This is a genomic window from Micromonospora sp. MP36 (assembly GCF_008119785.1).
Classification (GTDB): domain Bacteria; phylum Actinomycetota; class Actinomycetes; order Mycobacteriales; family Micromonosporaceae; genus Micromonospora.
In genome coordinates this window covers 1-57,671 of sequence record NZ_VSFA01000026.1, presented here as the reverse complement: position 1 = coordinate 57,671, position 57,671 = coordinate 1, and the positions used below count along the sequence as shown (strand labels likewise).

The 57,671-nt window shown below is 72.0% G+C and carries 46 protein-coding genes and 2 pseudogenes (1 of these 48 running past the window's edge); 31 read left to right on the top strand and 17 right to left on the bottom strand.

Annotation, left to right across the window (positions count from 1 at the left end; translation table 11 throughout):
- From FXF52_RS19155 to FXF52_RS19090, 14 genes and pseudogenes are all read left to right on the top strand, one after another.
- A protein-coding gene (locus tag FXF52_RS19155; RefSeq protein ID WP_148798455.1) for a response regulator transcription factor crosses the window boundary here: on the top strand, positions 1 to 386 show its 3' portion. It extends 292 nt beyond the left edge of the window; the window shows 386 of its 678 coding nt (coding positions 293–678); its start codon lies beyond the left edge, outside the window; the stop codon is at positions 384 to 386.
- 52 nt (positions 387 to 438) lie between these two features.
- Positions 439 to 1,803 carry a cell wall metabolism sensor histidine kinase WalK gene (locus tag FXF52_RS19150; protein WP_187413589.1) on the top strand — a complete coding sequence of 455 codons (1,365 nt, stop codon included), beginning with the start codon at positions 439 to 441 and terminating at the stop codon, positions 1,801 to 1,803.
- Between the two features lie 92 nt (positions 1,804 to 1,895).
- Positions 1,896 to 2,444, top strand: coding sequence for a phosphatase PAP2 family protein (locus FXF52_RS19145; protein ID WP_148798451.1), 549 nt, complete (start codon positions 1,896 to 1,898; stop codon positions 2,442 to 2,444).
- A 32-nt stretch (positions 2,445 to 2,476) separates the two neighbouring features.
- Positions 2,477 to 3,145, top strand: a complete 669-nt coding sequence (locus tag FXF52_RS19140) for a DedA family protein (protein WP_370518002.1) — start codon at positions 2,477 to 2,479, stop codon at positions 3,143 to 3,145.
- A gap of 112 nt (positions 3,146 to 3,257) precedes the next feature.
- Positions 3,258 to 6,962, top strand: a complete 3,705-nt coding sequence (locus tag FXF52_RS19135; protein ID WP_148798447.1) for a S8 family serine peptidase — start codon at positions 3,258 to 3,260, stop codon at positions 6,960 to 6,962.
- A 137-nt stretch (positions 6,963 to 7,099) separates the two neighbouring features.
- The gene (locus tag FXF52_RS19130; RefSeq protein ID WP_148798445.1) at positions 7,100 to 8,086 is read left to right on the top strand and encodes a helix-turn-helix domain-containing protein; all 987 of its coding nucleotides are present in this window, start codon (positions 7,100 to 7,102) and stop codon (positions 8,084 to 8,086) included.
- A gap of 151 nt (positions 8,087 to 8,237) precedes the next feature.
- Positions 8,238 to 9,281, top strand: coding sequence for a LacI family DNA-binding transcriptional regulator (locus FXF52_RS19125; RefSeq protein ID WP_187413588.1), 1,044 nt, complete (start codon positions 8,238 to 8,240; stop codon positions 9,279 to 9,281).
- A gap of 67 nt (positions 9,282 to 9,348) precedes the next feature.
- Positions 9,349 to 10,632 carry an extracellular solute-binding protein gene (locus FXF52_RS19120; RefSeq protein WP_148798441.1) on the top strand — a complete coding sequence of 428 codons (1,284 nt, stop codon included), beginning with the start codon at positions 9,349 to 9,351 and terminating at the stop codon, positions 10,630 to 10,632.
- The gene (locus tag FXF52_RS19115) at positions 10,629 to 11,555 is read left to right on the top strand and encodes a carbohydrate ABC transporter permease (RefSeq protein ID WP_148798439.1); all 927 of its coding nucleotides are present in this window, start codon (positions 10,629 to 10,631) and stop codon (positions 11,553 to 11,555) included. Before FXF52_RS19120 ends, FXF52_RS19115 begins: the two co-directional genes overlap by 4 nt.
- 1 nt (position 11,556) lies before the next feature.
- On the top strand, positions 11,557 to 12,453 hold the full coding sequence (locus FXF52_RS19110; RefSeq protein WP_148798438.1) for a carbohydrate ABC transporter permease: 897 nt from the start codon (positions 11,557 to 11,559) through the stop codon (positions 12,451 to 12,453).
- A 4-nt stretch (positions 12,454 to 12,457) separates the two neighbouring features.
- Positions 12,458 to 13,528 (top strand): hypothetical protein, encoded by a 1,071-nt coding sequence (locus tag FXF52_RS19105; protein ID WP_222870568.1) that lies wholly within the window; start codon positions 12,458 to 12,460, stop codon positions 13,526 to 13,528.
- Positions 13,488 to 14,795, top strand: coding sequence for a Gfo/Idh/MocA family protein (locus FXF52_RS19100; RefSeq protein WP_148798436.1), 1,308 nt, complete (start codon positions 13,488 to 13,490; stop codon positions 14,793 to 14,795). Before FXF52_RS19105 ends, FXF52_RS19100 begins: the two co-directional genes overlap by 41 nt.
- Positions 14,796 to 14,840: 45 nt before the next feature.
- Positions 14,841 to 16,862 (top strand): hypothetical protein, encoded by a 2,022-nt coding sequence (locus FXF52_RS19095; protein ID WP_148798434.1) that lies wholly within the window; start codon positions 14,841 to 14,843, stop codon positions 16,860 to 16,862.
- A pseudogene (locus tag FXF52_RS19090) lies at positions 16,859 to 18,473 on the top strand (glycoside hydrolase family 13 protein). Before FXF52_RS19095 ends, FXF52_RS19090 begins: the two are co-directional and overlap by 4 nt.
- Positions 18,474 to 18,511: 38 nt before the next feature.
- Here FXF52_RS19090 and FXF52_RS19085 read toward each other — a convergent pair.
- Positions 18,512 to 19,255 carry a hypothetical protein gene (locus FXF52_RS19085; protein WP_255472108.1) on the bottom strand — a complete coding sequence of 248 codons (744 nt, stop codon included), beginning with the start codon at positions 19,253 to 19,255 and terminating at the stop codon, positions 18,512 to 18,514.
- On the opposite strand from FXF52_RS19085, the gene FXF52_RS19080 reads away from it, so the two are divergent.
- The 4 genes from FXF52_RS19080 (at position 19,218) to FXF52_RS19065 (ending at position 22,503) form a co-directional block, all read left to right on the top strand.
- Complete coding sequence (locus FXF52_RS19080; RefSeq protein WP_255472107.1) at positions 19,218 to 20,777, top strand: glycoside hydrolase family 15 protein; 1,560 nt, start codon at positions 19,218 to 19,220, stop codon at positions 20,775 to 20,777. The two genes, FXF52_RS19085 and FXF52_RS19080, sit on opposite strands and share 38 nt — an antisense overlap.
- A gap of 362 nt (positions 20,778 to 21,139) precedes the next feature.
- A complete protein-coding gene (locus FXF52_RS19075) occupies positions 21,140 to 21,586 on the top strand; it encodes a hypothetical protein (RefSeq protein WP_148798430.1) in 447 nt (148 codons plus the stop codon).
- A complete protein-coding gene (locus FXF52_RS19070) occupies positions 21,583 to 22,005 on the top strand; it encodes a hypothetical protein (protein ID WP_148798428.1) in 423 nt (140 codons plus the stop codon). Before FXF52_RS19075 ends, FXF52_RS19070 begins: the two co-directional genes overlap by 4 nt.
- Before the next feature lie 117 nt (positions 22,006 to 22,122).
- Positions 22,123 to 22,503, top strand: coding sequence for a hypothetical protein (locus FXF52_RS19065; protein WP_148798426.1), 381 nt, complete (start codon positions 22,123 to 22,125; stop codon positions 22,501 to 22,503).
- Positions 22,504 to 22,585: 82 nt separating this feature from the next.
- Here the strand turns inward: FXF52_RS19065 and FXF52_RS19060 are convergent, their stop codons facing one another.
- Together FXF52_RS19060 and FXF52_RS19055 are read right to left on the bottom strand one after the other, a co-directional pair.
- Complete coding sequence (locus FXF52_RS19060; RefSeq protein WP_148798424.1) at positions 22,586 to 23,617, bottom strand: hypothetical protein; 1,032 nt, start codon at positions 23,615 to 23,617, stop codon at positions 22,586 to 22,588.
- Positions 23,618 to 23,707: 90 nt separating this feature from the next.
- Positions 23,708 to 25,030 (bottom strand): MFS transporter, encoded by a 1,323-nt coding sequence (locus FXF52_RS19055; protein WP_148798422.1) that lies wholly within the window; start codon positions 25,028 to 25,030, stop codon positions 23,708 to 23,710.
- A 315-nt stretch (positions 25,031 to 25,345) separates the two neighbouring features.
- Between FXF52_RS19055 and FXF52_RS19050 the strand changes: the two genes are divergently transcribed.
- On the top strand, positions 25,346 to 26,140 hold the full coding sequence (locus FXF52_RS19050; RefSeq protein ID WP_148798420.1) for a trypsin-like serine protease: 795 nt from the start codon (positions 25,346 to 25,348) through the stop codon (positions 26,138 to 26,140).
- A 57-nt stretch (positions 26,141 to 26,197) separates the two neighbouring features.
- Here the strand turns inward: FXF52_RS19050 and FXF52_RS19045 are convergent, their stop codons facing one another.
- On the bottom strand, positions 26,198 to 28,783 hold the full coding sequence (locus FXF52_RS19045; RefSeq protein WP_148798418.1) for a tetratricopeptide repeat protein: 2,586 nt from the start codon (positions 28,781 to 28,783) through the stop codon (positions 26,198 to 26,200).
- A gap of 255 nt (positions 28,784 to 29,038) precedes the next feature.
- Complete coding sequence (locus FXF52_RS19040) at positions 29,039 to 30,316, bottom strand: MFS transporter (protein ID WP_187413586.1); 1,278 nt, start codon at positions 30,314 to 30,316, stop codon at positions 29,039 to 29,041.
- 207 nt (positions 30,317 to 30,523) lie between these two features.
- On the opposite strand from FXF52_RS19040, the gene FXF52_RS19035 reads away from it, so the two are divergent.
- The 4 genes from FXF52_RS19035 to FXF52_RS19020 are packed head-to-tail and all read left to right on the top strand — an operon-like array spanning position 30,524 to position 35,807.
- Entirely contained in the window at positions 30,524 to 31,768 is a 1,245-nt protein-coding gene (locus FXF52_RS19035) for a condensation domain-containing protein (RefSeq protein WP_187413585.1), read from the top strand.
- Positions 31,769 to 31,775: 7 nt separating this feature from the next.
- On the top strand, positions 31,776 to 33,074 hold the full coding sequence (locus FXF52_RS19030) for an MFS transporter (RefSeq protein WP_187413584.1): 1,299 nt from the start codon (positions 31,776 to 31,778) through the stop codon (positions 33,072 to 33,074).
- Between the two features lie 25 nt (positions 33,075 to 33,099).
- Positions 33,100 to 34,353, top strand: coding sequence for a condensation domain-containing protein (locus FXF52_RS19025; RefSeq protein ID WP_148798410.1), 1,254 nt, complete (start codon positions 33,100 to 33,102; stop codon positions 34,351 to 34,353).
- Complete coding sequence (locus FXF52_RS19020; protein ID WP_187413583.1) at positions 34,350 to 35,807, top strand: amino acid adenylation domain-containing protein; 1,458 nt, start codon at positions 34,350 to 34,352, stop codon at positions 35,805 to 35,807. The genes FXF52_RS19025 and FXF52_RS19020 overlap by 4 nt, the downstream gene beginning before the upstream one ends.
- A gap of 86 nt (positions 35,808 to 35,893) precedes the next feature.
- On the opposite strand, the gene FXF52_RS19015 is transcribed toward FXF52_RS19020, so the two are convergent.
- Complete coding sequence (locus FXF52_RS19015; RefSeq protein ID WP_148798406.1) at positions 35,894 to 37,108, bottom strand: cytochrome P450; 1,215 nt, start codon at positions 37,106 to 37,108, stop codon at positions 35,894 to 35,896.
- Positions 37,105 to 37,401, bottom strand: coding sequence for a phosphopantetheine-binding protein (locus FXF52_RS41720; protein ID WP_187413582.1), 297 nt, complete (start codon positions 37,399 to 37,401; stop codon positions 37,105 to 37,107). Before FXF52_RS41720 ends, FXF52_RS19015 begins: the two co-directional genes overlap by 4 nt.
- 427 nt (positions 37,402 to 37,828) lie before the next feature.
- Here FXF52_RS41720 and FXF52_RS19005 point away from each other — a divergent pair, with 427 nt between their 5' ends.
- Complete coding sequence (locus FXF52_RS19005; RefSeq protein ID WP_187413581.1) at positions 37,829 to 38,467, top strand: DUF305 domain-containing protein; 639 nt, start codon at positions 37,829 to 37,831, stop codon at positions 38,465 to 38,467.
- Between the two features lie 82 nt (positions 38,468 to 38,549).
- Here the strand turns inward: FXF52_RS19005 and FXF52_RS19000 are convergent, their stop codons facing one another.
- Entirely contained in the window at positions 38,550 to 40,265 is a 1,716-nt protein-coding gene (locus FXF52_RS19000) for an LVIVD repeat-containing protein (RefSeq protein WP_255472104.1), read from the bottom strand.
- A 515-nt stretch (positions 40,266 to 40,780) separates the two neighbouring features.
- Here FXF52_RS19000 and FXF52_RS18995 point away from each other — a divergent pair.
- Positions 40,781 to 43,528, top strand: coding sequence for a M36 family metallopeptidase (locus FXF52_RS18995; protein WP_255472102.1), 2,748 nt, complete (start codon positions 40,781 to 40,783; stop codon positions 43,526 to 43,528).
- A gap of 70 nt (positions 43,529 to 43,598) precedes the next feature.
- Here the strand turns inward: FXF52_RS18995 and FXF52_RS18990 are convergent, their stop codons facing one another.
- From FXF52_RS18990 to FXF52_RS18980, 3 genes are all read right to left on the bottom strand, one after another.
- Entirely contained in the window at positions 43,599 to 44,609 is a 1,011-nt protein-coding gene (locus tag FXF52_RS18990; RefSeq protein ID WP_148798399.1) for an alpha/beta hydrolase family protein, read from the bottom strand.
- Positions 44,610 to 44,796: 187 nt separating this feature from the next.
- A complete protein-coding gene (locus FXF52_RS18985; protein WP_148798397.1) occupies positions 44,797 to 45,240 on the bottom strand; it encodes an MmcQ/YjbR family DNA-binding protein in 444 nt (147 codons plus the stop codon).
- Positions 45,241 to 45,306: 66 nt separating this feature from the next.
- Positions 45,307 to 45,915 carry a TetR/AcrR family transcriptional regulator gene (locus FXF52_RS18980; protein WP_187413580.1) on the bottom strand — a complete coding sequence of 203 codons (609 nt, stop codon included), beginning with the start codon at positions 45,913 to 45,915 and terminating at the stop codon, positions 45,307 to 45,309.
- Positions 45,916 to 45,973: 58 nt separating this feature from the next.
- Here FXF52_RS18980 and FXF52_RS18975 point away from each other — a divergent pair, with 58 nt between their 5' ends.
- Positions 45,974 to 46,855: an alpha/beta fold hydrolase gene (locus FXF52_RS18975; RefSeq protein ID WP_148798392.1), complete on the top strand. Its 882-nt coding sequence runs from the start codon at positions 45,974 to 45,976 to the stop codon at positions 46,853 to 46,855.
- A 52-nt stretch (positions 46,856 to 46,907) separates the two neighbouring features.
- Here the strand turns inward: FXF52_RS18975 and FXF52_RS18970 are convergent, their stop codons facing one another.
- Positions 46,908 to 47,291: an MmcQ/YjbR family DNA-binding protein gene (locus FXF52_RS18970; protein ID WP_148798390.1), complete on the bottom strand. Its 384-nt coding sequence runs from the start codon at positions 47,289 to 47,291 to the stop codon at positions 46,908 to 46,910.
- Positions 47,292 to 47,354: 63 nt separating this feature from the next.
- Between FXF52_RS18970 and FXF52_RS18965 the strand changes: the two genes are divergently transcribed.
- Complete coding sequence (locus tag FXF52_RS18965) at positions 47,355 to 47,729, top strand: VOC family protein (RefSeq protein WP_148798388.1); 375 nt, start codon at positions 47,355 to 47,357, stop codon at positions 47,727 to 47,729.
- 95 nt (positions 47,730 to 47,824) lie between these two features.
- Here FXF52_RS18965 and FXF52_RS18960 read toward each other — a convergent pair whose 3' ends face one another.
- Together FXF52_RS18960 and FXF52_RS18955 are read right to left on the bottom strand one after the other, a co-directional pair.
- Positions 47,825 to 49,003, bottom strand: a complete 1,179-nt coding sequence (locus FXF52_RS18960; RefSeq protein ID WP_148798386.1) for a hypothetical protein — start codon at positions 49,001 to 49,003, stop codon at positions 47,825 to 47,827.
- Positions 49,004 to 49,120: 117 nt separating this feature from the next.
- On the bottom strand, positions 49,121 to 49,897 hold the full coding sequence (locus FXF52_RS18955) for an aminoglycoside adenylyltransferase domain-containing protein (RefSeq protein ID WP_148798384.1): 777 nt from the start codon (positions 49,895 to 49,897) through the stop codon (positions 49,121 to 49,123).
- Positions 49,898 to 50,004: 107 nt separating this feature from the next.
- Here FXF52_RS18955 and FXF52_RS44085 point away from each other — a divergent pair.
- Positions 50,005 to 50,289: pseudogene (locus tag FXF52_RS44085) on the top strand (carboxylesterase family protein); the annotation flags it as partial.
- A gap of 197 nt (positions 50,290 to 50,486) precedes the next feature.
- Here the strand turns inward: FXF52_RS44085 and FXF52_RS18945 are convergent.
- The gene (locus tag FXF52_RS18945) at positions 50,487 to 51,584 is read right to left on the bottom strand and encodes an L-dopachrome tautomerase-related protein (RefSeq protein WP_148798382.1); all 1,098 of its coding nucleotides are present in this window, start codon (positions 51,582 to 51,584) and stop codon (positions 50,487 to 50,489) included.
- A 290-nt stretch (positions 51,585 to 51,874) separates the two neighbouring features.
- Between FXF52_RS18945 and FXF52_RS18940 the strand changes: the two genes are divergently transcribed.
- Positions 51,875 to 52,291, top strand: coding sequence for a hypothetical protein (locus FXF52_RS18940; RefSeq protein ID WP_148798380.1), 417 nt, complete (start codon positions 51,875 to 51,877; stop codon positions 52,289 to 52,291).
- 137 nt (positions 52,292 to 52,428) lie between these two features.
- Here FXF52_RS18940 and FXF52_RS18935 read toward each other — a convergent pair whose 3' ends face one another.
- On the bottom strand, positions 52,429 to 53,721 hold the full coding sequence (locus tag FXF52_RS18935; RefSeq protein WP_148798378.1) for an exo-beta-N-acetylmuramidase NamZ domain-containing protein: 1,293 nt from the start codon (positions 53,719 to 53,721) through the stop codon (positions 52,429 to 52,431).
- 161 nt (positions 53,722 to 53,882) lie between these two features.
- Between FXF52_RS18935 and FXF52_RS18930 the strand changes: the two genes are divergently transcribed.
- Positions 53,883 to 55,523, top strand: a complete 1,641-nt coding sequence (locus tag FXF52_RS18930) for a RecQ family ATP-dependent DNA helicase (protein ID WP_148798376.1) — start codon at positions 53,883 to 53,885, stop codon at positions 55,521 to 55,523.
- Positions 55,524 to 55,706: 183 nt separating this feature from the next.
- Positions 55,707 to 56,501, top strand: a complete 795-nt coding sequence (locus FXF52_RS18925; RefSeq protein WP_148798372.1) for an SCO2525 family SAM-dependent methyltransferase — start codon at positions 55,707 to 55,709, stop codon at positions 56,499 to 56,501.
- A gap of 169 nt (positions 56,502 to 56,670) precedes the next feature.
- On the opposite strand, the gene FXF52_RS18920 is transcribed toward FXF52_RS18925, so the two are convergent.
- Positions 56,671 to 57,315: a dihydrofolate reductase family protein gene (locus FXF52_RS18920; RefSeq protein WP_148798371.1), complete on the bottom strand. Its 645-nt coding sequence runs from the start codon at positions 57,313 to 57,315 to the stop codon at positions 56,671 to 56,673.
- Positions 57,316 to 57,671 lie beyond the last annotated feature (356 nt).

Sequence of the window (57,671 nt, the reverse complement as noted above, 5' to 3'; positions counted from 1 at the left end):
ACCTGACCAAACCGTTCTCCTTCGTGGTGCTGGTGGCCCGGCTCCGCGCCCTGGTCCGCCGGGGCGCCCCCGCGCGCCCGGTCGTCCTGGCCGCCGGTGACCTGACGCTGGATCCCGCGCGGCGGCTGGTCGCCCGGGCGGGACAACCGGTCCGGGTCACCGCCCGCGAGTTCGCGTTGCTGGAGTTCCTCATGCGTCATCGCGGGGACGTGGTGTCCAAGACCCAGATCATCGAGAACGTCTGGGACGCCCACTTCGACGGCGACCCCAACATCGTCGAGGTGTACATCGGCTACCTGCGCCGCAAGATCGACCAGCCGTTCGGCCGGTCGGCCATCCAGACCGAGCGGGGGATGGGGTACCGGTTGGCGTCCGATGGCGGCTGACGGGGGCAGCACTGTCATGGCACGCGGGTCGTTCCGGCGCACGGTTCGGTGGGTGCGCAGCCGCCTGGGGGTACGCCTGCGTTCGGCGTTGGCCGCCGCGGTGGTGGTGGCGTTGGCCTTCGCCGTCGGGGCGGCGGCGTTCGTCTACGTGGCCCGGGCGGACCTCGCCGGCAACGTGGACGCCGCCGCCCGGCAGCGCGCCGCCGAGGTGGCCTCGGCGGTGGCGGCCGGCGACCAGACGGCGATCGCCCAGACCTTGAAGCCCAGCCCAGGGGAGCAGACCCTGGTGCAGATCCTCGGCACCTCCGGTCGGGTTGAGGCCGCGTCGGCCGCGCTCGCCGGCGCCGCGCCGCTGTCCCCGCTGCGCCCCCGCCCCGGCGAGGTGCTGCACGAGCAGCGGATGCTGCCGTTCGCGGACGAGGACCCGTACCGGGTCGTCGCCGAGGGGGTTGCCGTCGGCTCAGGTACGACGATCGTGCTGGTGGCGCAGTCGCTGCGCCCGGTGAACGAGAGCACGGAGGCGGTCGCCGCCATCCTGGCCGCCGGACTGCCACCGATGCTGCTCGTGGTCGGCGCGGCGGTCTTCCTGTTCGTCGGTCGATCGCTGCAGGCGGTCGAGGCGATCCGTCGCCGGGTCGCCGGCATCACCGCCCGCGACCTGCACGCCCGGGTTCCGGTACCGACCGCGCACGACGAGGTGGCGGCGCTCGCCGAGACGATGAACAGCATGCTCGACCGGCTGGACACGGCGGCGGCCAGCCAGCGGCGGTTCGTCGCCGACGCCAGCCACGAGCTGCGCAGCCCGCTGGCCACCCTGCAGGCCGGCCTGGACCGGCTGGCGCTGGCCCCGCTGACCGGCACCACCCCGGAGTTGGTCGGGCTGCTGCGCGACGAGGCCGAACGCCTCGGCCGCCTCGTGTCCGACCTTCTGCTGCTCGCGCGCATCGACGAGCACGGACCCACCCGCCGACACGACGACGTCGACCTGGACGACCTTGCCTACACCGAGCGGAGCCGGATCGCCGCCCGCCGGCCCGACCTGACCGTCCGCGCCCATCTCGCCCCGGTGCGGGTCGCCGGCGATGCCCACGACCTCAGCCGGGCCCTGCGCAACCTGACCGACAACGCCGCCCGACATGCGCGCTCCCAGGTCTCGTTGGAGGTTTCGGTACATGACGGGTGGGGTTGCGTCGAGGTTGGCGACGACGGGCCGGGTGTCCCCGAGGACCAGCGGGAACGCATCTTCGACCGGTTCGTCCGGCTGGACGACAGCCGTGCCCGCGCGGACGGCGGAAGCGGCCTCGGACTGCCGATCACCCGGGAGATCATCGCGGCGCACGGCGGAACGGTGCAGGTGGTGCCGGGGCCGGGCATGACCGTCCGCGTCCTCCTGCCGCTCAGCCGTACCGCGCACTGACCGGCCGTTTCAGGCTCCTCTCAGGGGCCGGCGGGCAGGCTGGCGGCAGCCGGCCGTGCGGGGGAGCCGGGTTGACCAGGAAGCGTTGTGCGATGAACTACCACCTGTTCGAGCTGATCAACGCCGCAGCCGGGCGCAGCGACACGATCGACGACATCTTCGAATGGTCGGCGGTGTGGCTGATCTTCGTCCTCGGCGTCGTGGCGGCGGTGCCCGTGCTGCGCGCCCTTCGGGCCCGACCGGCCGCCGTCGTGCGGGTCGCGGCGGCGCTCGCGGTGGCCTTCGTGGCCGGGCAGGTCGTCGCCGCCGTCAGCACCGAGGTGCGACCGTTCCAGACCCACTCGGTCCACCAGTTGATCCCGCACGCCGCGGGGCCGTCGCTGCCCAGCGACCACGCCACGGCGGCGTTCGCGGCGGCGTTCGCGGTGGGGGCGTTTCTGTCCCGGCGGTGGGGGGTAGCGCTGACAGTGTTGGCCGCCGTCGTCGGATTCGCCCGGATCTGGGCGGGGGTGCACTACCCGGCGGACATTCTCGCCGCGGTGTTCATCGCCGCCGCCGCGGTCGCCGTCGTCCACGCCGGCGGTCGGGCGTACGACCGGTGGGCGCAGCAGCGGCGTCCGCGTCCGACCGTCGGTCAATAGTCGCCCGTTCCCTGCCCCTCATGGAGGTGCCCGTGTCAGTGCCCCAGCCGCTGCTCGCAGCGGGTCCCGCCGTCCTCAACCCGGAGTGGCTGATCTCCAGCTTCGGGCTGATCGGCATCCTGGCGGTGGTCTTCGCCGAGTCCGGCCTGCTGATCGGGTTCTTCCTCCCCGGCGACTCGCTGCTGTTCACCGCCGGGCTGCTCGTCGCCGACGGCCGTTACCTGCACCTGCCGCTGTGGCTGCTCTGCCTGCTGGTGGCGGTCGCCGCCGTCGCCGGCGATCAGGTGGGCTACCTGTTCGGCAGGCGGGTCGGCCCGAGCCTGTTCCGCCGACCCGACTCGCGGCTGTTCCGGCAGGAGAACGTGCAGCGGGCCAACCAGTTCTTCGCCCGGTACGGTGCCCGGTCGATCGTGCTGGCCCGGTTCGTGCCCATCGTGCGTACCTTCACCCCGATCATCGCCGGCGTCTCCCGCATGCACTACCGGACGTTCCTGATCTTCAACCTCCTCGGCGGGGTGCTGTGGGGGGTGGGCGTCACCGTCCTCGGCTACTTCCTCGGCCAGATCACCTTCGTCAAGTCCAACATCGAGGTCATACTCGTCGGCATCGTCGTGGTCTCCGTCCTACCCATCGGCATCCAACTGCTCCGTTCGCGACACAAGGCCGCCGACACCGACCGGGCGGAAGTGGCGCGACGGTGACCTCCTCCACCGTCCAGCAGCGGCGTCTGCTCGTGGCGGAGTAACGCCCTGGCGCGACTCCGCCAGCGACAACTATTCACCGGGCTGCGACGGCAGCGATAGAAACTTTCGCATGTCATCTCCCTTACAGCCCGCTGGTTCCGGCCGGGCCCGGCGTCGGTTGCTCGCCGCGGCGACAGCGGCCGGACTGATCGCCGGCGGCCTCGCCGCGATCCCGGCGCACGCCACCGCGGCAAGCCCCGGTACGGCCCCCAAGACCGCCACCAGGTCCACGCACACCATCACCCTGATCACCGGCGATGTGGTCACGGTGACCACCTCCGTCGGCGGCGCGGAGACGGTCGATGTCGACCGGCCCGACAACGCCACCGGCGGCGTTCACCTCCAGCAGAGCGGCGGTGACCTGTTCGTCCTGCCCGACGAGGCACTGCCCCTGCTGACCAGCAACAAACTGGACCGGCGGCTGTTCAACGTCACCGACCTCATCGAGATGGGGTACGACGACGCGAACACCGCGAGCGTCCCACTCATCGCCACCTACGGGCCGGCAACGGCGCGCGCGGCCAAGCCGGCCGTCCCGCCGGGCACGAAGCTGGTCCGCGACCTGCGGCAGGTCGGTGCCGCGGCGCTGGCGACGGACAAGAAGCAGGCCCGTACCTTCTGGACCACCGTCGCGCCGGTCGCCTCCGGGTCCAGGCCGGCGCTCGGCGCCGGGATGGCGAAGCTCTGGCTGGATGGTCGGGTCACCGCCAGCCTCAAGGAGAGCGTGCCGCAGATCGGTGCCCCGGAGGCGTGGGCCGCCGGGTACGACGGCCGCGGGGTCAAGGTAGCGGTGCTGGACACCGGGATCGACGCCAGCCACCCCGACCTGGTCGACCAGATCGACGGCAAGGTCAGCTTCGTGCCGGGCGAGGACACCTCCGACGTCAACGGGCACGGCACCCACGTCGCCTCGACGATCGTGGGGACCGGCGCGGCCTCCGGCGGCTCGTACAAGGGTGTCGCGCCCGGCGCGGACCTCATCGTCGGCAAGGTGCTCAGCAACGACGGTTTCGGCCAGGATTCCTGGGTGCTCGCGGGCATGCAGTGGGCGGCCGAGTCCGGGGCGGACGTGGTCAGCATGAGCCTGAGCGACTCGACGCTGTCCGATGGGACCGACCCGATGGCGGTCGCCGTCGACACGCTGTCCGCGCAGTACGGCACGCTGTTCGTCATCGCCGCCGGTAACGCCGGGCCGCAGAGCATCGGTACGCCCAGCTCCGCCGCCAGCGCGCTGACCGTCGGCGCGGTCGACAAGCAGGACCGGTTGGCGTACTTCTCCAGCACCGGTCCGCTGGTGCGCAGCGGCGGGCTCAAGCCGGACATCACCGCCCCCGGCGTCGACATCACCGCCGCCCGTTCGCAGCAGATGACCACCGGCTCCGGCCCGTACCGGACGATCAGCGGCACCTCCATGGCCACCCCGCACGTGTCGGGCGCCGCGGCGATCCTGGCCCAGTGGCACCCCGACTGGTCCGGCGCGCAGCTCAAGGAGGCGCTGATGAGCAGCGCTAAGGGGCTGGCCGCGGGATACACGCCGTACGAGGTGGGCACCGGCCGGCTCGACGTCGCCGCCGCCGTACGTACCGGCGTCCGGTCCAGCGGCTCGGTCTTCTTCGGCAACTTCGACTGGCCGCACGAGCCCACCGACGCCCCGGTGACCAAGCAGGTGACGTTCACCAACTCGGGCAGCACCGGGGTGACCCTCAACCTTGCCATCACCGGTGCGGATCGGTTCACGCTGGGCGCCTCCTCGGTGACGGTGCCCGCGGGCGGGAGCGCGACCGTGCCGGTCACCGGGGACCCGACCAAGCCCGGGACCGGCCAGTTCACCGGCTACCTCGTCGGCACCGACGCCGCCACCGGCACCGCCGTCACGCGTACCTCGCTGGGGCTGCTCAAGGAGGACGAGCGCTACGACCTGAAGGTCAAGCTGATCGGCCGGGACGGCAAGCCCGCCGCCTCGACCGTCGTGATCAAGAAGGCCGGCGAGTTCTACCCGTGGGTGCTCAACGTCGACGGTGAGATGACGTTGCGGATGCCGCCGGGCACCTACACGGTCGAGTCGACGCTGGACGTGCCCGGGGAGCAGGCCGACTCGCTCGGCCTCGCCCTGCTGGTGGACCCGGAGACCGTGCTCGACGGCTCCGGAGCCGAGGTGGTGCTGGACGCGAGCAAGGCCCGCCTGCTGAACACCGTCGCACCGCAGCGGAGCCAGGACCGACAGCGCAAGCTCGACTACACCGTGAAGTACGCCAACGGCGACAGCTTCCGCGACGGGTTCATCGTGCCGATCAAGTACGACGACCTCTACGTCACGCCGACCGAGAAGGTCACCCAGGGGTCGTTCACGATGGCCACCCGGTGGCGCAAGGGCGAGCCGCAGCTGAGCGTGGACGTCCCGGGCCTGCCGCCCGTGGACGTCACGGTCCAGCCGGGCAGCACGGTCACCGCCGGCCGGGAAACCCTGCCCGCGGTCTACGCGGGCACCGGTGCGGCGAGCGAGTACGCCAAGCTCGACGCGAAGGGCAAGGCCGTGGTGGTCACGCGCAGCGACGCGGTCAGCGCCAAGGACCGTACCGCCGCCGCCGTGGCGGCCGGGGCGAAGCTGCTGCTGGTCGTCAACGACGGCGTCGGCGTGCTCAACGAAGTTGTGGGCCCGTCGCCGATCCCGGTCGCCACCGTGCACCGCGACGCCGGAGCGCGACTGATCGCCCTGGCCAAGACCGGCACGCTGCCCCTGATCACTAACCAGGTGCCGTACGCGAGCTATGTCTACGACCTGACCCGAAACTACACCGGGCAGGTGCCGGACAAGGCGCTCACCTATCACCCGAGCCAGCAGGACCTCGCCCGGATCGATGCGCACTACTACAACATCACGAAGGGCATGGAGGGCGGCGGCTACCGGTACGACGTCACCTTCACCCCGTCCCTCGGCTTCGCGGAGCGGGAGTGGCACCCCGCCACCCGTACCGAGTGGGTCACCCCGGGCCAGGTCTGGCACGAGTCGCACGTTCAGGGCACCTGGACGGACACGGCCAACCGCAACACGTACGCCAAGGGCAGCACCACCCGGCAGGACTGGTTCGCCCCGGCGATCCGTCCGGCGTTCAACCGGGCGTTCGCGGTGCAGAACAGCCGCTACCGCGACTACATGACCATCAACGTGCAGGCCTGGAGCCCGTCCGGTGATGGCCTGGAGCACGGCGGCAACCTGGAGTGGGGCTCGGTGCCGACCAACCTGAAGCTCTACCAGGGCGACCAGAAGCTGTACGAGAACAAGTACTCGTCGAGCATGCAGTGGCAGTCGGTGCCGGCCGGGACCCTGCCCTACCGCATGGTGCTGGACGCGTCGCGCCCGGCCGAGCAGTGGCGGCTGTCGACCCGTACGCACACCGAGTGGGACTTCGTCTCCAGCTCCAACGAGTCGGACAAGTTCGAACCGTTCGCCCTGCTGCAGATGGAGTACCGCCTCGACACCGACCTGCACGGTGACGTGCAGGCCGGCACCACCGAGCAGATCCGCCTCAAGCCGATCCCCCAGGCGGGCGGCGGCCCCAGCACCGGCAACGTCACCTCGGTAACCCTCGAGGTGTCGTACGACGACGGCGCCACCTGGCAGCAGGTGACACTCAGCAAGGACGCCGGCTGGTGGAACGGTGCACTCAAGCTGGCGAAGCAGCCTGGCGGCTTCGTCTCGGTGCGGGCCAGCGCCACGACCGACGCCGGCTTCAGCATCAAGCAGGAAATCATCCGGGCGTACGGCCTGCGGTGAGACCGTTCGAGGGGCCCCGGGACGGCAACGTCCCGGGGCCCACCCCAGCTGGCCGCCCGACGCCCGGAGCTGTTCAAGATCTATCACGGTGGCGCATACTCATACACCAGCAACGGGTGGAGGGGAGGCGTCCGCCGATGCTGGGTGCGTTGGGGCTGACCAGTGATGAGGAGTCCGTCTACCGCCAACTGGTCGGGCGGGCATCCGCCAGCTCGGTCGACCTCGCGGATGCCACCCGCCTGACCGAAGCGGCGGTCGAAGCGGCGTTGTCGCAACTGATGGCGGACGGGCTGGTGAAGCGCACGCCCGACGGCGAATTCTCGGCCGCGCCGCCCGCGGTGGCGCTCGGCGCGCTGATCAGCGAACGGCGGGACGGCCTGCACACCGCCGAGCTGGCGCTGGTCACCCTCGCCGAGGAACACCGCGTGGCGATGGCTGGCCGGAGCATCAGCGAACTGATCGAGGTCGTCACCGGAGTCGACGGCATCCGACACCGGTTCGCGCAGGTGCAGCACGCGGCCCGGGCTCAGGTACGAAACTTCGTCACCGCGCCGTTCGTCGCCGTGCCCCCGGGCACCAACAACCTGGAAACCGTGATGATGGACCGCGGGGTGGAGTATCGGGTCGTGCTGGAACGGGCGGCGCTCGCCGAACCCGGCATGATCACCGAGACCGTCACATCGCTGCGCAAAGGCGTCCAGGTACGGGTGGCCGAGTCACTGCCGATCAAGCTCGTGCTGGCCGACGAGGAACTGGGCCTGGTGCCGCTGACCGTCGAGTCGGGCGGCGAGCCCGGCGCCGTGCTCCTGCACCGCAGCGGCCTGCTGTCCGCCATGGACGCGTTGTTCGAGATCGTGTGGCGTCACGCCCACCCGCTCGACGTGTCGGCACTGGGCGGGCTGACCGATGGGGATGTCACCTCAGTGGACCCGAACGGTCCGACGGAGCTGGACCGGAAGATCCTGGCGCTGCTGCTGGCCGGGCTCACGGATCAGGTCGTCGCCAGCCAGCTCGACGTCTCCTTGCGGACCCTGCAGCGTCGGCTGCGCCACCTGATGGACCTTGCCGGGGTGAAGACCCGGATGGAGCTGGGCTGGTACGCCGCCCGCCACGACTGGGCGTAACTCCCGCAGCCGGGGAAGGACAGCTGTCCGCCGTCCCGCAGGTCTGACGAGGCCAGCCATTGATCCCTTCGCTAAACCGGTCTAGCATCTCCCAAACCGGTTTAGCGACCAGCGTGGTCGCCCGGGCGGGCACGGGAGGGGGATCGAGCTGGTGACCCAACGCCGACCGACGATCACCGACGTCGCCCGTGCCGCCGGAGTCTCCAAGGGCGCGGTCTCCTTCGCCCTCAACGGACGGCCCGGGGTGGCCGAGGAGACCCGCCGGCGGATCCTGGCGGTGGCGAAGGAGCTGGGCTGGACCCCGAGCCACCGCGCCCGGGCCCTGTCCGCCTCGCGGGCGTTCGCCGTCGGGTTGGTGCTCGCCCGCCCGCCGGAGCTGCTCGGCGCCGACCCGTTCTTCCCCGCCTTCATCGCCGGCGTGGAACGCGTCCTCGCCGAGCGGAACCAGGCGCTGGTCCTCCAGGTCGTCACCAACCGGCGGGCCGAGAACGACGGCTACCGGCGGCTGGCCGCCGACGGGCGGGTGGACGGCGTGTTCCTGCTGGACCTGCGGGTCGCCGATCCACGGATCGCCCTGCTGGAGGAGCTGCGGCTACCCGCCGTCACCCTCGGCCGTCCCGACATGGCCAGCCCGTTCCCGGCGGTGCTCGTCGACGACCGGCCGGGGATCACCGCCGCCGTACGGCATCTGGTGGGGCTGGGGCACCGGCACGTCGCGCACGTGGCCGGGCCGGAGCACTTCCTGCACGGCGCGGCGCGGCGGGACGCCTGGGAGAACGCGCTTCGGGACGCCGGACTGCCGCCCGGCCCCTGTGTGCCCTCCGACTTCTCGGCGGCTGGGGGAGCCCGCGCCACCCACCAGCTGCTGGACCTGGCCGACCCGCCGACCGCGGTCATCTACGCCAACGACGTGATGGCGATGGCCGGCATGGCCGTGGCCCGGGAACGCGGCCTCGACGTCCCCGGCCAGCTCTCGGTCACCGGCTTCGACGACACCGAGCTGGCCGCCCACATCAGCCCGGCACTGACCAGCGTCCGGACCGACCCGTCCGGCTGGGGCGGCGTCGCCGCCCGTACGTTGCTCGACCTCATCGACGGCACCGGCGGCCCGGACGTCGAGATGCCTCCCGCGCAGCTCGTCGTCCGCGCCTCCACCGCTGCACCACCACCACCCACACCACACCAGTCGCCGTGACCCGCCGCCCGGGCATCGCCCAGGCCTGGTCGCTGCAGCGTCACGGCAGTCGAGATCGGAGACCGATATGAGACGTACCGTCCCCGCCGCGTTCCTGGTCCTCTCCCTCGGCCTCACCGCAGCCTGCGGCGACGGCGACTCCGGCACCAAGGCCGACTCCTCGGCCAAGGGGCCGATCACCATCTGGCTGTCGAACAACAAGGAGGAGTTGGCCTGGGGCAAGGCCATGGTCGAGGCGTGGAACGGCCAGCACGCCGACCAGAAGATCACCGCCCAGGAGCTCCCGGCCGGAAAGTCCTCCGAGGAGGTCATCGGCGCGGCGATCACCGCCGGCAACGCGCCGTGCCTGATCTTCAACACCGCGCCGGCCGCCGTGCCGCAGTTCGAGAAGCAGGGCGGGCTGGTCGCGCTGGACGACTTCGACGGCGCCGCCGACTACATCAAGCAGCGCACCGGTGCCGCCGCCGACCAGTACAAGTCCCCCGACGGCAAGTTCTACCAGCTGCCCTGGAAGTCCAACCCGGTGATGATCTTCTACAACAAGGAGATCCTCGCCAAGGCCGGCGTGGACTCGGAGAACCCGCCGCTGTCCACGTACGACGACTTCCTCGCCACCGCTCGTAAGATCAAGTCGTCCGGCGTCGCGCCCGCCGCGATCTACCCGGCCCCGAGCAGCGAGTTCTTCCAGTCGTGGTTCGACTACTACCCGCTGTTCGCCGCGGAGACCGGCGGCAAGCAACTGGTCGAGAACGGCAAGGCCCAGTTCGGCTCGCCCGAAGGGCTGCGGGTCGCGGAGTTCTGGAAGAAGCTCTACGACGAGGGCCTCGCGCCGAAGGAGAAGTACAACGGCGACTCGTTCGCCGACGGCAAGGCCGCGATGGCCATCGTCGGCCCGTGGGCGATCGCGGTGTACGGCCAGAAGGTGAAGTGGGGGGCGGCCCCCGTGCCGACCTCCGCGGGCAAGCCCGCGGCCGAGGTCAAGACCTTCAGCGACGCCAAGAACGTCGCCATGTACTCGGCCTGCAAGAACCGCGCCACCGCGTGGGAGGTGCTGAAGTTCGCCACCAGCAAGGAGCAGGACGGCGCCCTGCTGGACGCCACCGGCCAGATGCCGCTGCGGGCCGACCTGCCCTCGACCTACCCGGACTACTTCGCGAAGAACCCGGCCTACCAGACCTTCGCCGAGCAGGCCGGGCGCACCGTCGAGGTGCCGAACGTGCCGAACTCCATCACCATCTGGCAGACGTTCCGGGACGCGTACTCGGAGTCGGTGATCTTCGGCAAGCGGCCGGTGGCCGACGCGCTCGGCGACGCCGCGAAGAAGGTCGACGGGCTCGCCGGCCAGCGATGACCGTCCACCTCACCCGGGGTACGCAGCCGCGCCCCGGCCACCGACGGGTGACGGCCCTGCTCGGCCGTCACCCGGTCGGGCTGGCCCTGATGGCCCCGTACGCGGCCTACCTCCTGCTGGTCTTCGCGTACCCGTTCGGGTTCGCCGTCTGGATGAGCTTCCACGACTACTTCTTCGCCGCGCCCGGAGCCCAGGTCGAGCGTCCCTTCGTCGGCCTGGAGAACTACCGCACCGTGCTCGGCGATCCCGGGGTCCGGCAGGCGTTCGGCAACATCCTGGTCTTCCTGCTGATCAACGTCCCGCTCACCGCGGCGCTGGCGCTCACCCTCGCCGTGGCGCTCAACCAGGCCATCCGGGGGCGCACCTTCCTGCGGGTCGCCTACTACGTGCCCTACGTGACGGCCAGCGTCGCCGTGGTCGGGGTGTGGCTGTTCCTGTTCAGCTCGGACGGCCTGGTCAACACGCTCCTCGGCCCGCTCGCCCCGGACCCGTCCTGGCTGGTGAACGAGACGCTGGCGATGCCGCTCATCGCGGTGTTCGTGGCCTGGAAGCAGTTGGGCTTCTTCATCCTGCTCTACCTCGCCGCGCTGCAGAACGTCCCGAAGGAGCTGTACGAGTCGGCCGCGGTGGACGGGGCGGGCGCCTGGCAGCGGTTCCGGTCGGTGACCGTACCGGCGGTCCGCCCGGCCACCACCCTGGTGGTGATCGTGGCGACCGTCACCGGCGCGAACCTCTTCACCGAGCCCTACCTGCTGACCGGGGGCGGCGGTCCCAACGGGGCCTCCACCTCGCCGGTGCTGCTGATGTACCAGCGTGGCCTCGAGCAGGGCGCGCCGGACGTGGCGGCGGCGATCGGGGTGCTGCTCGTCGTCGGCGTCGTCGCCCTATCGATGATCAACCGTCGGCTGCTGGAAAGGTCCTGACATGTCGACCCGGACCCTCGGCGCACCCGAGACCGCGCCCGCCGTCGAGCCCGTGGCCCGCCGCCGCACCGGCACCCTCGGGCGGGTGCTGCGGGCCGCGGCGCTGACCGCCTTCGCGTTGGCCTTCCTCTTCCCCTTCTACTACATGTTCATCGGGTCGTTGCAGGCCGAACCGGACACCTCGCCGGCCGGAGCGTTCCCCACCGGCGGCCTCACCCTGGGCAACTACCGGGAGATCAACGCCGAGATCCACCTGCTCCGGTCGCTGGTCAACTCCGGCATCTTCACCGGCGGGGTCATTCTCGGCACGGTCGTGTTCGGCCTGCTCGCCGGCTACGCGCTGGCACAGCTCAGCTTCCGGGGCCGCGGCGCGCTGTTCAACCTGGTCCTGCTGGTCCAGGTGGTGCCGTTCCAGCTCCTCCTGATCCCGCTGTACGTGCTGATCGTGCGCGGCTACGGGCTGGCCGACTCGTATCTCGGCATGATCCTGCCGTTCCTCATCAACACCACGGCGGTCTTCGTCTTCCGGCAGTTCTTCCTGCAACTGCCGCCGGATCTCTTCGCTGCCGCCCGGGTGGACGGCGCGAGCGAACTGCGCATCCTGTGGTCGGTCGCGCTGCCCCTGGTCCGTCCGGCCCTGCTGACCGTGGTGCTGCTGACCTTCATCGGCCCGTGGAACGAGTTCCTCTGGCCGTTCCTGATCACCAAACAGACCGACATGCAGCCGCTGGCGGTCTCGCTCGCCAACTACCTGAGCAACGTCGCCGCGCGGGCCGCCAACCCGTACGGGGCGGTCCTGGCCGGCGCCTGCGTCCTCGCCGCCCCGGCGGTGGCGCTGTTCGTCGCCTTCCAGAAGCACTTCACCTCGACCAACATCGGATCTGGCGTAAAGGGTTGAATCGTTGACTGTCTCCACCGCCGTCCCGTACACCCTCACCCGACTGGGCGTCGTCATGGCGCCCGAAGCGGGGGAGCCGCTGGAAGCCGAGGGGGTGCTCAACCCGGCCAGCGGACGTACCCCGGACGGGACGCTGCACCTGCTGCCACGGCTGGTCGCCGCGGGGAACGTGTCCCGGGTCGGGCTCGCCGAGGTCGAGTTCCACGACGGCGTACCGGCCGGGGTGGCCCGACGTGGCGTGGTCCTCGCCCCCGACGAGGGCTGGGAGCGGGGCTTGAACAACGCCGGGGTCGAGGATCCGCGTACCACCTGGGTGCCGGGCCTCGGCCGGCACCTGATGACGTACGTCGCCTACGGCCCGCTGGGCCCGCGCCTGGCCCTGGCCGTCTCCGCCGACCTGCGCCACTGGCGGCGGCTCGGCCCGGTGCAGTTCGCGTACCAGCCGGGTCTGGACACCGACCTGAACCTGTTTCCGAACAAGGACGCGGTGTTCTTCCCCGAGCCGGTGCCCGGCCCGGACGGCCGCCCCTGCTACGCGATGCTGCACCGACCGATGTGGGACCTCGGCTGGTTCCGTCCCGGCGAGGGGGTGCACCTGCCGGCCGGGATCACCGACGAGCGCCCCGGCATCTGGATCTCCTACGTCCCCGCCGAGGAGGTGCATGCCGACATCAGGGCGCTGGTGGGGCTGCGTGACCACCGTTGCGTCGCCCTGTCCGAGTTCCCCTACGAGGAGCTGAAGATCGGCGCCGGCCCGCCGCCGGTCCGGGTGGCGGAGGGCTGGCTGCTCATCCACCACGGGGTGACTGGCCACATCCCCGACACCTTCGACCCCAGCACCCAGCAGGTCGAGTACGGGGCCGGCGCGATGCTGCTCGACCCGGCCGATCCGGGCCGGGTGCTGGCCCGTACCGCCGAGCCGATCCTGGTGCCCGAGACCGAGGACGAGCGCTCCGGCACCGTCCCGAACGTGGTCTTCCCGACCGCGATCGAGGAGGTGGACGGGGTCCGCTACGTCTTCTACGGCATGGCCGATGCCAAGATCGGCGTCGCCCGGCTCGACCGTGTCCGGTGAGCCGGGCCCGGCCGCCCCGCGTGACCGGGTCGCCGGGGCGGCTCCGGTGACCGGCCCCGCCCCGCTGCGCCTCGGCGTCGTCGGGGCCGGCGGGTTCGCCACCTTCCTCACCGGCGCATTGCGGGACCTGCCGGAGGTGACGGTGACCGTGGTCGCCGACCCGGACACCGACCGGGCCGCGCGGCTGTCCGGGATCCTGGCCGCACGGCCGGTGCCCGACTGGCGGGCGCTGGTCACCGCCGACGACGTGGACGTCGTGGTGGTGGCCACCCCGCCGGCCGGGCACGCGGAGACCACCCTCGCGGCGCTGCGCGCCGGCCGGCACGTGTTCTGCGAGAAACCCCTGGCCATCACCGCGGACGAGGCCGTCGCCATCCGCGACGCGGTCGCCGCCACCGGCCGCGTCCTCGTGGTCGACCACGTGCTGCGCTACAACCCCGTGCTGCGGGCGCTGGCCCGGCTGCGCGACCGCCGGTTCGCCGTGCCGCCCGGGTCCGACCCGCTGCTCGGCCCGGTCCGGCGGCTCGCCTTCGAGAACGACGCCAGCGACGAGGACCTCGGCCCGGAGCACTGGTTCTGGGACGAGCGGGTCAGCGGCGGGATCTTCGTCGAGCACGGCGTGCACTTCTTCGACGCCGCCGACGCCCTCGTCGGCGCGACCCCCGAGTCGGTGCAGGGCATCCTCGGCCACCGCACCGGCGCCGACCTGGTCGACCTGGCGGTCGCCACCACCCGCTACCCGGACGGTGCCGTGGCGACCTTCGCCCACGGCTTCAGCCACGCCCACCGCTGCGAGCGGCAACTGATGCGGATCGACTTCGGCACCGCCGAGGCGCGGGTGACCGGCTGGATCCCCGTTCACGCCACCCTCGACCTCTGGACCGACGACGCCGGGGCGGCGCTGGTCGAGCACCTGCCCGCCCGGGCCGCGGACCTGCTCGCCGTCGAGGGGCACCGGTTGCGGGACGCGGCCGTCACGGTGACGGTGCACCGGCACGCCGGCCCGGCGGACGCCCGGGAACGGGGCCGGCCGCGGCAGCTGCCGCACCACTGCCGGATCACCCTCGACCTCGGCGGCGAGGCCGCCAAACCGTACGTCTACGCCGAGAGCGTGCGGGCCGCCATGCACGACCTGGTGCGTTGCGTCCGCACCGGTGACCGGCCCGCCGCCGGAGTCACCGAGGGTGCCACCGCGGTCACCGTCGCCGCCGCGGCCGCCCGCTCCGCCCGCGAGGGCCGCACCGTCCACCTCGGACGCTCCGCGTAGCACACGCCCCACCACCGACCGCCCGTCCCTGACCGAGGAGGTTCTGTGAAACGCCGATCGCTGCTGCTGGGCGGCCTCGCCGTCACCAACCCGCTGCTGACCGCCACCCCGGCCGGCGCCGCCGATCCCGACCGCGCCCCGAGCACCAGCCCGGTGACCAACCTCGCCCACCTGGGCTTCCTCCGGCAGGACGTCACGCCGCCGCAGCAGCCCGGGCACACCACCTACCGGCTCGCCGACACCCCGGCGATCGGGGCGCTGTGGACCTACGCCGAACCCGGGCCGGACGGCGGGTTCCGCCGCGTCGGCGGTGGCGCGTACGACCCGGGCACCGACACCTGGGGGCAGGGCGCCTACAACGCCGACGACATCTCCCGAGCCGCCGTGGTCTACCTGCGGCACTGGCGGCTGACCGGGGCCGCCGCCAGCCGGGACGCCGCCTACCAGCTCCTGCGCGGCCTGACCTACCTGCAGACGGCCGACGGCCCGTACGCCGGCAACGTGGTGCTGTGGATGCAGCCGGACGGCGCGCTCAACCCGAGCGCCGAGCCGAAGGATCTGCCCGACCCGTCCGACAGCGACGCGTCGTACTGGCTGGCCCGGACCATCTGGGCGCTCGGCGAGGGGTACGCGGCGTTCCGCGACAGCGACCCGGGGTTCGCCGGGTTCCTGCGTACCCGCCTCGACCTGGCTGTCGGCGCCGTGCAGCGCCAGGTGCTCGTCCGCTACCAGCGGTGGCAGCTCATCGACGGGGAACGTACCCCGGCCTGGCTGATCGTCGACGGCGCGGACGCCACCGCAGAAGCGGTCCTCGGACTCGCCGCCTACGTCGAGGCCGGCGGCGGCGCCACCGCCTGTCGGGCGCTGCGGCAACTCGCCGAGGGCATCGCCGCGCTGGCCGACGGTGACGTGCGGGAGTGGCCGTTCGGCGCGGTGCGCCCCTGGGCGCTGTCCCGCTCGGTCTGGCACGGCTGGGGTGCCCAGATGCCCGCCGCGCTCGCCCGGGCCGCGCAGGCCCTCGACGACCGGACCCTGCTCGGTCCCGCCGTCACCGACGCCGCCGTCTTCACCCCGTGGCTGCTCACCTCCGGCGGCCCGGACAACGGCCGGCTGCCCACCCGCACCGACCGGACCCAGATCGCCTACGGCGTCGACTCGCGGGTGCAGTCGCTGCTCGCCGTCGCCGACGCCACCGGACGGTCCGGGTTCGCGCAGCTCGCCGCGCTGACCGCCGCCTGGTGGTTCGGCGCCAACCCGGCCGGGACGCCCGGCTACGACCCGCACACCGGCCGGGCGATCGACGGCATCAACGGCGACGGGCAGGTCAACCGGAACTCCGGCGCCGAGTCGACCATCCACACCCTGCTCAGCATGCTCGCCCTGGACGCCCGGCCGGGCCTGGCCGCGCTCGCCCGCCGCACCGAGATCGTCGAACGGGTCGGCACGCTGACGCTGGAGGCCGAGGACGCCGCCCGCCAGGGCGGCGCCACCGTGGTCACCCCGCCGTCGGCGTGGACCGGCGAATCGTTGATCAGCGGCAGCTACGTCGAGCTGCCCGCCGGGGCCGGGCTGCGCTGGCAGCTCCCGCCGGCCGACCAGCCGCGGCTGGTGCTGCCGGTGGTGGACCTGCGCCCCGGCGCACCGGCCCGGACCGTCTGGCGCTGCGACGCCGGGCCGCTCGGCGAGGTCGACCACGCCCGGGTCGGCGCCCAGGGCAGCTCCCCGGCGCCGGGTGCGTTGCTCCCGGTCACCCTGCCCCGCGAGCTCGCCGCCCACGCCACCGAACTGACCGCCGTGGCCTCCGCCGGAGACCCGGCCAGCGTCGACGCGGTCCTGCTGGAACCGCTGGTCTCGCGGCTCACCCTGGCCGGCGACGGGCAGCGAACGACGCTGCTGCGCAGCGCCGCCCGGACCGCCCGGACGGTGGCGGTCACCGCCGGCGGCACCGGGCCCGCCACCGTCGAGGCGTACGACGCGGCGGGGGTGCTCCGCTCCCGGCACACCAGCCCGGACGCCCAGCTGCGGGTCACCGTGCTGCCCGGCGGCTTCACCCTAGTCCGCCAGTGACCCGGTCCGCGCCGGGGCAGCCGTGGTGGCGCGGCGGCGTCTGCTACCAGGTGTACGTCCGCAGCTTCGCCGACTCCGACGGCGACGGCACCGGGGACCTGCCCGGGGTGACCGCCCGCCTGCCCCACCTGGCCGCCCTCGGCGTGGACGCCGTCTGGCTGACCCCGTTCTACCCGTCCCCGATGGTCGACGGTGGATACGACATCGTGGACCATCGGGGTGTCGACCCGCTCTTCGGCACCCTCGCCGACGTCGACGCGCTCGTCGCCGAGGCGCACCGGCTCGGCCTGCGGGTCGTCTGCGACCTGGTGCCCAACCACACCTCCGACCGGCACCCCTGGTTCCGGGCGGCGCTGGCCGCACCGCCGGGCAGCGCCGCCCGCCGCCGGTACGTCTTCCGTCCCGTCGACGACGACCATCCGGACCGGCCGCCCAACGACTGGCGGTCGGCGTTCGGCGGGAGCGCATGGCGGCGGGTGCCGAGCCCGGACGGCGGGCCCGACGAGTGGTACCTGGTACCTGCACCTGTTCAGCCCCGAGCAGCCCGGCCTGAACTGGGCCGCCCCGCGGGTGCCGGCGGCATACGCGCAGATCGTCCGGTGGTGGCTCGACCGGGGTGTGGACGGGCTGCGCATCGACATGGCGCACGCCCTGTTCAAGCACCCCGACCTGGTCGACGCCGGCTTCGGACAGCACACCGAGTTCCGCCGTAACCACCTGATGCCCTTCTTCGACCAGGCGCCGCTGCACGCGTTGTACCGGCAGTGGCGGGCGATGGTCGACGCGGTGCCGGGAGAGCGGGCGCTGATCGGCGAGGTGTGCCTGTTCGACGCCGACCGGCAGGCCCGCTACGTCCGCCCCGACGAGCTGCACCAGGCGTTCACCTTCGAGCTGCTGGAGTGCGACTGGTCCGCCCCGGCGCTGCGCGAGACCATCGGGCGCACGCTCGACGCGTACCGCCGGGTCGGTGCCCTCCCGGCGTGGGTGCTGAACAGCCACGACGCGGTCCGGACCGTGACCCGCTACGGCGGCGGGGAGCGCGGGCTGCGGCGGGCCCGGGCCGCCGCCCTGCTGATGCTGGCGTTGCCCGGTGCCGCCTACGTCTATCAGGGTGAGGAGCTGGGACTGCCCCAGGTGGACCTGCCCGACGAGGCGTTGCGCGACCCGCTCTGGGAACGCTCCGGGCGGACCATGCGCGGGCGGGACGGATCCCGGGTGCCGATCCCGTGGACGGCGGACGGTGGCACGTACGGCTTCTCGCCCGAGGGCGCCGACCCGCCGTGGCTGCCGCAGCCCGACGGCTGGGGCGCCTGGAGCGTGCAGCGGCAGACGGCCGACCCCGCCTCCACCCTGGCGCTCTACCGGACGGCGATCCGGCTGCGCCGAGCGCTGAGCAACGGCGCGACCGACGAGCTGACCTGGTGGGACACCGGGCCGGACGTGGTGGCGTTCCGCCGCGGCGACGGGTTCGGCTGCGCGGTCAACGTCGGCGACCGGGCGGCCCGGTTGACCGGTGTCGGCCGGGTGCTGCTGACCAGCGGACCGGTCCCACCGGCCGAGCGGTCCTTCCTGCTGCCGCCGGACGCCACGGTCTGGTTCGTGCCGGATTGACCCGGGCCGGGTGGGGCGGCGTCGACCAGGCGTGACGCTTACTGGTTGGCGGCGGCGCGCCGGACCAGACGGCGGGCCTCGTCCTGAGGGACTCCGGTGGCGCGGAGCAGGTCGTTGGCGGCGGTTCGCAGCTGGGAGACGACGATCGTCCCGGAGAAGCCGATGTCCTGCCGGCAGGCGGCGCCGGCGTGGCGGACCGCCGCCAGCACCCGTTCCCGGGCCTGTACGGGTTCCCGCGCGTCGAGGAATTCCCGGTGCAGCAGCCGGATCGCTTCCCCGAACCGCTCGACGGCGGCGGGTAGGTCGGGTGGCACGGGTTCCCGGCTGCGTAACGTGGTGCCGATCCGGCGGACCAGGGCTCGGCTGTTACGGAACGCCCGGTCCATATGCTCGGCGCCCCGGCGGTAGGCGTCCAGCGTCCGCCGGCGGCGCCAGCGGACGGGGGAGAGCCGGACCACCTCGTGAGCGGCGCTGATCGCTTCGTCGAGCCGGTCAAGTTCCGACTCGGCGTCGCGCATCCGGTCCAGCACCTCCTCGGCGCGGGGGGCGTCGCCGCAGGCGAGTGCTTCGGCCGAGGCGGTGATCTGCCGGGCGAAGAGGTCAAGCGTCGGGTCCGCCACCCGGCGGACGGTGCGCAGCGGGTTGAGCGGGGCCAGCACCAGCACCACGAACATGCCCACCAGGCCGCCGACCAGCGCGTTGATCGTCCTGGGCAGCTCCAGGTCCGGCGTGGCCGGGGTCAGCGTGGCGATCAGGACGGCGGTGCCGCCGGCCTGGGTCATCAGCGCGCCGGTGCCGCGGAACGTCTGCGCCGAGAAGCTGCTGGTCCGCCGGGTGACGGCCGAGCGGGGCACGGTGCGGCTGGCGGTCCGGGTGCGGCCGCGACCCGACTACGGCGCGGCCGCCGCCGAGTGGGCGGCCGCCGACGGCCGCTGGCAGGCGCGAGGCGTCCCGCTCGCCGTGCGGGCCTCCCTGCCCCTCGCCGCCGACGGTGGCACCCTGCGCGGCGAGATCGAGCTGACCGAGGGGGCGACGGCCACCGTGGTGATCGGCTACGGCGAGCTGTCCGGCTCGGCCGCGCCGGAGGAGCTGCTCGACCGGACCTGCCGCACCTGGCGGGACTGGTCGGCGCGCAGCGACTACGCCGGCTTCGGTGCCGATGTGGTGCGGCACAGCGCGCTGGTCCTGCGGGGCCTGTCCTTCGACGAGACCGGTGCGCTGCTCGCCGCGCCGACCACCTCGCTGCCCGAGGAGATCGGCGGGGTACGGAACTGGGACTACCGCTACACCTGGCACCGGGACGCCGCGTTGTTGCTGCTGGCGCTGTTCCGGCTCGGCCACGCCGAGGAGGGGCGGCGCTACCTCCACTTCCTGCTCCACGTGTGTTCCGGAGCCAAGGACACCCTGGCACCGCTGGTCGGCATCCGCGGCGTGACCACCGGCGAGCAGGTGCTGCCGCACCTGTCCGGGTACGCCGGTTCGGCCCCGGTGCGGATCGGCAACGGGGCCGCCGATCAGGTCCAGTTCGACACGTACGGGCACGTCCTGGACGCCGCGTTGGCGTACCAGCAGCTCACCGGCGAGCTGACCGCCGACCAGTGGCGGCTGCTGCGCCGGCACGTCGACGCCATGGCGGACCGGTGGCGGGAGCCGGATCACGGCGTCTGGGAGATCCGGGGGCCGCGCCGGCACTACGTCAACGGGAAGGTGATGACCTGGGTCTGCCTCGACCGCGGCATCCGCCTCGCAGAGCTTTTCGGCGACCGTGGTGCGCCGGTGCGGCGGTGGCAGACCGTGCGGGAGGCGCTGCACGCAGAGGTCTGCGAGCGAGGATACGACCGCGAGCTGGGCAGCTTCGTCATGGCGTACGGGTCGCGTGAGGTGGACGCCGCGCTGCTGCGTATCCCGGTGGTCGGGTTCCTGCCCGGCGACGATCCGCGGGTGATCGGTACGCTCGACCGGATCCAGGTGCAGCTGGCCGTCGCGCCGGCGCTGGTCCGCCGGTACACGGTGGACGACGGGCTGCCGGGCGAGGAGGGCGGTTTCCTGCTCTGCTGCTTCGAGCTGGTCTCGGCGCTGGTGCTCGCCGGCCGGCGGGACGAGGCCCGGCGAGTCTTCGACCGGCTCCGCGGGTACGCCGGACCGCTCGGCCTCTACGCCGAGCAGCTCGCCGCCGACGGCACGGCGCTCGGCAACTACCCACAGGCGTTCACCCATCTTGCGCTGATCGAGGCGGCCCTCAACCTGGACGGCGCAGCCGATCGGGACGCCCTGCACTCCTGGGCCGACCGGGGGCGACCGTAGCCGCTGGCGGCAGCGACAAACTCATCGATCTCGACCGTTTGTGGCACTGTCGACAATCCGACAGGCAGTGTGGTGAGCGCTGTGGTGATCGTCCCGCCCGTCTCGACCGCCCATAGGCCTCTGACCTGGGCATATGTTTGATTGTGTGGCAGGGAGCGGCAGCGCGGTGGAGGGCCTCTGCCGCCATGCGCGACCGCAGGCAGGGTCGCTCCGATGTCCGCACCGTGGCCGCCGGGCCAGCCCTCGGCGGCATCCCGGCTTCGTGTGCCTCGCGCCGACGGCGTCGTGAGGGCCGGTCGGATACGACGGTCATCTGCTGTCCGTGGGTCGCAACCGACGCGCCGGCGGGAGAGGAGCACATCGTGGGGAACATCCATGAACGGACCAGCCAGCGGGTCTTCGAGTTCGCCGTCCTCGTCACCGCGCCGGTGTGTGGCGTCCTGCTGATCGTGTTGCGCGTCCGGCCGCAGTCGGTGGAGGTGGTGATGCCCGACGCCATCCGGGTCTGCTGGGAGTTCGGCCTGATCGTGGTCGGCGTCGCGGGCCTACTCGGCATGTTCTGGCCGGGGCAACTCGGCACCGGGCTTGGCATCGAACTCGCCGCGGTGCTGATGCTGGGCGCGATCGCCGCGATGTACGTCGTCTCCTTACTGGTGGTCGCCGGCCAGCAGGCGGTGGTGGCGGCCTCGTTCGTCGGTGCAGTGGCAATCGGCTCCTGGCTGCGTTCGGCGGAGATCGTGCGGTCACTGCGGTGGATCATCCGCATGCATCACGCCGGCCTCGACCTGTGCCCGAAGGCGAAGACATGATCATCGGGCAGACTCCCGGCTCTCCTTACTGGGCGCAGGTCCTGATCTCCACGCTCGGGTTGTTCGGCGGCGCCAGTGGCCTCGGCGTGCTCGCCACGGTCGCCGTGCAGCGGCGGAAGTTGAAGGCCGACACCGCCGGAGCGCTGACCGACGCCGCGCTGGCCCTGGTGCAGCCGCTGCGGACCCGGGTCGCCGAGCTGGAGAACGAGGCGCTGGCCGTCCGGGAAGAGCTGGCGGCGTCTCAGCGGGAACTGCAGGAGCTGCGGGCGACGGTGTGGGACCTGTCCAGGACGCTGGACCGATGGCGGGAGGCGATTCTGGCGCCGGGCGCGACCATGCGCCGAATCCAGGCCCTCGTGGCGGAGGAGGAGCGCCGCCCACGGAGTCAGCGCCGCCGGGTCCCTCCGGACCGGCCGTAGGACTGTCGCCCGCCAGCCTGGGCGCCCATCTGAATAGGCGCCGACCGCGACAGGCCAGGCCACGTCCACGCCGCGCTCTCGTTGAACTCCGACGAATGCGGGTGGAAGGGTGGCGACATGCGACTGACCGATCGGGTGCTGATTCACCAGGTGCACCCGGTCAAGATCTCGGCGGACGTCGCGGTGGCGGCGGTGTCGAACTACCTGTTGTGGCGGAGGCGACCGAAGGCGGCTGTCGCGGTCCGTGTCGCACTGCCGGTGGCCGGTTCCGTGGCCGTGCTCAGCCTGGCGGATCTCGACGCACTCGCCCGGACCCGGCGAGGACGCTGGATGCGGGAGCACATGCCACCGTCCGCGCAACTGTTGCGACTCGCGGGCGACGCAGTAACTGCTCTCGGCGCGCGCCGGCGCAGACCGGCGCTCCTCGCCGTCGGTGCACTGATGATCGCGGCCGGCTGGTCACACCCATGGTGGCCGGGTAAGAACGCACGCGTGTGACCTGCCGGGCCGGTTCATGAACGGCATGTCCTTCGTGGACATGCCGTTCATGGGGTGCGGCGTGGTGGATCAGGCCGTCTTTCTAGGCGCAGGTGCCGCCGACGGTGAACCAGCAGGTCGTGTGGGGTGAGGTCTTGAAGAAGCGGAGCAGCAGGCTGGCCACCTTCTGCCGCCCTGACGTGGACGGATGCGTCCCGTCGGAGCCGAAGTCCGACCGTTCCCAGACGAGCCCGTCCGACCGGGGCTGAAGGCCGTTGGCCCAGAGGTACGGGCCCCAGGCCGCCCACGCCGTGGTGCTGTTGTAGTCCAGGTTGCCGGCGCGAGGATCGGTGCCGCCTCCCGACATTTGGGTGATCTGTGCCTGGATCACCCACTTGACGCCGAAGCCGGTTTCGTACGCGTACGGCTCGGGGTTCAGGGTGGTGGTGGCGTAGCCGCCGTAGATTCGGCTGGAGAAGAAGACCTGCTGCAGGTTGGGGTAGCGCCTCTTCAACGCCCGGAGGATGTTGCCCTGCTGGGCCACGAGCTGGTAGGCGTCGGCGTTGGTCGCGGGCAGGGAGACCGACGGGTTGGCGTTGGCGACCTTGACCCAGGCGATCTGGACCTGCCGCTCGGTCAGGCCGAGGGGTGCCAGCCTGGTGTCCCGGACGCGGTCGTAGTTCGCGTCGGTCGGCGCGTCCCAGGTGCCGGCGGTCTGGCCGCCCGCGGCGCCGTCGACGATGGCCAGCTTGTCGTGGTTGACCTGCGGGTCCGCGGCGGCCTGACCGATGAAGGAGTACGGCGCGCACCTGCCGTTGGCATCCCCTGAGCAGAACTCCTGGGTGGTGTTGGACATGCCGATGGAGAGCAGCACGTACTTGCCGTTGGCGCTCGGCGTGCCGCTGGTGTCGAGCGGGCGTACGCGCAGGGCTCGGGTGACCCCGGCGGCGCGGTGGCTGTCCGGCATGGTGTTCCGGCCGGCCGGATACAGCCCGCCCTGGAAGCCGAGGTAGCTGCCGGTGCCGAGGTCGTTGATGGGCAGGACGGCTGCGGCGACCGCGTCGGGCATGCCGACGACGGTGACCGTCACGAAGGCGGCCAGCATCGCCGCCAGTCGCCGAACATTGATAATCATGACAGCGAACGTAGAGAAACAAGCGATAAGCGTCAATGTCATCGGGCCGCTGTCTGGACGACCAAGGCCGGCGTGCCTCCGCTGACTGCATCAATGTCTGATTGCTTCCGAATCAATCGGAGCATCAGGATGAGGCAGTCGTTGCGGCCCAGGGCCTGCTGAGGGCGGATGGTCGTCGGTCGGCGGCTTGCGGGACGCGATGGTGAGCCCGGCGGCGACGACGCCGAGGGCGATGGTCGCCGCGGCACACAGGAGCAGTGTCTGGCGGGCGCCGATGGTGGCCGTCAGCGGGCCGCCGAGCATGGTGCCCAGCGGCACCGCCAGAACGGTGACGGCGCCTCTGGCCGCAAGGACCTGAGGGAGTCTCGTCGCGGTGGTGCTGCGCTGGAACAGCGCCATCGACGTGGACAGGTACGGCGCCCAGATGAGGCCGGCCAGGGCGAAGGCCGGCAGCGACAGGGCGATGGGCGCGTTCAGGCCCAGAGGCAGCATGGCGGCGCCGAAGCCGATGACGATCCTGATGGTGGTCGACCACAGCGACCAGCGGCGCAAGTAGCCGGTGGCGAGACCGCCGACGAGGGCGCCGACACCGAACGCGGTGTAGTAGAGCCCGAGCGCCGGTGCGGCGGCATGCAGATCCTCCACGACGTGAATCGGCATGGCCACGTAGAACGGCCCGAAGAGGAAGAAGAAGCCGAAGGTCAGGGCCAGCAGGCCGAGCAGCGTCCGGTCGTGGCGGATGACAGCGAACCCGGCGGTACGGGAGAAGCCCTCGCCTGCCTGCTCGGTTCGGCCGGTGGCCGGAATCGCGAGGCGGTAGGTGACGGCCAGGACAGCGAAGGTGACCGCGTCGACGGCGATCACCCACACCGGCCCGACCCAGCTGATCAGGATGCCCGCCAGTGGTGGCCCGGCGATGGTTGCGACCTGGCCGATGATGGCGAGCACCGCGTTGGCGGGCAGGTGGTGCCGCTGGGGGAGGAGCTCCGCGATCAGGGTGAAGCGCCCGGCGGCGCCCCACGAGTGCAGCAGCGAGGACGCGGCGAGCAGCACCACGTACCAGCCGATGGTGAGCACCCCGAAGAGGTGGGCAGTCGGGATGGCCGCGAGAGCGGCGGCGCGCAGGACCGCGTCCCAGCCGGCGAGCTGGGCACCGCTGCGGCCGCTCAGCAGCCGGCCGAAGAGCACGGTGCCGGCCGCGCTGGGCAGGGTGTATGCCGCCACCGCGACGGCTACCCAGGTTCCGCGCTGGGGCGGCGGTGCGAGTTGGATCGCCAGCCAGGTCACCGCGATCAACGCCATGCCGTCGCCGAGGGCGGACACGGCCAGTCCGGGCAGGACGCGGCGCAGCAGCGGATGGCTGACCACGGGCCAGTAGGGCGAGGAACGGGGCGTCAGGGCGTCGGGCGGCATATCAACCACCTGACCCGACGCGGGTCCCTCGTACCAAGGAAATCGCCCGTGGGCAGAAGGCCGGGATGCCCGGAAGCCGGTCAGCCGGCCACCGGGTGGGTTGCTCACGTGCTGGCGAGCTCTGCGCTGACCTCGGTCAGCAGGGCCGTGAAGTGCGCCGCGAGCGGGGTCCGGGTCGTGTCGGCCGCGGCACCCATAACTCGCGGATACGACCCAGAGGGTATGTCGCTTCCCATCCATTGATCTCAATATGATGTCCGCAGTCTCGAATCAGGTGCGCTCACGAGGCGTGCCGGTCCTGATGCGGAGGAACACATGGTTCGCTGGCGCACCCTCACTGGCCTGTTGGCCGCCGCGCTCGCCGCGGTGACCGCGGGCAGTCTTACCCTGGCGGCACCCGCCGCCGCGTCCGACAGCACCGTCTCGCCGTACGTCGTCGGCGGCACCCGTGCCGCCCAGGGCGAGTTCCCGTTCATGGTGCGGCTCTCGATGGGCTGCGGCGGTGCCCTGTACAGCGCGCGGCTGGTGCTCACCGCCGCGCACTGCGTGGGTGCCACGGGCACCAACACCAGCATCACGGCGACCCTCGGCGTGGTCGACCTCCAATCGTCCAGCCGGATCACCGTCAGGTCGAACTACGTCTACCGCGCCCCGGGATACAACGGCAACGGTAAGGACTGGGCCCTGATCCGGCTGGCCACGCCGGTCACCGGGCTGAGCACGTTGAAGATCGCCAACACCACGGCGTACGACAACGGCACCTTCACCGTCGCCGGCTGGGGCGCCACCTACGAGGGCGGCCCGCAGCAGCGCTACCTGATGAAGGCGACCGTGCCGTTCGTCAGCGACTCCACCTGCAACTCCTACTACGGCGGCCAGATCATCACGGCTGAGGAGATCTGCGCCGGCTACACCAGCGGCGGTGTGGACACCTGCCAGGGCGACTCGGGCGGCCCGATGTTCCGCCGCGACGCCAGCAACGCCTGGATCCAGGTCGGCATCGTCAGCTGGGGCAACGGCTGCGCCCGGCCCTACTATCCGGGCGTCTACACCCAGGTGAGCTACTTCGCCTCGGCGATCGCCTCGGCCGCCGCGAGTCTGGGCGGCTGACCGGACGACTGATCGGGCGGCCCGGCTGGCGACCAGCCGGGCCGCCTCCGTGCGAGATCAGGACGGGTGGAGCGCGTCGGTCGCTCCGTCGCCGCCGAGGGCGGCCCGCAGCTTGGCGCACGCCTCCCGGTCCAGGCCGTCGAGCCGGGCGAGGGCCTCCCGCCAGTGCCGGCGCGCCTCCGCCGCACGCCCGAGACTCGCGTACGCGTCGCCGAGCACCCGGAGGGCGAGGCCGATGCCCCGCTGGTGCCGGTAGCGTCGGCAGATCTCCAGCGACTCGGTGGCCCGCCCGACCGCCGCCTCGTGCCCGCCGGCCAGCTGCAGCGTTTCCGCGAAGTTGACCAACGCCTGCGCCTCCCAGAGCGGATCCGTACCCTCGGCGGCGATCGCCAGCCCGGCCTGGTGGTGGTCGACGGCCTGCTGGAACTCGCCTCGGCGCTGGTGGACCAGGGCGAGGTTGTCGAGGACGCTGCCCTCTTTGTGTCGGTCGCCGAGTTCGCGCCGGATGGCGAGGGCGGCCCGCAGCTGCCGCAGCGCGCCGTCGAGGTCACCCTTGTCGCGCAGCGCGTTGCCGAGGTTGTTGAGGCAGGCCGCCTCCCGCGCCCGGTCGCCGAGCTCGCGCTGTACGGCGAGGTTTCGGGCCAGCAGGGGGATCGCCTCGTCGTGCCGGCCCTGCCGGAGCAGCGCCACGGCCACGATGTTCAACGCCATCGCCGTGCCCGAGCGGTCACCCAGCCGCTGTGCCGCCTCGACGGCGAGATGGCCGAACTGCTGCTGCTCGGCGGTGTATCCGGAGTAGTCGATGAACTTGACGACCACGAGCGCGAGGTCGCGTACCTCGGTCAGGGTCTGGCCGGCCGACACCTGCTGCCGGGCGATCATCAACAGGTTCGTGTGCTCGCGCTCGAACCAGGCCCAGGCGTCCGCGGTGTCGGCCAACGGTTGGCCCGGGCCGCTCGGGGCCGACGGCAGCTTCTCCTGTGGGTAGAGCAGCCGCGCCGCGGTGGCCGTGGTGGCGAACAGCCACCCGGTCAGCCGGCTCAGCGCCGCCTCCCGATCGGCGGGGTCGTCGGTGTGCTGGGCGCGTTCCCGGGCGTAGAGCCGGACGATGTCGTGGAACCGGTAGCGGCCGTCGCCGGCGGATTCGATCAGGTGCGCGTCCACCAGCGCCTCGAGTGCCCGCTCGGCGACCGGGACCGGCAGGTCCGCGAGCGCCGCGCAGCCGTACGCGGTGGCGTCGGCCCAGTCGGGCAGCGCCGCAAGCCGGAACAGGCGGCCGATGCGGCGGCGCTCGTCCTGGGGCGCGTCGGCGAACGCCTGGTACCCGAGGTGCAGGCTGGCCCGCATGGACAGATCGCCGACCTCCAGCAGGTCGAGGCGGCGTCCCTCGTCGTCCATCCGTTCGGCCAGACCGCCGAGCGGCGCGTCGGGTCGGGCCGCGACGCGCGCGCCGATGATCCGCAACGCCAGGGGAAGCCCGGCACAGTGCCGGACGACCTGGGCCGCGGCGTCCGGTTCCGCGGCGACGCGCGCCGCGCCGCCGAGCCGGCCGAGCAGGGCGAGCGCCGCGTCGTCGGGCAGCGGCGCGAGCCGGATCCGGGCGGTCGCGTCGAGGTCGGCGAGGGTCCACCGGCTGGTGACCACGGTGGCGCAGCCGGGGCCGCTGATCAGCAGCGGGCGGATCTGCGCTGCGGAGGCGGCGTCGTCCAGGACGACGAGCATGCCGCGGTCGGCGGCCCAGGTGCGCAACAGGGCGCTCGCTTCCTCCACGGAGCTGGGCACGGTCGGCGCGCCCAGCGCGCGCAGGAATCGGGCCAGCACGTCAGCGGGTTCGGCCGGGGCGATTCCGGCGCTGGCGCCGTGCAGGTCGGCGTAGAGGCAGCCGCCGTCGTAGCGCGCCGCGATCTGGTGCGCGACGTGCAGCGCGAGCGCGGACTTGCCGACCCCGCCGGCGCCGTCGACGACGCAGACGGCGCCGTCCTGGGCGGTCGCGGCGTGCAGTTGCCCGGTTTCCTCGCCCCGTCCCACGATCAGGGGTGGTGCCGGTGGCAGCTGGAACGGTACGGGTGGCCGGGTGCCGCCGGCCGCCTGATCGGGAGACGGCCACGGCTGCGCGCGTGGCACGGCCCGCTCCGCGTCGGGTCCGCCCGCTCCGGTGACCCGTGACCGGCCGGGCCGGGCCGGTTCGCTGCGGGGCACGCCGGTGCCCGGTACGAGCCGCAGCACCGGTGACCCGTGGTGGGGGTCGGTGACCGGGTTCCCGGGGTCGGGTGGCGGGGTGGCGCTGCGCGGCGTCGGGGCGCCGGTGCCCGGTGCGATGGTCCGCTCGCCCGGGGCGGCGCCGCGGCCCGCCGGTCGTGCGGCGGCCAGCCGCGCCCACGTCGTCAACCAGGCCGACGCCCGCTCGTCCGGCACGTCGCAGGCCCGTAGCAGTGCCACCACCAGGTCCCGGCGGGGGAGCGTCGGTCGGCCCAGCATGGTCGCCAGGGTGCTCGCGGGGAGCACCTGTCCGTTGCGCTGGGCGCGACGGGCGATCGCCCGGTAGGCGAGGCCGGACTGGTCGCGGACACGGCGCAACAGCGCCACGTACTGCGCGGGGCAGGACGCGGTGGTGGGGTCGACGCCGAAGTCGGAGGCGGTCATGCGCCCTTCACGTCAAGGAGTCACGTAGCCGTTGCCGGTGCACCAGAGGCAAGTATGTCAGTGCCGGACAAGACTACCGACCACAGTGGAGCGCACGGCCACCCGGCACATGACGGGGCCCCGCCCACCGGCAGGTGGACGGGGCCTGACGTACCTGAGGCCGGAGGCGATCAGGTCCAGCTGACACCACGCTTGCAGACGCCGCGCATGAGCTTCTCCTCTCCGCTGGCCGGGGCCGGCCCCGTGCCCGCCCGGTCACCTCAGGTTGGCCGCTTGGGCGGGGGCGGTGGAACCCTCCGGGGCGGTCGAGGTCATTCGAAGGTGTTCGAGCGGCGGTGCGGAGCGCCGGCGTGGCCAGAGCGGTGCCAGGGCGAGCACCGCCACCGCCCCCAGCAGACCGCTCGCCCCCACCACCGACGTCGGCGTCCAGTGGTCGGCGGCCAGGCCCGCCACGACCATCGCAGCGCCCTGCAGTCCGCTCAGGCCGGTGATGGCGATGCCGAACGCGCGCCCCCGGTATTCGGCCGGTACGGCCCGCCCGAACAGGGCGTTCAGCGGGATGGCCCAGGCGCTGCCGGCACCCACCAACACCAGCAGGCTCAGCACCATCCACAGGGGAGGGATGAGCGCGACCAGGGTCAGCGTCGCCGCGGAGAGCACCGCCAGCGGCAGGATGAGCCGGGGGCGGGTGCCTGGCGGGCAGAAGCGGGTGAGGGCCACCGCGCCGGCCGCCGTTCCCAGCGGCGCCGCCGCCAGCAGCAGTCCGACCGTTCCCGGCCCTCCACCGTACTGGCGGGCCAGCGGGGCCATCAGTCCCTCGGCCGCGTAGGTGAAGGCGCTGGCCACCCAGAGGACGAGGACGTACGCCCGCAGCCGCCGGTCGGTGAAGACGACCCGCAACCCGACCCAGGGGCCGCCCCGTGTCGGCCCCTCGGGTCGGGTCGGGACGCCGCGGGGGCGCACGCCGATCCAGATGAGCGCCGCCGAGAGCAGGAAGGTCGCGGCGTCGACCAGCAGCGCGCCCCGCAGCGACAGCACCGCCACCAGGCCGCCGCCGGCGGCGAACCCGACCACCTGGACGATCTGCGCGGCGCTGTTGTCCACGCCGTTGGCCACCGGGTACCGGTCACCGTCGAGCACCTCGGGCAGCAGGGCCGCCCGCGCGGCCACGAACGGCGGGCGCAGCAGGTTTACCACGAACAGCAGCGCCACCAGGGCGGCAGCGGGGACGCCGGGCAGCGCGGCCAGGGGAATGAGCAGCGCGCGGGCCAGGTCGCACCCGATCAGCACCCGCCGCCGCGGGAACCGGTCGGCCAGGCCGGACAGCAGCGGCCCGCCGGTCAGCCAGGCCAGGTATGAGCTGGCGTAGCCGGCGGCCGCCAGCACCGCCGAGCCGGTGCCGGTGTAGACGAGATACGCCACCGTGACGGCCGTGAGCTGGTCGCCGACCAGGGACAACAGGTACGCCGTGAAGAGGTGGCGGTATTCGCGGACCGCGAACACCTCGGCGTACGTGGCGGCACGTTCGGTCACCAGGTTCTCCTCGATCTGCCGACACCGAACCGTATCGGCGCGGGTGGCGGCGAAGGCCGGTCCCGCCGTTCGGGTCCGTTCGGGTCCGTTCGAGGCCGCTCGATCTCCTGTCCCCGGGCCGGATCGGTCACCAGACTGACCCGCACACCGGTCGCCGCGGGCTGCTCGGCCGGCTCGCCGACGCGCGACACCCACCCGGAGGCTTCGTTGGTCACGTCCGCACCGCTGACGTTCGGTCAGCTCGCCATCTGGCGCGACGTCGAGTCCGTGCCGAGGGACCGGTGGCACGAGCCCAACATCGTCCAGGCGTGGGAGCTGCCCGCCGGAACCGGGACCGCCGACGTCCGGGCGGCCCTCGCTGCCCTGGTCCGCCGGCACGAGTCGCTGCGCACCACGTACGACCTCAGCGATCCGGCCGCGCCCCGGCAGGTCCCGCATCCGCCCCGGACACCCGACGTGGCGGTGCAGCGGGCCGCCGACCCGCGGGTCGACCTCGACACGGTCCGCGAGCAGCTGGCCCGGCAACCGTTTAGCCTGGTCCGCGAGCCGGCCTGGCGGGCCACGGTCGTCGCCGCCGGGGACGCTCCCACGCACCTGGTGCTGGTGCACCACCACATGGTCGCCGACGGCCTGGCGACGTGGGTCCTCAGGCGGGACTTCCTCGCGGCGCTCGCCGGCACGTTGGACGACGCCGTGTCCGGGCCCCGGACGATCGTGGCGCACGAGCAGTCACCGGCCGGCCAGCGCCGTGGCGCGGCGGCCATGGACTACTGGGCGAAGCTGCTCACCGAGGTGCCTCCCCCGGCCGTCGGGCAGCCGCCGTTCGTGGAGGCCAGGCTGGTCTCCCGGGCGCTTGCCGGGGCGGCGCGGCGGGTGGCGGCGCGGCTGCGCGTGTCCGTCGCCAACGTGGTGCTGTCCGCGTTCTGCGCCGGGCTGTTCGCGGTCGGCGGCGACGACCGGCTGCTGGTCCGGGTGCTCTCGTCGAACCGGTTCGACCCCTACCGGCGGGACGTCGTGACGTCGATGAACCAGTGGATTCCCGTCCTGTTCGACCGGCCGTCCGGGCCGGGCCTGGCCGACCTGGTCCGGGAGGTCGTCACGCGAACCCGGGTCGCGTACGCCCACGGCGTCTATGACGTGGACCGGGCGTTCCGGCTGCTGGACGAGGCCGGCTACCGTAGGGGGCAGTACGACAGCACCTGGTCGGTCAACTTCATCGCCCGCCGCGCGGACGAGCCGGAGCCGTCGGACCCGGATCTCGACGCCGCCGAGGACGCGACGGTCAGCTGGGCGGCCCCGTTCTCGTCGGTCGGGCCCCGCCGCTACCTGCGCGTCATCGAGGGAACCGACCTCACGTGCGAACTCCGGGTCCCGGTCGGGCGGTCGGCCGTCGCCGCGGAGCTGCTCCGCCGGATGCGCCAGGCGCTCCTCGACGCGGACCGGGCCGGCTGAGCGGCCGATGAGGTACCGGCGCGGGGAACTGTGGCACCACTCCGACTTCCGCAAGCTGTGGTTCGGCGAGAGCGTGTCGCTGATCGGCACCTACGCGACCCAGCTGGTGTTTCCGCTGGTGGCGGTGACCTACCTGAGCGCGTCACCGACCGAGCTCGGGGTGGTGTCGGCCGCCCAGTTCGCGCCCGTCCTGTTGCTGACGCTCGTCGCCGGCCACTGGGTGGACCGGGTGGGCCGGCGTCCGGTCCTGGTCGGGTCCAACCTGGCCCGGATGGCCACGCTCGCCGCCGCCATCGCCCTGCTGCAGACCGGGACGCTGCAGGTCTGGAGCTGGTGCGTCATCGCCTTCGTGCTGGGCACGTTCACCGCGGCGTTCGACGTGGCGTGGCACTCCTATCTGCCAGCGGTGGTGGAGCGCCGGCATCTGGTCGAGGGCAACGCGAAGATGCAGACCTCCTACTCGGTCGCGCAGCTCGCGGGCACCGGCCTGGGCGGATGGCTGCTCAAGGTGCTCAGCCCGACGATCGCGTTCCTCATCGACATCGCCTCGTACGCGGTCTCTGTCGTCGCCCTGCTCGCGATCCGCAAGCGGGAGCCCCGCCGGGCGCGGCCGGCCGGGAACGACGAGTCGATGTCGCGGCGCCTCACGCACGGGGTCCGGCTTCTCTGGCGCGACCGGGTGCTACGCGCGCTGATGCTGGAAGGGGCCTGGTTCAACCTCTGCGAGCAGGCGCTGCTGACCTTGTTCATGATCTACGCGGTCCGGCAGCTCGATCTGGACGCCGGTCAGGTCGGCCTGTGCATCGCGCTGGGCAGCGTCGGCGCGGTCGTCGGATCGGTCGTCGCCGGCAGGATGGAGCGTCGCTGGGGGACGGCCAGGACCCTCGTGGTCGCCATCGGGTTCGCCTCGTGCAGCCCGGTCCTGGTACCGCTGGCAAGCGGTCCGCAGCTCGTGGCCGTCGCGCTCATCGTGCTGTCGTTCAACGCGTACGGCCTCGGCCTGACGGTCTTCAACGTCCACAACATCAGTCAGCGGCAGGCGCGTACCGACCCGTCCGCGCTCGGCCGGGTGACGGCGGCGTTCAGCACCATCGCCCTGGGCGCGCTGCCGGTCGGCGCCGTCGTCGGCGGCCTGCTCGGTGACCTGCTCGGGGTACGGCCGGCCCTCGCCGTGGTGGCGGCGGCGTTCATCGCCGGCTGGCTGGTGTTCGCGCTCGCCCTGCCCCGGCTGTTCGGTGAGCCACCGGCACCCGACCCGGCGCCCGCGGCCGCCACCGGCGCGGCGGCCGTCGCGCCGCCGTCCTGACCCGTCCGTTGATCGAGGAGAAGCCATGCACGAACAGCTCACCGTTCCGCTGTCCCCGGCGCAGCGGCTCCTGGCCTGGGTGGATGAGGTCGCCCCGGGCATGGTCTTCGGGCCACGCTTCGTCTGCCTCGGCGGCTACCGACTCGCCGGCCCGCTCGACGTGCCGGCGCTGCGGGACGCGCTGGACCGGCTCGTCGTGCGGCACGAGGCGCTGCGAACCGTGCTCGTGCCCGACGCGCCCGGCCCCCGGGTGGCGCCACCGGCACCGGTGCCACTGGTGGAGGTGGCCCCGGACCGCCTGATCGACACGATCGTCGCCGGCAGCTACCCGCCCGGATCCGTGCCGCTGCTCTGGGCGTTCCTGGCCCGGCACGACGCCACGGACGCCACGCTCGTGCTGGTGGCCCAGCACGCCGCCGCGGACCCCTGGTCGATGCGGATCCTCATCGCCGACCTGCTGCGCAGCTACGCCGACCGGCTCGGCGAGCGCGACGACGACCCGGTGCAGGCGCCGCCGGACCGGGTGCCGGTGCCACGCGGCCTGACCGACGAGCAGCGCATCCGGCTGGCGGATCACTGGCGGCAGGCGCTGACCGACGTGCCCGGCCTGCCGCTCGGCGCCGACGAGCCCGGCGGGCCGCCCCGCACGTCCGAGATCCGCTTCCCGGTCGCCGTCGCCGACCAGCGGCTGCGGGCCGCCGCCCGTGCGCTGCGTACCTCGCCGTTCGTCCTGCTGCTCAGCGGTTTCGTCGGCGCGCTCGGCGCGGTCACCGGCGCCACCGACCTGACCGTGCCGGTGCTGACCTACGGCCGCAGCCGGTCCGACTGGGACACCGTCGGACTGTTCATGAACGCGTTGCCGGTGCGGGTGGACGCGAGCGGCGACCCGGCACCGGGGGAGACGCTGCGCCGGGTGCACCGCGCCTTCGCCACCGCGTTCACCCGGGAGATGCCGCTGGCGGACCTGGTGTCGAGCCTGCCCGAGGCGGCCCGCTACTTCGCTCCGGGCGGGCCGGTCAGCGCCCAGTTCGAGGTCATCCAGGTGCCGCCGATACCGGCGGTCGGGCCGCTGGCGTACCGGCCGGTCCGGCTGCCCGCCGGGCTGCCGCTCGGCGGCCCGGTGATCCCGGTCAACGGTCTCGTGGCGTGGCTGGAGCAGGACGCCGACGGCGGCTACACCGGGACCATGCGCTACCGGGCCGACCTGTTCTCCCGGCACACGATCGAGCACCTCGTGAGCTGCTACGCGGACCGACTCGACCGGCTGGTGCGGTCGTGACGGCCAGCACCCCCGCAGCGTTCGCGTACCCGGACCACATCCTCGACCTGCTGGAGCCGCATCTGCGGTCCGGATCGGCGGCGCCCGCCGTGGTCGATCCGGCGGGCACGCTGACCTACCGCGAACTCGACGGGTTGACCCGCCGGATCGCCGCCGACCTGCGCGGCCAGGGTCTGTCGGAAGGCGAGCCGGTCCTCGTCCACGCCCGGCTCTCCGGCTGGGCCGTCGCCGCCCTGCTCGCCGTGCTGCGGGCCGGCGGGCGCTACGTCCCGGTCGACGCGGCGTTTCCGCCCGAGCGGCAGCGGCGCACGTTCCGGCTGAGCGGGGCGAAGCTGGTGCTCGCCGAGCCGGGCGTCCCGTCGCCGCCCGGGCCGTGGCGGACCGTGCCGGTCGGCCCGGCCATCGACGCGGCCGGGCCGCTGGGCGATCCCGTCCGCGGGCCCGCCGCGTACACCTACTTCACCAGCGGTACGACCGGGGAGGCCAAGCCGGTGACGGTGCCGGCGGTCGCGCTGGCCTACTCGACGGCGGCCCGCCTGGCGTACTACCCGGACCCGGTCGACGGCTTCCTGCTCTGCTCGTCGATCGCGTTCGACAGTTCGGTGGCGGGTATCTTCTGGACCCTGGCCAGCGGGGGCCGTCTGATCATTCCAAGCGATCGGCCGGCGAACCTGGTCGCGGTCCAGCGCGCGGCGGCCCGGCACCGGCCGTCGCACCTGCTGATGGTGCCCTCGCTCTACGCGCTGCTGCTCAGGTCGGCCGACCCGGCGCGGCTGGCCAGCCTCACCACCGTGGTCGTCGCGGGTGAGGCGTGCCCGCCCGCCCTGGTCGCCCGGCACTTCGCCGTGCTGCCCGACACCGCGCTGCACAACGAGTACGGGCCGACCGAGTGCACGGTCTGGAGCACCGTGCACCGGTGCACCCCGGCCGACGGGGCGGCGGCCACGGTGCCGATCGGCGTCCCGATCCCGGGGGCGACCGTGACGCTGCGGACGCCCGGAGGTGGGGGACCGGTGCGGCCGGGGACGATCGGCGAGATCTGGATCGACGGACCCGGCGTGGCGAGCGGCGCCGGACCGCACCGCTCGGGGGATCTGGCCAGCGTGGGCCCCGACGGCCTGCTGCGCTTCCACGGCCGGTTCGACGACCAGCTCAAGCTCGGCGGTGTCCGAATCGAGCTGGCCGAGATCGAGCAGGCGATCAGCGGCCACCCCGGCATCACGGCCGCCGCCGTCGGCCGGTCCGGCGACGACCCGGCGCGGCTGGTCGCCTTCCTGGTGGCGGAGCAGCCGGTGGACACCCGGGCGTTGCGGGCGTACGTGCTGGACCGGCTGCCGGCGGTGGCCGTCCCGGCCCGCTGGGTCGTCCTGGACCGGCTGCCCACCCAGCCCAGCGGCAAACTCGACCGCGGGACGTTGAACCGGTGGGCAGCCGGGGCCCGAGGCCCGGCGTAGCGATCAGGAGACGTGTTGGGGAAGGTGCACGAGTACCACGGCGGCGTCCCGACGAGGTCAGCTGAGGACCGACCGCACGACAGGTTCTAACGCGGGGTGGCGACCAGGGGCAGCCGCCGGATGCCCGCCAGCCACGCCGACTGGACGTACTCGACGTCGCCGGCCGGTTCGAACGACGAGAATCGGCGGAACAGTTCGGTGAAGAAGGTGCGCAGGGTCAGCCGCGCGAGCGGTGCCCCGATGCAGTAGTGGTGGCCGTCGCCGAAGCTGAGGTGCCGGTTGGGCGTGCGCCGGACGTCGAACCGGTGCGGATTGGCGAACACCCGCTCGTCGCGGTTGGCGGAGCTGATCCAGACGACCACCGCGTCACCGGCTGCGACGGTCACGTCCCCCAGTTGCGTGTCCCGGGTCGCGCAGCGCAGGAAGTGCCGGGCCGGGGTGGCCCAGCGCACCGCCTCCTCGATGCCGGAGTCCAGCAGCTCCGGCTGCCGGGCCCACTCGGCGTAGCCGCCGGTGCGGGACAGCTCGAGCAGCGCCGCATTCGGCACGTGCGGCATCGCCGCGCTGGCGCCGAGCAGCAGGCTGTAGCAGTTCGCCACGACCGCGCCCGGGCTCAACGGCCGGCCGTCCACCGTCATCGACGCCAGTACGTCGACCAGGTCGCCGCGCGGGCGGCGCCGGTGCGCCAGGACCAGGTTGAGCAGGTAGCCGAACAGCTCCCGGTGCGCCCGCTGCAGGGTTTCCTCGACGCCCTCCGGCAACCGGTAGTCCGGGTCGTCCTCGGCCACCGACATTCCGACCAACCGGGCCAGCCGTGGCCAGTCCGCGGCGGGGATGCCGAACAGCGGACCGAGTATCGCGGTCGGCAGCGCGCTGGTGATCGAGGCGAAGTCGACCGGTCCACCGTCGAGGGCGGGGGTGAGCAGGCGGACGATGTCCGCCCGCAACGACTCGGTGTGGTGCCGTACCGCCCGGACCGTCATCTCGCGCTGCACCGGCCGGCGCAGGTCGCCGTGCCGGGGTGGGTCGCTGGCGGAGAACTGCAGCTCGCTGGCGGGTTCCCCCCGACCCAGCACGTTGAGGAACACCCCACGGGTGGAGGTGAAGCCGGCGTGGTCGGTCAGCACCCGTTCCGCGTCCGCGTAGCCGGTGACCGCCCAGAACCCGGTCCGGCCCGCGACGGGTTGCCAGCGGACGGGTCGGCGCGCGCGCAGCGCCCGCCACAGCTCGTGCGGCTCGCCGTGCGCGAACAGCCGGGCATCGGAGAGGTCCACCAGATCCGGGTCGACGGAGGCCGTCACCGGGGGATCGCCTCGGGCTCGGCCGCCGGCATCGCCTCGACCAGGTCGGCGATGGTCGGCGTCAGGAACAGCACCGACGCGTCGATCTCGACGCCGAGGTCGTGGTAGATGTCCATCAGCAGGTCCGCGGCGAGCAGCGAGTCGCCGCCGAGTTCGAAGAAGTCGTCCTGCACCCCGATCGGGGATACCCCCAGCTTGCTGCTCCACAGCTCCGCCAGCCGGCTCTCGACGGTGGACCGGGGTGCCACGTACGTCGAGGCGACCGCCAGCTCGTCCCGGGAAACGCCGCTCATTCCGTCGTTACCTCCCTGCTCGGGTGCGCCGATCCCAGCCTCGGCTCGACGCGGGTGACCGATCAAGGCGACCGCCGTTCGGGTCCGTTCGGGCTTGTTCAGGCCGGTCGCGGCTGTCGTACGCGTAGTCCGGCCGCAACACGTCGCGCCTGGCCGGTCCCGGCCGCTGACCCCCGGTTCATCCCGGCGTACCCGCAGATCCCCCGCACCCCGGCGAGGCGCGACCCTTGATCGGCCCCTTGTGGACCGGCATCGGTCGTTCGGGTGACTCGGCCATCCACCGGCCCGTGCGTGACGGGGGGTGTAGCCGTTTCGTGACCTGGTGAGGGCGGCGGACATGAGGCACTATGGCGTTCACTGACGCGCAGCTCAAGCCCGGATTGGTACGTGAGTCATGCCCCTGTCTCGTCGCGTGGTCATTTCCGCCGTGGCCGCTACGGTCGTCGTCGGCTCGGGGGTGGGCGTCGCCCTCTGGGCGAACCGTGACGACCCGTCGTATCGCCCGCCGAGCGCGCACGTGGTGCAGCCGGGAGCGCCGGGCCAACCGGGCAGGTCGCTGTCCGGCAACGACCTGTCGCAGGTCTCGCCGCCCGGGTTCACCGCGGCGGACAGCCTGTTCATCCAGGGGATGATCCCGCACCACGCGCAGGCTCTGGAGATGACGGCGCTCCTGGAGGGGCGGACGACCAACCCGGACGTGACCCTGCTCGCGAAGCGGATCGACGTGTCGCAGCGGGACGAGATCGCGCGGATGCAGCGGTGGCTCGCGGAGCGGAACGTGCCGAGCAGCGGACCGAACGCGCACGCCAGCCACGACAAGCTCATGCCGGGGATGCTCACCGCCGAGCAGTTCGACCAGCTCAAGCAGGCGCGCGGCGCGGAGTTCGACCGGCTGTTCCTCACCTTCATGATCCGTCACCATCAGGGCGCGCTGGCCATGGTGGAGGAACTCTACGCCACCGGCGGTGGACTCGAGCCGGCGAGCGACCAGTTCGCTCGTGAGGTCAACGCCGACCAGGGCATCGAGATCCAGCGGATGCAGGAGATGCTGGCCAAGATGGGCTGACCCCGCCCGGCTTAGGCAGAAACGGTGAAGGGCACCTCGGCTCGGGAGGTTCGAGCCGAGGTGCCCTTCGATCAGGGACGGATTACAGCGATCCGGCCAGGTCCAGGATCGCCTGCTTCAGCTTCTGCTGCTCCGAAGCGGTCAGCTTGCCGGCGATCTCCTGCAACTGGGACACCGCGGCGTCCCGCTGACCGTTGGCGGAGAACCGCTCGGCCCGCTGCAGGAACATGTCGACCTGGGACTTCAGCGGGTGACCGAGGGCGTCGGCGCGGACGAGCTGGTCGTAGTGGGCACGCGCCACCGCGAAGCTCGGCGTCCAGTTGACCTTCGGCTGGCCCTGGGCGTTGAACTGGCCGAGCTGCACCTCGGAGGCAGCCTGGATCTCCGCCTTCGACAGGTGCTCGCTGGGCGTCAGCTTGAACGTGTCGAAGCCGCGGGCGATCTCGTTGCCGAAGAGGTTGCCGTTGTACCAGTACGCCGACCAGAACCCGCCGAGCACGAGCCGGTCCGGGCTGACCGGACCCCGGTCGAAGAACGCGATCTCGTGCGGGTTCTTCGAGTCGGTGAAGTCGAACACCGAGATGCCGCCCTGGTACCAGGCCTGCATCATGATGTCGCGACCCGGCACCGGGATCAGCGACCCGTTGTGCGCCACGCAGTTCTCCTGCAGCGTCTGCGGAACCGGCAGCTTGTAGTAGCTGGCGAACTTCATCTTCCGGTCGACGATGTCGAAGATGGCGTTGGCGCCCCACTCCGGCTGGTCGGTGTCCCGGCAGCGGGCACCGCTACCGCCGCCCCACTCGTCGGTGAAGATCACCTTGGTGCCGTCGTTGTTGAACGTGGCCGAGTGCCAGTACGCGAAGTTCGGGTCGGCGACCTCGTCGATCCGGCGCGGGTTGGCCGGGTCCGAGATGTCGATGAGGATTCCGTTGCCCTGGCAGGCACCGGCGGCCAGCCCGATCTCCGGGTACGCGGTGATGTCGTGGCAGGCGTTGGTGTTCGGCGTCGGCGACCAGGTGCTGCCGGACGGGTGCCGGGGGGTCTGCGGCCCGTTCTGCAGTCCGTCGATCCGGCCCGTCTCCGGGTCCTGGAACAGCCGCGGCTGGTTCACGACGGCGGCCTGCTCGGGCGCCGCCAGCGGCACCTTGATGACGTCGATCCGCCACCGCGACGGGTTCTCACCGTCCGCGGCGTTGTTGTTGCAACCCTCCATCGTCGTCGCCGGCCGCACCGAGGTGGTGCCGGAGACGTAGATGTAGATGTTGTTGGGGTCCTTGGGGTCGGTCACCACGGTGTGCGTGTGCGAGCCGCGGCAGAGCTGAACGCCCGCGACCTGCACCGGGTTGCGCACGTCGCTGATGTCGAAGATCCGGACGCCCTGGAACCGGGTGCCGACGCTGGCGTTGGTGCCACAGTCGACCCGCCCGCGCGACTCCTCCACCGACATGAAGACCAGGTTGCCGTAGGCGGAGAGGTCGCCCTGCCCGCCGGGGCACACCACGCTGGTGACCACGGTCGGGTCGGTGGGCTTGGAGACGTCGATGATGTTGAACCCGTTGTAGTTGCCCGACAACGCGTACTTGCCGCTGAAGGCGAGGTCCGAGTTGTAGAACCCGCCGTTACCCGGGTTCGTCGGGTCGACGAAACCCGCCGGCTTGTCGCTGTGCGACACGTGCTCGAGGTTGCTGATCGCCGACTGCGCGTCGAGCCAGCCGGCGCCGAGTCCGATGCGTGGATCGGGTTCCGCCGCCGACGCCGTGCCGGGCACGGCGGCGGCCATGAGCAGCCCCGCGGCCATCAGGCCGAGTGCCTGCCGGCCTCTGCGTGATCTAGTAGTTGGTTGGTGTGTCATGTGCCGCCTTCCGATCGAAGGACTGACGCGAGGTCCGAATGGTGGAAGGACGCGTCGTGTGAGTAAGGACCGTACCGGCGATCGGTCGTTGGTCAAGAAGGCCGCGCGAGGTATGCACATATTTGCGAAGGCAACTTGGACTCTTTATCTCCGCGTGATCCTGCAGGTCACGACAGGCGTAGGACCTGCCGGTCCAATCTTTCGCCAGTCGTCGGATGATCGGCCTGTGGAGGGCACCGTAGCGTCGATGCGATTCACCTCGCACGGGTTTGGTTACTGAACGTGACTGTCGGGCGGGTGCCGTGGATGGGCGCGGCGGGCCGCCCGGGTGGCGGTGGTGGATCGGTGCTCCGTGCTGTCTTTTCCAACCCCCGAAAGGAGCTACGGTGCCTGTGCATTCGCGTCCGTCCCGTGGTCGTCGCAGCGCTGCGTTGTTGCTGTCCACGACTCTGGTCGCGTCGGTGACGACGTTGGCTTCGGGACCGGCTTGGGCTGAGCCTGATGGGGCCGGTCCGAGGAATCCGATCTTCCTGACCGGCCCGAACGAGGGCGCACCGAACGACATCGCGCTGTCCTATCTGCGGGCGCATCCGGGCGACTACGGTGTGGCCGCCGCCGATCTGTCCGATCTGGCGGTGGCGTCGAGTTACACGAGTCGCCACAACGGGGTCACGCATGTGAACCTGGCGCAGCGGTACCAGGATTTGGACGTGTTCGGGGCGACGGCGACGGTGAGCGTCGCCCGGGACGGCAGTGTCGTCTTCGTCGGTGACAGTCTGGTGTCCGGCCTGTCGGACAAGGCCGCCGGCGCGGCGTCGTTGGACGCGGTGGAGGCGGTGCAGGCCGCCGCGGACGCGTTGGAGTTGGCGGAGCCGGCCAGTCCGAAGGTGATGAGCCGCAGCGCCGGCGCGGCGCAGCGCACGGTGGTGTCCGGTAGTGGGATCTCGGATCAGCCGATCCCGGCGAAGCTGGGTTGGCAGCCCACCGATGACGGGCTGCGCCTGGCGTGGCAGTTGGTCATCGACGACTCCTCCGACACCCACCTGTGGAACGCCAGCATCGACGCCCAGACCGGCAAACTGCTCAACGCCGACGACTGGACCACCCACGAGAACGCGGAAGAGATCGCCAGCAACCTCGGCCGCACCGCGACCTCGAAGCCCCAGCTCCAGGACGCGAACCCCAGCACGCCGAACCCGGTCCAGGACGGGTCGAGCTACCGGGTGTTCAACGCCCCCAAGGAGAGCCCGAACGACGGCCCCCGGACCCTGGTCACCAACCCGGCGGATGGAACCGCGTCGCCGCACGGCTGGCACGACACCGACGGCGCCCCGGGCGCCGAGCACACCATCACCCAGGGCAACAACGTCCACGCCTACCAGGACCAGGACAACAACAACGCCGCCGACCTCGGCAGCAGCCCGGACGGCGGAGCGAACCTGAACTTCGACTTCCCGCTGGACCTGGGCGAGCACGCGCAGAACTACCGGGACGCGGCGACCGCCAACCTCTTCTACTGGAACAACATTATCCACGACGTCACCTACCAGTACGGCTTCGACGAGGCGTCCGGCAACTTCCAGGCCAACAACTACGGCCGGGGCGGTGCGGGCACCGACTACGTCCGCGCCGAGGCGGCCGACGGCGGCGGCACCAACAACGCGAACTTCTCCACGCCGGCGGTTGACGGCGTGGGCACGCCGCGGATGCAGATGTACCTGTGGCCGGGCACCCAGTTCGGCAGCCCCAACCAGGTCGTCGTGGACGGTGTCGGCTCGTTCGACGCGTCGTGGTCGCGGTTCACCCCGGCGCCCACCGCGGCCGGCCTGGCCGGACACCAGTTCGTCTACGCCGGCACCGGCTGCACCGCGGCCGCGTACCCCGCCACGCTGCCCTCCGGCGGCTGGATCAGCGTGGTCGACGGTGGCACCACCGCCTGCACCTACCTGCAGCGCGCCCAGGTCGCCCAGGCCGCCGGCGCCAAGGCCCTCGTCGTCGCCCACAACGCGACCGGCTCCGCGCCGGTGCTCACCGGGTCCATGACCACGGCGCCGGTCACCATCCCGGCGGTCGCCGTGACCCAGACCGACGGGGCCACCATCAAGGCCGCCATCGCCGGCGGCACCGCCACCGGCTCGGTGCGTAAACACCCGAACCACCCCGGCATCCGGGACGGCGACCTCGACGCCGGTGTCATCATCCACGAGTACACCCACGGCATCTCGAACCGGCTCACCGGCGGCCCGACCGTCAACTGCCTCACCGGGCAGGAGCAGATGGGTGAGGGCTGGAGCGACTACGTCGCGCTCACCCTGCTGCTCGACCCCAAGTTCGACACCGCCGACGGGCAGCGCGGCATGGGCCCGTACGTGCTGTTCCAGGACGACCGGCACGGCGGCGGCATCCGCCCGCGCCCGTACTCGCGGAACATGGACATCCAGCCGTTCACCTACGACAGCATCAAGACCGGCGGCTGGCTCAACGGCACCTCCCTCGCCGCCCCGCACGGCATCGGCCACGGCTGGACCTCCGTGCTGTGGGACATGATGTGGAACCTGATCGACCGGCACGGGTTCAACCCGAACATCTACGAATCGTGGAACACCGGCGGCAACAACCTCGCCCTGCAGCTGGTCATCGACGGGCTGAAGCTACAGGGTTGCGGCCCGGGCTTCGTGACCGCCCGCAACGCGATCATCGCCGCCGACGCCGCCCTCACCGGCGGGGAGAACGCCTGCATCATCTGGGGTTCGTTCGCCCGTCGTGGTCTGGGCTACAGCGCCGTGCAGGGCACGACCGCCCGGGACGACAACACCGAGGCGTTCGACACCCACCCGTCCTGCCGGGGTGACTTCGTCGGCCGCTCGGCGCAGCCGGCGCTGAACACCGTGATCGCCGGTGACGCGGTGCCGATGAAGTTCAAGCTCGCCGCCGACCGCGGGCTGGACATCCTCGCCTCCGGGTCGCCGTACTCGCGGCTGGTCGACTGCGACACCCTCAAGACCGTCAACCCCGGCGGGGCGACCACCCCGCGGCCGACCCCGGTCGCGGCCCGCAACCCCGGCGGATCCTCGATGTCGGTCAGCACGCCCGGTCAGTACAACTACCCGTGGAAGACCGACCCCGCCTGGGCCGGCACGTGCCGCGAGTTCGTCCTGACCCTCGACAACGGATTCCAGTACCGCGCCTACTTCAAGTTCACCAGCTGAACCGGTAGCACCCCCGAAACCGGAGGGAGCGTCCCTGGTCGGGACGCTCCCTCCGGCCTGTGCACCGACCTCAGGGGCGCTCGAAGGCGTGGGTCGCCACGCCGCGCCCCGTCTCCAGCGCGTCGAGCAGCATCGGAAGCGACCGGTGCAGCTCCCGCTGCCAGTACGGCCAGCTGTGGCTGCCCGGGCCGTAGAAGTCGGTCGTCACGGAGACACCCTGCTCGCGTAGCTGCTCGACGAAGTCGACGTTCTCCTGGTGGATCAGCGCCTCCAGGCTGTCGGTCCGGCCCGGCGCGTCGAACGGCCCGCCCGCGGTGCCGTCACCGGTGGCCACGAACAGCGCCGTGTGCCGCAGCCGCTTGACCAGGTAGTACGGGTCGTGGTCCTGCCAGACGTCCCGCTGCGCCACCGGATCGCCCCAGAGCGCGTACGGGTCCAACCCGGTGCGCCCGAAGAACGGCAACCAGTACGACGCGTCCCGCAGCGGATGCACCACCCCGCTGAAGGACGCCGCCGCCCGGAACATCCCCGGGTTACGGGCCGCGTACGACATCGCCCCGAAGCCGCCCATCGACAGGCCCGCCACCACCCGCTTCGGGCCCGCGCCGTAGCCGCGCTCGATGATCTGGCGTACCTCGCTCAGGTGGAACGTCTCCCAGGCCGGGGCGCCGCCGCGGCCGCCGTTCCACCAGTCGCTGTACCAGCCGGCGGCGCCGGCTTCCGGCATGACGACCAGCACGTCCCTGAGCTCCGGGATGCTGGCGACGTCGGTGGAGCGGGTCCAGCTGACGTACGAGTCGCAGCAGCCGTGCAGCAGGTAGAGCACGGGCCAGTGGTCCCCGCGCGCCCGCTGCTCCCACCCGTCCGGCGTCAGCAGGCGTACGTTGGCGGCCCGGCCGAGCGCCGGCGACTGGATCGTGAGATCGACCAGGCGCGGGCCGGCGATCGTCTCCTGTGACACGTACGCGCCGTCAGAGGCCTGGGCGGGTGCGGATGCGGCGGCCGGGGTCGCCGGCGCGGACAGTCCGGCCAACGCGAGCCCGGCCGCGACGGCGATGCCGAGGGCGAATGGTCTACTCATCACTCCTCCTCCTGACCGTGACAGGTCGAACCCGATCGTTCCCTGTCGATGACACGGGGCGAAGCGATTCGCTGCGGACGAGCGGTCGGCGAGCAGGCGGGAGCGGTGACCGGCCGCTGTCGCGCGACGAGTGGCTTCGGCGCGGCGGGGCAGAGCGCACCGCACCGGCTCCTTCCTGGGCGACTCGTCAGGCGCGAGCGGGGCGGCCGGGGCCGGGCTGTGCGGCCGGGACGGCGACCCGCGCCGCCAGTTTCTTGGGCGCCAGCAGGCAGTAGCTCTCGGTGAGCAGCTCGCCGACCTCGTCCCAGTCGGTCTCTCCGTCGACGACCATGCCGAGAACGTCAGCGCCCCAGTCGGGCTTGAAGAACGGATCGCCGTGGGCGACGAGCGCGTGCACCTCGTCCACCGGCGACCGGAAGATCAGGACGCAGACGGGCTCGTCGGTGCCGGCCGCGCGGGCGTACGCCATCTGATGGTCGGGGTCGACGGTGAGCACGTGGGCGAAGGTCCGCGTGCGGATGCGCCAGCGGACGCCGACCCAGGCCGGCTCCTCGTAGGTCTCCGGCAGCCCGAGGCAGATGGGCCGCAGCCGGTCGAGAAGTTCGGGCGGTACGTCTCCAGGGCTGGTCACGGACGACACGCTAGCCCGACCCTCCGACATTTCCGCCGGCTGTCGCCGCGCTGACTCGCCGGGGACTCAGGCTGGCGCCTGGCCGGGTGCGGGTCGGCCTTGCTGAATGCCGGTGAGAAGCCAGCCCAGGCCGTGGTTGAAGTTGTCGAGCATCTCCGCGGCGCTCGGCTGGTGCTCGGTGCCGGTTCCCGGTGGCAGGCGACTCGTGAACGCGGCGAAGCCGATCGTGTAGACGATCAGAACTCGAAGTGCCTCGGATGCGGCCGGTTCGGAGACGTCCGCCCGACGCAGGAGTGCGGTCGTGATGTCCCCGAGGCGATGTGCGTTGGGGCCGTGAGCGCCCTGACAGCTCAGGTAGTGCGGCACGAGGTCGGGGTGGGTCAGGAGCACGGTGTAGGTCGAGGCCATGAGCTGGTGCAGACCGGCGACCGGGTCGTCGATGTCGGCTGCGGGCACCTCGACGTCAGCGAGCACGTCGTCGAGCAGGTAGTCGATCAAGGCGGTCTTGTTCGCCACGTGGCTGTAGAGGGCGTTCGGGGCGACGTCGAGCCGGCTGGCCAACGTGCGCATCGTCAAGGCCGCCAAGCCGCGTTCGGTCACCAGCTCGCGGGCCGCGCCGAGCACCGCCGTACGGGTGAGACCGGCTCGGTGGCCAGGAGTGCGTCCACGTTCCACGACCACTACTGTACGGTGTCCAATACGAATTGGACGCCGTACAGCTGAAGGGCGGGCAATGAGCATCCCTGGTCTGATCGAGCAGACGGTGCCGGTGAACGGGGCGGGTGTGCACGTCGTGCATGGCGGTGCCGGGCATCCGGTGCTGCTGCTCCACGGCTTTCCGCAGACCCATCTGGCATGGCGGCAGGTGGCCGCGTCGCTGGCGGAGGACTTCCGGGTGGTCTGCGCCGACCTGCCCGGCTACGGTGCCAGCGACCCGCCCGCCGGAGGCGACAGCCCCGCCGACTACGCCAAGCGGGCCACGGCCGAGACGATGGTCGCGATGATGCGCTCCCTCGGTCACGAACAGTTCAGCGTCGTCGGCCACGACCGGGGAGCCCTGGTCGCCTTCCGGGCGGCACTCGACCACCCCGAGGTCATCAAGCATCTCGCGGTGTTGGACGTGATCCCCACGGTCGACAACTGGGCCGCGCTCCATGGCGCCGGCGGGGTGTTCGCGTTCCACCTGTACCTCCTCGCCCAGCCATCCGACCTGCCCGAGCGGATGATCACCGCCGACCCGGACACGTTCTTCGGGCACTTCCTGGACACCTGGACGGCCACGCCGGACGCGTTCCCCGCCGACATCCGGTCCGCCTACCTGGCCGCGGCCCGCACGCCACGAGCGATCCACGCCATCTGTCAGGACTACCGCGCCAGCGCGTTCGTCGACACCGAGCACGACCGGACCGACCGCGACGCGGGCCGCCGGCTGACGATGCCGGTCCTGGCGATGTGGCAGGATCCCGGCGACACCGTGCTGCCGTTCGACCCCCAGCAGGTGTGGGCACGTTGGGCGTCCGACCTGCGCACCCACGTCCTGCCCTGCGGGCACTTTCTCCCGGAAGAGCGTCCCGATGAGGTCACCGCCGCTGTTCGCGCCCTCATCGCCGGGTGAACCCCGGCAGGCACATGTCGCGTCCGGGCCGCGCTGACGTGGCGCGCCCGGGCTAGCGCGTCGACGGGCGGCTGTCCAGTTCGGCGAGCAGCCGCTTGGGCGCTACCGCCCGGTACGCCTCCTCGCACGCCTCCGCCACCTCGGCCCGGTCCAGGTCCTGGTCCAGCCGCACCCCGATCCAGCCACGGTGCCCCACGTAGGGCGGCCGGAAATAGACCCGCGGGTTGGCGGCCATGAGTTCCTGCTGGGCGCCGGGTGGCGCGGCGCACCACAGGTGGGGGAAGTCGTTGTCATGGTGCCCGTCGGGCCACAGCATGACGAAGGACTTCTTGTCGCGGATGAACCAGGTCGGCGCGCCGTGGCTGGGGCGTTCGGTCACCTCCGGGAAGGCCGAGCAGATCTGGCGGATCTCGTCCAGCAGGCGTTCGTCATCCATGGCCACGTCGCCTCCCGGACGGTCGGATCGGGTGCTTCAGCCTACGAGACTATGGTTAGCGCCATGATCCTTCGCCATGTCACCGTCGACTGCGCGGAGCCGTACGCGCTTGCGACGTTCTGGAGCGAGGTCACCGGATGGCCGGTGTCGGATCTGGACGAGCCGGGCGACGCCGAGGTCCTCATCGAAGCGCCCTCACCCGTCCCCGGCCTCCTGTTCATCCGGGTGCCCGAGGGCAAGACGGCGAAAAATCGGATTCACTTCGACTGGATGCCGACCGAGCGGACCCGCGACGACGAGGTGGAGCGCATCGTCGCCCTCGGTGCGAAGATCTACGAGGACCACCGCACCGCCGACGGGCGCGGCTGGGTCACTCTGCTCGATCCCGAGGGCAACGAGTTCTGCATCGAGCGGGGCGAGGCCGAGCGCGGCAGCTAGTTGCTGACCGGCCGGCAGCATGCCGGCTGCCCGCCGTTCCTGGCAATGATCATCCGGCGTCGCTCCTCACATCGCCTGGCACGGCGCTCGGTGGGTCACACCGTCCCGACGGGGCGCTGGTGGGCTCCGGTGATGTCGGTACCGGTGAGGTAGGGCGTGGAGCCGGTGACGAACAGTCGGTAGCCGTCGTGGTAGCCGACGTACGAGCCGCGCTGGTAGTAGGTGACGCGCAGCGTGAGCCGGGTGCCGGCGGCGACCTGGACCTGGATCGTGTCGGCCAGTTCGACGGAATCGGACGTGGCGAGCACCCGCCCGGTGTCGTCGGTCAACTGGAGGTCGAAGTCGTCGACCAGGGCGCTGCCACGGGCCGCGCCGGTCGGGTAGTTCAGCTGGTTGCTCGCGGCGGTGGCCACGTAGCCGGACAGCGTCGCGAGGTCGTAGCGCATCCACATCGGGACGATGTTGACAGTGACCCACTGGGTGCTGGTGGAGGTGAACCGGTATTCGACGCTGCCGCCCGGCGCCAGGTAGCTCCGCTCGACCAAGAACGAGGTGTCGTTGCCGTACCCGAGGGTCCGGGCGTACTCGTCGCGGTAGAGCTCGTACAGCTCGTAGCGGCGGGTGGCGGAGCCGTACGGCACATCCACGGCGCGGCGTACGTTCCCGCCGCTGTCGACGTACGCCCCGTCGGAGGTCCGGCGGAACCCGTGCGCGCCGGTCGGGCCGAGCGGGCCCAACGGGCCGAGCGGGCCCAGCGGTCCGACGGGCCCCAGCACACCCCAGACACCCCCGGCCTGAAGTTGCTTGCTGAAGTCGCCGAGGGCGGGCAGCGTCTCAGCGTATGCGTGCGGGGAGAGCGGGCCGGTGGGGCCGAGCGGTCCCCAGTCGCTCATCGGCCCGTTGTGCCAGCCGAGCATGCTGGCCCAGTCGTCCCAGCACGTGCCGGTGATCCACGTGGACGGATTCCAGACGGTGTTGCCGACGGGACCGGCGACTCCGAGTGGCCCCCAGGGGCCGACCAGCCCGTAGTGGCCGAGCGGGCCCATCGGTTTGAGGTAGTCGGCGGCTTGCAACGGGTCGCCCGGGTAGGTGGTGCGCACCGCGGGGCTGACCGTGGACAGGTCGCCGTGCAGCGCCTCCACCGGGGCCGCCGCCACGTATCTGGGAGCGTCGGCTTGGGCGGGCGCAGCCGCCGTCACGACAGCTGTCGCGGCCGCGAGCGCGGCGGTCAGGTAGCGCCATCGGGGGGTCCTCGCCGCGAGTGCTGATCGCATGGACGTCGTACTCCTCTTCCGGTGCGGATGTCGACGACCCATTGTGGAGAGTGCCGCGGACACGGCTACGGCGGACCCGACGTAGTGTGAGCTATCCGCCACCGGGCGTGGCAGGGGTCAATCGCCGAAGCGGCGCCACGCGTCGTCGGCCACCGCGTTGACACTGCCGCCGGCGGTGACGAGGTCTGCGGCGGTGAACCGTTCCGTTTCGCCCGCGCGCCAGCGGACGGCTCGGTGGGCGAGATCGGCGTATTCGGGGAGCAGTTGCGCGAGGTAGTCGCCCGCCGCGGCCTTCGAGATGATGTCACCGTGGGCGAGGGTGTAGTGCAGCCGTGCGGGTCCGAGCGCGAACCAGGCGACGATTCCGGCGTCCACGACCGCGTCAGGGCCTACCCCGGCCAGCTTCGCCGGGAACGTCGCGACGAGCGACTGCCAGTACTCGCGCAGGTTGTCGAGGTTGTAGCGGCGCAGCTGCTCCGGGTCGACTCGTACGCCCAACTCGGCGACGGCCGGGCCGCGAACCGGGATGCCGTACCGCTGCAGGGTCAGCCACAGCACCGGCGTGAGCTCACCGCAGGGTTTGTCGGTGGTGAACTCGCCGTTGACGACGAACGGCACGGCGCGCCGGTCGGCCGGCCAGGACTGCGCCAACGCGGGCTCCAGGTAGACGCCGTCGAAATGGGGTGACCGGGGCAGGTCGGCGTGGATCGCCGCGAGCTGGGCGAGGTCGGCGCCGCTGGCTGGCCGCGCGGTCATGATCACCACGTCGACGTCACTGGCACCGGCCTGCCAGGCACCGAGCGCGGCGGAGCCGACGACGTAGAGGCTCCGCACGTAGCCGGGCAGCGCCCGGTCGACCGCCTGAAGGTAGCTCCGCGTCAGCTCCTCGATCACACACGTGACCGTAGCGGTGCCGCACGGGCCGGTGGTGCGCGCACCGCGACGCGGGGAAGGTCGCGGCCCGCTATCCGAGCGGCAGGTACGCGTCGCCGAGCGAGGCGTTGGGCGCCGCGCTCACCGACGCCGTCTGGGTCCGATCCACCCTGGGCACCGCTGCCGCGTTGGCCCGCCACGCCCCGACGTACGTGTCTGAGTTCGGCGAGGGGCGGGCACCGTTCTTCGTCGGGGCGAACCCGCCCAGCTTTCCGCTCGGCGCCTTCCACACCGCGGAACTGCCGTACCTGTCCACCGTCGGCTACGCCGAGCCGCTGTCCGGCCCCCAGCAGGCGCTCGGCGAGCAGATGATCGCCTACTGGGCGCGGTTCGCGTACACCGGCGACCCGACGGCTCCCGGCGCGCCGAGCTGGGCTCGGTACGACGGCCGGCACGTGCTGTCCCTGACCCCGGAGGCCGTCCGGCCCCTCGACGCCAAGGCCGCCCACACTACGACTTCTGGCAGTCGCTGGACGGCTGATGATCGCGGGGTCGGCGCCGATCGCGCCGGCCCCGCGCCACCCGCGCGACGGCGCCGCGCTGCGGCGGCTCAGCGCAGCAGCACCGGTCCGGCGTCGATCGGGATGCGGAACAGGGCGTACGGCTTGCGCCGCAGGTCCTGTCCGCGCTGGTACTTCGCCTGCCGGTGCAGCTGGTTCGCGGTGACGTACAGGTGGCGGTCGGTGGCCACGGACATCGTGTCGGGCCAGAGCAGCCGCGGGTCGTGCGCCACGGTCTCGAACTCGCCGTCCGGCCGGCGGCGCAGCACCGCGTTGTGCTCGTACGAGGTCAGGTACAACCGCCCGGCGTCGTCGGTCTCCAGGCCGTCGGCGCCGCCGCCCTTGTCGCCCTCGTCCACCACGGTCGCAGCGACGTCGGCGTCGGTGCGGGACCGGTCGGTCAGGGCGTCGGTGGCCACGCTGTACCAGCGGCGGGAGGCGAGCGGGCAGTAGTGCAGGCGGGAACCGTCGGCGGAGATGGCGATGCCGTCGGAACCCATGGCGACCGGCTTGGGGGCTCCGTCGGCGGGCCGCTCCACGAACGGCCGTCCCTCCACGATCGGCCGGAAGGTGTGCAGCGGTTCGGCCTTGGTGGTCGGGTGGTCGTGCAGGCGCCGCCAGGAGGCGCCGCTGGCGAGGTCGACGACGATGATCCCGTTGGGGCCGGAGTCGGAGGAGTCGGTGATGTAGGCGACGCCGGCGTCGCCGCGGCGCAGGTCGAAGCGGACGTCGTTGAGGTACGTCGAGGGCAGTGCCACGTCGGTCGGGAAGGTGATCACCTGCGCGACCGTGTCGGTGTCCAGGTCGATCCGGACCAGCTTGGGCCCGCCGGGGCTGGTGGGCTGGAACATGGGGCTGCCGGTGTCGAGCACCCAGAGCCGGTCGGCCGGGTCCACGACGATGCTCTGCACCGACACGAACGCGTTCGCGTCGTCGTTGCCCGACGGGTTGTTCCACGCCTGGTCGGGGAAGGGCACCTCCTGGCCGTCGCGCAGCTCCACCAGGGTGGCCGGCACCTCGTCGCCCCACTTCGGGAAGTTGACGAAGATGCGCCCGGTGTGCGAGACGCTGATCCCGGTGGGCATGGGTCCGGTGAAGGAGTGCACCAGTTCCAGCTCACCGAGCGGCTCGTCACCCGGCAGCGTCATGCCCCGTCACCCCGCCGGACCGTTGGATGATGCGTCGGTCCCATGCTCCGCCTCCTGATCATCGCTCGCGGGCGGTCGGCGGTGGTCGGCTAAGTCCTTCTCCCCGCTGCCGGCGGTCGCCCTGCGATTTGTCGGCCGGCTGAACAGTAAAGCGGCAGGTGCGGCCCTCGCGGGAGTTTCGGATTTTGCCCGGGGCGCCGGTCCCGAGGACGCCCGCAACCGGGCGAGACGGACCTGGGGTCGCGTCTCAGGTCCGTGCGAACCTGCCCTCCGGACGTCACACTGGCCGGGTGCGGAGTGAAAGATGGTCAGGTACGCCGCGTTGGGTTCGAGCCGTCGTCACCGCTGCCGCCTGCGTTTTCGCGTACGGCGGAGTCGTCCACCTGATCGACCTTTTCGGCGGCAGGGGAGATCCACTCGCGTCAACCCCCACTTGGCTGGCGCTCTACTTCACGTCCCTCACGGTGTTGGATCCGCTTGCGTCGCTTCTGCTGGTGCTGCGTCGTGTCGAAGGGCTGCTGCTCGGCTGCGTCGTCCTCGCGACCGACGCCGTCGCGAACTGGTATGCCAACTACCTGCTGGACCCCACAGAAGGAATCACCGCAGGGAGGTTCGGGCAGGCGCTCATCGCCGTGCTCGCGCTCACACTGATCGCGACAGCCCCACGCGTCGCCCCGTGGCTCCGAACCGCGCCACAATCTATGTAGAGCAGCTCATCATCGACTTCGCTTGCCAGTGGCTGCACCACGTCATCGCGCGGCGACATCCATTGCGGTTGCTCTGCTGCCGCGTAGGGACCTGTCCTCCGTCGATCGACACGGGGCGCCGACCGTGACCGGCTCGATCAGTAGAGCAGGTAGGGCCGGCGCTGCCGGTCGAAGGCGGCCAGCTCGTCGGCCCAGGCGCCGACCACGTCGTCCACGTCGGCGCCCGCGTCGATCATCGTGCGCAGCCGGGGCGACCCGGTGAGCTTGTCGATCCAGTACGGCCGCTGCGCGTCCCACGCGTCCTGCCGCCAGGCAAACGCCGGATACTTGCGTGCCTCCACCAGCAGCGCCACCCCGGTGCGGATCGGGTCGTAGGCGCTTCGGTCCACGACCTTCACCTCAACGCCGGCGCAGAGCTTGTTGAGCAGCGCCGGCTTCTGGCCGGCCGCGGTCGGCGAGAAGTACGCCTCCCGGAACTGCACTCCCGGCAGGTCACGGGCGTTGAGGCGATCACCCCAGTGGTAGTCGAAGTCGGTGGCGAGCCCGCCGATCAGCTCGAACGGACGGCAGGTGCCCCGGCCTTCGGTGATCGACGCGACGCCTTCGAAGAGGCAGGTGCCGGGGTAGACGAGCGCCGTGTCGGTAGTGGGCATGTTGGGGCTGGGCATGACCCAGGGCAGGTTGGTGTCGGCCGCCACCAGGTCCCGCTTCCAGTGCCGGCACTGCACCACCTGCAGCTCGACCGGCCCTCCCACCTCGGCGGGCAGGAACTCGGCGTTGAAGAAGCGAGCCAGTTCACCGACGGTCATGCCGTGCTGTTGAACGATCTCCTTGAGCCCGACACCGGAGGTGTAGCCGGCGGTCATCATCGGGCCGTACGCCCGGCCGCCGATCGGGTTGGGCCGGTCGAGCACGACGTACCGCTTGCCGACCCGAGCCGCGGCGAGCATCGACGTGTACATCGTCCAGATGTAGGTGTAGAAGCGCGCGCCCACGTCCTGGATGTCGAACACCACGGTGTCCATCCCGGACTGGGTGAACATCGTCTCCCACTTGGCCTGGGAGGCGCCGTACGCGTCATAGACCGTGATGCCGGTCCGCGCGTCGGTGCCGGTGCCCTCGCTGCCGCCGGCCTGGGCCGAGCCGCGGAATCCGTGCTCGGGGCCGAACGCGGCGACCACGTCGACCTGGCCCGAGGCGTGCATCAGGTCGACCAGGTGCCGGTAGGCGGAGTCGACGCCGGTCGGGTTGGAGATCACTGCCACCCGCTGCCCGCGCAGCTCGGCGAAGCCGGAGCGCACCAGCACGTCCAGGCCGGTCTCGATCCGACGAATCCCCGGGTCGGCGCTGCCGGGGGAGCTGGCCAGGGTGCCGGCGAGGGTGCCCCCGGCGACCGCCCCGGCTCCGGTGAGGAAGGTCCTGCGCTCCATCGCGTGCCTCCAAGCAGCTGAGTTCATCGAAACTTAGCTACAGCCCGATGGTCAGTCAAGGAAGGATACCTACGAGCCTTCGCCGCGCTGGCCTGCCTCGGCGGCTGCGGGTGTGCACCTGACACCGGCGGAGGTGGCTCGACGACCTAACATGCCGGGCAATGATGTTCATGTTTCGCTCCCTGCGGCTACGCCGCGCCGCCCGAAGGCACTTCGGCTGGCAGCAGCTGCGCCCGGCGCAACTACGCGCGATGCGGGCGCTCCTGGCCGGCCGTGACGCGCTCGTCGTCCTGCCCACCGGCGGCGGAAAGTCGGCCGTATACCAGGTTCCGGCCACGCTGCTGCGCGGTCCCACGGTGGTGATCTCACCGCTGCTGGCACTGCAGCAGGACCAGATCGGCAACCTCAACGAGCGCGGCGATCCGGCGTTGCGTGCGGTTCGGATCAGCTCCGCGGAGAGCCCGCGCAAGCAGGCCGCCGCGATGGCCGAGCTGCGCTCGGGTGCCGCGACGTTCCTGTTCATCACACCGGAGCAGCTCAGCTCGCCGGAGCGGCTGGCCGAGGTCCGCGCGCTGCGTCCGGCGCTGGTGGCGGTGGACGAGGCGCACTGCATCTCGTCGTGGGGGCACGACTTCCGCCCCGACTACCTGACCATCGGTCACCTCATCCGAGAGTTGGGGCGACCGCCGGTGGTGGCGTTGACCGCCACCGCGTCGCCCCCGGTGCGCGACGACATCACCGCACGGCTCGGCATGCGCAAGCCGCGGCTGGTTCTGGGCGGGTTGGACCGGCTGAACCTCTTCGTGGCCGCCACGCACTGTCCCAGCGAGGACCACCGCTGGCGTAAGCTGCTCGGCTTCCTCAAGGAGGCCGACCGACCTGGCATCGTGTACGTGCCGACCCGGCGTGCCGCCGAGGAACTCGCCGAACGGCTGTCCGACGTCGGTTTCCCCGCCGAGGCGTACCACGGGGGCATGGCGGCGGGAGTGCGGCACCGCCGCCACGAGGACTTCCTCGCCGACCGGGTCTCGATCATGGTCGCCACGTCGGCGTTCGGCATGGGCATCGACAAGCCCAACATCCGCTGGGTGGCACACGTGGCGCTGCCCGACTCACCCGACAGCTACCTGCAGGAAATCGGCCGGGCGGGGCGGGACGGGATGCCGGCCCGGGCGCTGCTGCTCCACCGGCCCGAGGACGTCGCCCTGCAACGCTTCTTCACCGGCGGCGCGCCCGACCTGGGAGAGTTGCGCGCGGTCGCGGCCGCCCTGCACCGGGGCCCACTGACGCGCACCGCGCTGGCCAAGGAGACCGGCCTGGGCCCGCGGAAGGTGGCCAGTCACCTCAGTCTGTTGGAGCAGGTCGGCGCGGTGGCAACCGGACCCAGGGGAGAGCTGACTGTCGCTCGGTATGCGCCCCTGCCGGATGAGGCGGCGCGGCAGGCGCTGGCCGAGTACGCCCGCTACCAGGCCGGGCAGCGGTCCCGCACCGACATGATGCGCCGCTTCGCGGAGAGCGCCGGCTGCCGGATGCAGTCGTTGCTGGGCTACTTCGGCGAGCAGTTGAGCCTGCCCTGCGGGCATTGCGACAACTGCGACGGCGGCACGTCCGAGGTGATCCCGGACGACGGCCCGTACCCGCTGCACAGCACGGTGCGGCACGCCAAGTGGGGACCAGGCGTGGTCCTCGGCTACGAGAACGACCGGATGACCGTGCTCTTCGACGACGTCGGCTACAAGACCCTGTCGGTTGCCGTCGTGCAGACCCAGGGCCTGCTGGCGCTCGAGGCGAACCGCCGCTGAGGGGAACGAGCCGTCCACGCCGCTGGGCGGGCGGAAACGGTCGCTTGGCCGACAGTATTGCCGGCGGTTGATGACGTCCGTCCACTTGCCAGTCAGTACCACCTTCGATACACAATGGGCAGTGGGCTGAGCGCGCCGGAGCGACGACCAGAGTGATCCGCCGACACCGATGGAGGGCCATCCATGGCGTTGACGCCGGCAGCTGGCAGCGGCTGCGGCGCGTCGTCTACCCCACCGCCACCGACCCGGTCCGACAGGCCGGCAAACTCCCAGGTCGAGTGGGACAGCTTCGATCCCCAGGCGTACGTCCGGCACAACTACTCGGCACTGCGTGACGACGACCGGGAAATTCTCGGCCGTACCAGAGACTTCTTCGCCGACGCGGAACTGTCCGACGTGCGCTGCGTCGACGTGGGGTCGGGGGCAAATCTCTATCCGGCGCTGTCGCTCCTGCCGTTCGCGCACAGCATGGACCTGTGTGAGTGGTCGACGCCGAACGTCAGCTGGCTGCGCACGCAGATCGACCACTACGACGAGCTCTGGGACCCGTACTGGCGGGTGTGCGCGGAGCACCCGACGTACGCGGCGCTGGCCGATCCGCGGATCCGGCTGGCGCAGGTGGGCCGGGTACGCCAGACCAGCGTCTTCGACCTGCCGAAGCATGCCTGGGACGCGGGCACCATGTTCTTCGTGGCCTGCTCGATCTCGGCCGACCCGGCGGAGTCCCAGCACGCCATCGGCCGGTTTCTCGGCGCCCTGCGGCCGGGGGCGCCCTTTGCCGTGGCGTTCATGCTCGGTTCCCGCGGCTACCACGTCGGCCAGCGCTGGTTCCCCGCCGTGGCACTGCAGCGCGCCGACGTGGTGGCGAGCATCGCGGCCGGCGCCTACGACCTGGACCTCCACGAGGTGCGGCCCACGCCGCCACTGCGGGACGGGTACCTGAGCATGCTGCTGGCCACCGGCCGTACCCGTGCCTAGCGACCAAAGCTAGGGCGACGGGCCCTGCCAGATTGTTGCGTGACGGCGGCGACCGGCTGGCGAGGCACTTCGTCACGGCGTCGGCACCTCGAACTGCCGACGCCGTGACGGCATACCGACCGGGCGGATTCACTGCCGGCGGCACGGACCCACCTGGCGCGGGGCGGTTTCAGCCGTCGCGCCCGGCACCGCGATCGGGTGCGCTCATGTCCCCCGTCCCGGGCGTGCCGTCGGCGAGCCCGTAGCGCAGGTACACGGTGCCCTTCGGATTGGCCACCGGCGGTTCGAGGAGTGTGACGTTCGTGGGCACCGCGCCACCGTCGAACACCTTCTTCCCGACGCCGAGCACGATCGGGTGCACCCAGAGGTCGAGACGGTCGAAGAGCTTCTCGCGCAGGAGGGTCTGCACCAGGTTCAGGCTCCCGACGACCTTCACGTGCTCGTGCCGGTCACGGATCTCGCGCACCGCGCCGGCCAGATCCGGGCCGAGCTGCGTGGACCCGGCCCACGAGAGGTCGGGCCTGCCGCGGGAGGCCACGTACTTCGGGACGCTGTTGAAGAGCGTGGCGATCTCGTTGTCCTGGCCGCCCTCCTGATGCGGCCAGTAGGCGGCGAAGATGTCATACGTCCGCCGGCCGAGCAGGAGGGCGTCCGTGCCCTCGTACGCGGCACCGACCTGCGCCGCTGCCACCTCGTCCAGCAGGGGCGCCTGCCAGCCGCCGAACGGGAACCCCACCGGGTCCTCGTCGGGGCCGCCGGGTGCCTGCCCGACGAGGTCGAGGGTTGCGAACAGCTCGATGTGGATGAGGCCCATGCCCTACTCCCGATGAGTTGGTTGTCTCGGTCGGGAGGTAGACCTATGGGCGCCGGCAGACTCATCGCCGCGACGGCACCCAGCTTCCTACTCGTCGACCGATCTACGGCGGTGGCAGCAGGGGCCGGACATCACCGTTGCGCCGCGCCGGACTCGAGGTCGAGCAGTGCGAGTTCGGCGCGGGTCGGCAGACCTTCCCAGTCACCGGCGGCCGCTACGGCGAACGCTCCGCAGGCGACCGCGCGCTCGAGGCGGGCGGCGGCGGGGGGGTTTTCGCGCGGCGCCGCCAGCAGCCCCCCCCCCCAAGCGGCCCCCGCGCCCGGCGGGGCGGGGCCCCCCCCCGGGGGCGCCGGGCC

What these genes read in the sequence shown, in the direction of transcription:
- FXF52_RS19025 (WP_148798410.1), top strand. Translation starts at nt 33,100, where the DNA reads ATGCACGAACAGCTCACCGTTCCGCTGTCCCCGGCGCAGCGGCTCCTG.
- FXF52_RS18975 (WP_148798392.1), top strand. Translation starts at nt 45,974, where the DNA reads ATGAGCATCCCTGGTCTGATCGAGCAGACGGTGCCGGTGAACGGGGCG.
- FXF52_RS19070 (WP_148798428.1), top strand. Translation starts at nt 21,583, where the DNA reads ATGATCATCGGGCAGACTCCCGGCTCTCCTTACTGGGCGCAGGTCCTG.
- FXF52_RS18935 (WP_148798378.1), bottom strand. Translation starts at nt 53,721, where the DNA reads ATGGAGCGCAGGACCTTCCTCACCGGAGCCGGGGCGGTCGCCGGGGGC.
- FXF52_RS18960 (WP_148798386.1), bottom strand. Translation starts at nt 49,003, where the DNA reads ATGCGATCAGCACTCGCGGCGAGGACCCCCCGATGGCGCTACCTGACC.
- FXF52_RS18925 (WP_148798372.1), top strand. Translation starts at nt 55,707, where the DNA reads ATGGCGTTGACGCCGGCAGCTGGCAGCGGCTGCGGCGCGTCGTCTACC.
- FXF52_RS18930 (WP_148798376.1), top strand. Translation starts at nt 53,883, where the DNA reads ATGATGTTCATGTTTCGCTCCCTGCGGCTACGCCGCGCCGCCCGAAGG.
- FXF52_RS19085 (WP_255472108.1), bottom strand. Translation starts at nt 19,255, where the DNA reads ATGACCCAGGCCGGCGGCACCGCCGTCCTGATCGCCACGCTGACCCCG.
- FXF52_RS18965 (WP_148798388.1), top strand. Translation starts at nt 47,355, where the DNA reads ATGATCCTTCGCCATGTCACCGTCGACTGCGCGGAGCCGTACGCGCTT.
- FXF52_RS19120 (WP_148798441.1), top strand. Translation starts at nt 9,349, where the DNA reads ATGAGACGTACCGTCCCCGCCGCGTTCCTGGTCCTCTCCCTCGGCCTC.
- FXF52_RS19000 (WP_255472104.1), bottom strand. Translation starts at nt 40,265, where the DNA reads ATGGCCGCGGGGCTGCTCATGGCCGCCGCCGTGCCCGGCACGGCGTCG.
- FXF52_RS41720 (WP_187413582.1), bottom strand. Translation starts at nt 37,401, where the DNA reads ATGAGCGGCGTTTCCCGGGACGAGCTGGCGGTCGCCTCGACGTACGTG.
- FXF52_RS19110 (WP_148798438.1), top strand. Translation starts at nt 11,557, where the DNA reads ATGTCGACCCGGACCCTCGGCGCACCCGAGACCGCGCCCGCCGTCGAG.
- FXF52_RS19100 (WP_148798436.1), top strand. Translation starts at nt 13,488, where the DNA reads ATGCCAAGATCGGCGTCGCCCGGCTCGACCGTGTCCGGTGAGCCGGGC.
- FXF52_RS19045 (WP_148798418.1), bottom strand. Translation starts at nt 28,783, where the DNA reads ATGACCGCCTCCGACTTCGGCGTCGACCCCACCACCGCGTCCTGCCCC.
- FXF52_RS19145 (WP_148798451.1), top strand. Translation starts at nt 1,896, where the DNA reads ATGAACTACCACCTGTTCGAGCTGATCAACGCCGCAGCCGGGCGCAGC.
- FXF52_RS18945 (WP_148798382.1), bottom strand. Translation starts at nt 51,584, where the DNA reads ATGACGCTGCCGGGTGACGAGCCGCTCGGTGAGCTGGAACTGGTGCAC.
- FXF52_RS18920 (WP_148798371.1), bottom strand. Translation starts at nt 57,315, where the DNA reads ATGGGCCTCATCCACATCGAGCTGTTCGCAACCCTCGACCTCGTCGGG.
- FXF52_RS19135 (WP_148798447.1), top strand. Translation starts at nt 3,258, where the DNA reads ATGTCATCTCCCTTACAGCCCGCTGGTTCCGGCCGGGCCCGGCGTCGG.
- FXF52_RS18990 (WP_148798399.1), bottom strand. Translation starts at nt 44,609, where the DNA reads ATGAGTAGACCATTCGCCCTCGGCATCGCCGTCGCGGCCGGGCTCGCG.
- FXF52_RS19055 (WP_148798422.1), bottom strand. Translation starts at nt 25,030, where the DNA reads ATGCCGCCCGACGCCCTGACGCCCCGTTCCTCGCCCTACTGGCCCGTG.
- FXF52_RS19050 (WP_148798420.1), top strand. Translation starts at nt 25,346, where the DNA reads ATGGTTCGCTGGCGCACCCTCACTGGCCTGTTGGCCGCCGCGCTCGCC.
- FXF52_RS19115 (WP_148798439.1), top strand. Translation starts at nt 10,629, where the DNA reads ATGACCGTCCACCTCACCCGGGGTACGCAGCCGCGCCCCGGCCACCGA.
- FXF52_RS19065 (WP_148798426.1), top strand. Translation starts at nt 22,123, where the DNA reads ATGCGACTGACCGATCGGGTGCTGATTCACCAGGTGCACCCGGTCAAG.
- FXF52_RS19060 (WP_148798424.1), bottom strand. Translation starts at nt 23,617, where the DNA reads ATGATTATCAATGTTCGGCGACTGGCGGCGATGCTGGCCGCCTTCGTG.
- FXF52_RS18970 (WP_148798390.1), bottom strand. Translation starts at nt 47,291, where the DNA reads ATGGATGACGAACGCCTGCTGGACGAGATCCGCCAGATCTGCTCGGCC.
- FXF52_RS19130 (WP_148798445.1), top strand. Translation starts at nt 7,100, where the DNA reads ATGCTGGGTGCGTTGGGGCTGACCAGTGATGAGGAGTCCGTCTACCGC.
- FXF52_RS19030 (WP_187413584.1), top strand. Translation starts at nt 31,776, where the DNA reads ATGAGGTACCGGCGCGGGGAACTGTGGCACCACTCCGACTTCCGCAAG.